Source organism: Streptomyces huasconensis, assembly GCF_021028635.1.
Classification (GTDB): Bacteria; Actinomycetota; Actinomycetes; order Streptomycetales; family Streptomycetaceae; genus Streptomyces; species Streptomyces huasconensis.
On the sequence record NZ_CP086119.1, the window covers coordinates 5,903,787 to 5,961,457 of the forward strand.

Below are 57,671 nucleotides of genomic sequence, written 5' to 3' on the forward strand. Positions count from 1 at the left end.
ATGCCGAAGGACGAGGCGCTGCGGTTCCTCGACGCCATGGACGGTGACACCGCCGTCACGTCTGTGCCCGTGCTCGCGCACAACAGCCGCCGACTGGACCCGGCGCACGAGCAGCGGTTGCAGTCGCTCTCGCGCACGCGCCCCCTGGAGCTGATCTCCAGCCTGGACGAGCTGCGCGAACGCATCGCGCTGCACCTGTCCGCGGAGCAGCCCGGGGACGTGGTCCCCCTGGTCCGCGGGGAGGAGCCCGGCGAGCAGCCCGCGCGGGCGGTCGGCGGCCTGGCCGGGCGCGTCGTGCTGGTCGTGGACGACGACGCCCGGAACCTGTACGCCATCAGCGGCATCCTGGAGATGTACGGCATCGAGGTCCTGCACGCCGAGAACGGACGCAAGGGCATCGAGACCCTGCGCGCGAACCCGGAGATCGACCTCGTCCTGATGGACGTGATGATGCCCGAGCTGGACGGATACGCGGCGACGGCGGAGATCCGGCAGGACCCGGCCTACGCGACGCTGCCCATCATCGCCGTGACGGCGAAGGCCATGCCGGGCGACCGCGAGAAGAGCCTCGCCTCCGGGGCCAGCGACTACGTCACCAAGCCCGTCGACGCCAACGACCTCATCGCTTGTGTCGGGCGCTGGATCAGTGAGGAATCGACCACACCATGACCACCTCACAGCCCCTGGAGGGCCCCGCCTCACCGGGCCATCACGTTCCCGGCGCCCGGGTGGAGACCACCGGAGTGGAGAGCACCGAAGCGGAAACCACCGGAGCCGACGGCACCGCAGTGGACCGCGCGGAAGCGCAGAGCACCGGTGTGGGGAGGCTCGCGGCGACGGTGGAGCGGCTGCGCGGCGAGATCCTCGCCGCGCAGGCGGCGGCCGATGGCCGCGCCCTGATCGAACTGGCCAAGGGCGTGCTGATCGAGCGGCTGCGGTGCGGTCCCGCCGCGGCCGCGCGGCAACTGGCCTCGCTGGCCCGGGAGGCGGGCGTCTCGCAGCTGGAGCTGGCCGCCGACATCGTCAACCAGTCGTCCCAGGACCACCTCACCGAGCTCGCCAGCGGCTTCGCCAGCCTGGCCAACAGCGATCCGCCCGACGACCAGGACGAACCCTCCGTCGGCGTGCGCCTGCGGACGGCGGAGAGCGGCGCCCTGGCCGCGGGCGACACGCAGGCGGCCGCCCAGTCGCTCCTCGCCCACGCCCTCTCCCCGCTGGGTGCCTGCGCCGTCGCCGTGTGGAGCGCGGCAGCCGACGCGTCACTGGCCCTGGCGGGCCACGCGGGCTTCGCCGAGGGCGAGGCCGTCCGCTGGCGCCACGTACCCCCCGGCGTGTCCACCCTGGCCCGCCGGGCGCTGACGGAGCGCCGGACGGTGCACATCACGGACATGTCCGCGGAGGGCCTGCCGTCCATCGGCCGGGCACGGCACCCCAGGGGCGGGCGTATCGCGCTCCCGGTCGGCACCGGCGGCCGCGTCAACGGCGTCCTGGAGATCTGCTGGCCGAACCCGCTGGAACCGCAGCCCCCGCAGATCCTCCGCCAGATCGAGGCGCTGGCGGAGCTGTGCGCCCACACCCTGGAGAGCCGCCCGGACACCGCCGCGGCCCTGCCCTCGGCGGACGCCTGGGTGCCCTCGTCCGACGTCTCCGAACTGGTGGACCTGGCGGACGGGCTGTACGACCCCGCCCTGGTCCTGGTCCCGCACCTGGACACGGACGGGCAGCTCACGGACTTCCGTGTCCACCACGTCAACAGCAGCTTCGTCGACCCCGCGGGCCGGCCACGCAACGCCGTGCACGGCGCGCGGCTGCTGGAGGCCTATCCCATGGCCGTCGGCGGCAGCGAACTCTTCGAGAAGATCGAACGGGTGTATGCGACCGGCGAGCCGTTCCGCACCCGCCGGATGACCCTGACCGCGCTGGTCGGCCAGGTCTCCCTCGCCGCGGTCGCCGACATCAGCATCAGCCGGCACGGCGGCTGCGTCCTGCTCATCTGGCGCATCGAGGACGAGGCGGCACGCCTGGCCCACCTCTTGCAGCACGCCCAGCGTCTGGGCCGGATCGGCGGCTTCGAGGAGAACCTCACCACGGGCGAAGTCACCTGGAACGACCAGCTGTTCGACCTGTACGGCCGACCGCATGACGCGCCGCCCGTGCCGCTGGAGGCGCTCACCTCGTACGCCCACCCCGACGACGCCACCACCATCCGCCGTTTCCTGCGCACCGTGCTGCACCACCGCAGGTCCGCCTCCGCGGCCTTCCGCCTGGAACGCCCCGACGGCGTCACCCGGCACATGCGGGTGATCGCCGAACCGGTGCTCGACACCGACGGCAGACTGCTCTCCGTACGCGGCGCGTACCAGGACATCTCGTCCCAGCACTGGACCGAGGTGGCGCTGGCGGCGACCCGCGACCAACTGGCGCACACCGAACAGCAGGCCGCCGAGAGCAACCGCCTGACCCTCCAGCTGCAGCACGCGATCATGCCGCCCACCGAGGCCCCGCTGTCCAGCCCGGGCCTCCAGATCGCCGTGCGCTACCGGCCCGCGGAGTCCGAATCCATGGTCGGCGGGGACTGGTACGACGCGGTCACACTGCCGTCCAAGCAGATCATGCTGTGCGTGGGGGACGTGGCCGGGCACGGCATAGAGGCCGCCACCAGCATGGTCGTCCTGCGCAACGCCATGCGCGGCCTGGCCGTCACCGGTGCCGGACCCGCCCAGCTGCTCTCCTGGCTCAACATCGTGGCCCACCACCTGACCACCCATGTCACGGCGACAGCGGTGTGCGGGCTCTACGACCCGGAGCGGCACACCCTGCGCTGGGCGCGCGCCGGGCACCTGCCGCCGGTGCTGCTGCGCGGGCAGCAGGCGGAGCCCCTGCCCGCGACCGGCGGCATCCTCCTGGGCGCCCTGGCCGACACCGACTACGAGGAGCAGGAGTTGCGCCTGGAAACCGGTGACACCCTGCTGATGTACACCGACGGACTCGTCGAGCGCCGTGACGAGGCGGTCCAGGACTCCCTGGCCCGCCTGCTGACCACGGCGGGCTCCCCGGCCGCCGACCTGGAGAAGCAGCTCGACGGGCTGCTGACGCACAGCGCCTCCGACACCGACGACGACACCTGCCTGATCGGCGTGCGGGTCCTGTGAGCCACCGCCGACGAGCGTCGCTGGGCACCGGCCGGAATGGGGATACTGGGGGCGACGTCCTGGACGGAAGCGGGAGGACGACGTGAACGACCCGCACGAGCGGAAAGAGGGGGTGGGCGAAGCGATGTCTCGCGGCGAACGGCTGCAGATCTGCCCCCTGACGGACCGGGTCGGCCTGGAAGTGGCCGGTGAGGTCTCGCTGCCCACGCACATGGCGTGGGAGCAGGCCTTGGAGCGGGTGGTCCAGCGGCCCCACGACTCGTATCACTTCGAGTTGTCGGCCCTGACCTTCATCGACCTGGCCGGCGTCACCGCCCTGGCCATGACCGCCCGGAGCCTGAACGGCGGGCAGCGGCTCGTCCTGGAAAGCCCGCCGCCCGCCCTGAGCCGTGTGCTGGAGCTGTTCTGGCCCGACCTGTCTGCAATCGAGGTGGCCACGACATGAGCGCCATGACCGAGACCGAACCCTTCGTCCACCCGGCACTGTTCTACCGGGGCGAGGAGGAGTACGTGGCGGGCACCGTCCCGTTCCTCCAGGAGGGCCTGGACGCGGGCGAGGCGGTGGCGGTGGCGGTGCCGCGGGCCAACCTCGACCTCATCCGCGGCGAGCTGGGCGCACGGGCCGCACAGGTGAAGCTCCTCGACATGACGCAGGTGGGCCGCAATCCCGGACGGATCATCCCGCGGGTGCTGCGTGCCTTCGCGGACGCCCACCCCGGCGGACGGGTGCGGATCATCGGCGAGCCGATCTGGGCCGGACGCTCCGCGCCCGAGTACCCCGCCTGCGTGCAGCACGAGGCGCTGATCAACCTGGCGTTCCAGGGACGTGCGGTGACCATCCTCTGCCCCTATGACGCGGTGCGGCTGGAACGGACCGTCCTGGACGACGCCTACGCCACGCATCCCACGGTCATCGAGGCCGGTGCCCACGACACCAGCGCGGCCTACGCCCCCGAAGCGGTGATCTCCCGTTACAACCAGCCCCTGACCGCGCCCGCCGACGTGCCGCAGACGTCCTACACGGCGGACTCCCTGCCCGACGTACGGCACTTCGCGACCGGCCGGGCGGCCGAACTCGGCCTGCCCGAGTCCCGGCTGCACGATTTCGCCCTCGCCGTGGCCGAGCTGACGACCAACAGCGTCGTGCACGGCCGGGGATCGGGTGCGCTGCGGGTCTGGCGCCAGGACGACGCCGTCGTGTGCGAGGTGCGTGACGCCGGGCTGCTGGCCGACCCGCTCGCCGGCCGCTGCCCGCCGCCACCCGGCCAGAGCGGGGGGCGGGGGCTGCTGCTGGTGAACGTGGTCGCCGACCTCGTCCGCATCCACACCGCCCCCGGCGAGGGCACGACCATCCACGGCCACTTCCGCTGCTGACCGTCGCCGCCGCATCCGGCGCGGGCCGCCCGCGCCGGACGCGGAGTGCGCGCGCCCGGGTCCGGCTCAGCCCTGGATCTCGGAGGGGTCCATCCACATGAACTCCCAGGTGTGGCCGTCCAGGTCGTCGAAGGCGCGGCCGTACATCGTGCCGTAGTCCTGGACCTTGCCGGGCGTGGCACCGGCGGCGATCGCCTTGTCGACGATCTCGTCGACCTTCTCGCGGCTCTCCGCGCTCAGACACAGCAGCGCCTCGCTGGTCTTCGTGGAGTCCGCGATCTCCTTCTCCGTGAAGTCGGCGTAGCGCTGCTTGCCCAGCATCATCACCGTGATGGTGTCGCTGATGACCACGCACGCGCAGTCATCCGTGGAGAACTGCGGGTTGATGGTGTAGCCGAGCCCCGTGAAGAACTTCTTCGTCGCGTCGACGTCGTTCACGGCGAGGTTCACGAAGATCATCTGCTGGTACATGAGGTCTCCCGGTGAGTGCGGTGTGTGCGGCGTGTGCCGTGCCCTGGGCGTCCGCCGTTCGCAGGGTTAGACGCACGTTCGACACCGAACTCATCGCCCGGCGCGACCTTTTTCTCGTACGAGTCTTCTCAACGCCCCAGCGGCAGCGCCGCCAGCTCCGCGACGACCCAGGTCAGCGGGGCGAACACGGCGGTCAACGCGCCCGCGCGCAGCGCCGCGGAGCCGCGGAGCAGGGTCGCGGGCGCCCCGATCCGCAGCAGCGCGGCGGTCGTGTGCGCGCGGGACTGCCGGGCCTCGACGGCGGCCGTGGCCAGTGTCAGCACGGCGCAGCCCGCGACGAGCAGCGCGCCCAGCGCGGTGAGCGGCCCGACCTCGGGGCGCGGCCCTCCGTACAGGACGACCGAGGCGTACGCACCCGAAGCCACCGCGCACAGCACGCCGAGCGGGCGGCCGATGCGCCGTGCCTCCTGCTGGAGGACGCGCCCGGCGAGCAGCCGCACCGCGCCGGGCCGCGCGGCCTGGAGGACCCGGCCGCAGAGGTAGGTGACGCCCGGTCCGGCGAGCGCGAGGCCGAGCGCGGTCAGGGCCCATCCGGCGAGGACGCCCGCGGAGGCGCCACCGGCCCCGCCCGGCACCCGGAACCCGGCGCCCGGCCCGCTCGCCGAGCCGCTCGCGTACGTCTCCACGGCGAGCCCCGCGGCGAGCAGCGCGACGCCCCACGGCAGACCGCTCGGGGCCGGAGCCGGGGCGTCCGGTTCCTCGGTGCTCCCGTCGCCGGTACGCGCCCCCGCCTTGCCGGGCCGGGGCCGCAGCGCGGCGGCGCTCGCGGCCGAGGCGGCGAAGGGAACCACGGTGAGCAGGGTCAGCGCGGCGCCGAGCGGCAACGGCCGGTCGGCGGCGAGCAGTCCGGCCGCGGCGCCGTCGAAGGGCAGCCCCGACAGGTCGCCGCGCAGGTGCAGGAAGAGGAGCAGCGCCAGCAGGGAGCCGAGGGTGCAGGCCACCGCCGTGGAGACACCGGCGAGGAGCATCAGGCGGCCGGGGCCGAGGCCCACCGCGGAGAGCCCGGGGCGGGGGCGGGTGCCGGGGTCGGTGCGGGCCACGGCGACGGCGAAGTGCACGGTCGCGGCGATCGGCGCGACGCACCAGGCGAGCCGCAGCACGGAGCCGGTCCCCGGCTGCTCCATCGCGTGGGCCAGGGTGCACAGCAGCAGGAAACCGGTGCCCGCGGACGCGGCGGCGACGAGCAGCCGCCGCAGCTGCACGAGCGGGCGCGCCCCACGGGCTAGACGGAGAGCGAGCACGCGGCCCGGCCTTCCGCCTCGGAGGCAGGGGTGCCGCCGGCGTCCGCGGCTCCACCGCCCTCTGGGTCCGGGGCCTTGGGGGCCGCTGGGTCGCTGGTGGCGGTTGCGGCGCCCGGGGCGTCGGTGCCGGTGCCGGTGGTGCTCGCTGCGGTCGCGTCGTCGGGGTCGGCGGCACTCGCCGCCTCGGCGGGGCTTGAGGCCGCGGGGGTTCGGGAAGCGCTCCCGGGCTCCGCGGCCGCCGGGGACCCTGACGCCTTGGAGGCCGCCGAACCAGCTCCGGTCGCACTCGAAGCGCGGGCTCGGCGCCGAGCGTTCCCGGCCACCGAAGCCGCCGAAGCCGCCGAAGCCCCCGAGGTACGGGAAGCCTTCTCCGGAGCCGAAGCTCCCGAGGAACTCGAGGCCCGCGCCCGGCTCGCTGCCCGCGCTCGGCGTGAAGGCCGCTTGGCCGCGGCGCCACCTGCACCGGACGGCTTCGCCGCCCCCGCAGCCCCCGACGACCCTGACGCTCCCTCCGGCTCGGCAGGGCCCTCTGGCTCGGTCGCCCCCTCCGGCTCGGCAGGCACCTCCGTGACCGGGGGCAGTGGCAGTGTGCTCACGCGGCGGCCGTCGAGCAGGGGGACGGTGCGGTCGGCGAGGGCGGCGAGGTCCGGGTCGTGCGTGGCGAGGACGACCGTGATGCCGTGCGAGCGGGCCGCGGTCATGAGCGTCCGCAGGACGTGCGCGCGGTCGGCGCGGTGCAGCGGCGCGGTGGGCTCGTCGGCGAAGATCACCGACGGCGTGGCAGCCAGCGCGCGGGCGACGGCGACGCGCTGGCGTTCGGCCTGGAGGAGGGCGTGCGGGCGCTTACGGGCGCACGTACCGACGTCGAGGCGCTCCAGCCACTCCTTCGCGAGGGGCTTGGCGGCGCGGTGGGCGGCGCCGCGCAGCATCAGCGGCAGGGCGACGTTCTCCCAGGCGGTGAGTTCGGGCACGAGGTGCGGCGCGGGATCGATCCAGCCGAAGCGGTCGCGGCGCAGCCGCTCGCGTACGAGCGGACCCATCGTGTGGACGGGGGTGCTGTTGAACCACACCTCGCCCTGCTGAGGCACCAACTGGCCGGAGAGGCACCGCAGAAGGGTCGTCTTGCCGCTGCCGCGCGGGCCGCTGACGGCGAGGACCTCGCCTTGGCGGACACCGAGCGAGACGCCGGTGAGGGCGGGGGAACCACTGTGGGTGACATGCAGTGCGCGTGCCCACAGCACGTCGTTGTCCGGCGGGGCCACCATGGCGTACACCTCGGTTCAGATCAGTTGCCTCCCCCATACGGGGGAACGAAGGCGGGGCCGATCGGTCACTGGGCACGCTAAGGATTCGGGCGGACCTGCCAGGAAAGGACGCGGCCCGGAGGCGTCCGTTCTCACTCGAACGGTCGCCTCCGGGCCGGTGCTGATCAGACAATCACGCGCGGTCGCTGGTCCATCGGTGCGCGGATCGAACGCCGATCAGAGCTTCGTCCACGCCTCCGTGAGCACCTGCCGCAGGATGCCCTCGATCTCGTCGAAGGTCTCCTGCGTGGAGATCAGCGGCGGGGCCAGCTGCACGACCGGGTCGCCGCGGTCGTCGGCACGGCAGTACAGGCCGTTGTCGTAGAGCGCCTTGGAGAGGAAGCCGTACAGGACGCGCTCGGTCTCCTCGTCGTTGAACGACTCCTTGGTGTCCTTGTCCTTCACCAGCTCGATGCCGTAGAAGAAGCCGTTGCCGCGGACGTCGCCGACGATCGGCAGGTCGAGCAGCTTGCGCAGGGTCTGGTAGAAGGCGTCCTCGTTGTCGAGGACGTGCTGGTTCAGACCCTCCTTCTCGAAGATGTCGAGGTTGGCGATGCCGACCGCGGCCGACACGGGGTGGCCGCCGAAGGTGTAGCCGTGCAGGAAGGTGTTGTCGCCCTTGTAGAACGGCTCGGCGATCTTGTCGGAGATGATGCACGCGCCGATCGGGGAGTAGCCCGAGGTCATGCCCTTGGCACAGGTGATCATGTCCGGGACGTAGCCGAACTTGTCGCAGGCGAACATCGTGCCGAGGCGGCCGAAGGCGCAGATGACCTCGTCCGAGACGAGCAGCACGTCGTACTTGTCGCAGATCTCGCGCACGCGCTGGAAGTACCCGGGCGGCGGCGGGAAACAGCCGCCCGCGTTCTGCACCGGCTCCAGAAAGACGGCCGCGACCGTCTCCGGGCCCTCGAACAGGATCTCCTGCTCGATCTGGTCGGCGGCCCAGCGGCCGAAGGCCTCGGGGTCGTCGCCGTGGATCGGGGCGCGGTAGATGTTGGTGTTCGGCACCTTGTGCGCGCCCGGGACGAGCGGCTCGAAGGGGGCCTTCAGGGCCGGCAGACCGGTGATGGACAGGGCGCCCTGCGGGGTGCCGTGGTAGGCGACCGCGCGGGATATGACCTTGTACTTGGTGTGGTTGCCGGTCAGCTTGTGGTACTGCTTCGCCAGCTTCCACGCGGTCTCGACGGCCTCGCCGCCACCGGTGGTGAAGAAGACCTTGTTGAGGTCGCCCGGGGCGTAGTCGGCGAGGCGCTCGGCCAGCTCGACGGCCTTCGGGTGGGCGTAGGACCACACCGGGAAGAAGGCCAGCTCCTGCGCCTGCTTGTAGGCGGTCTCGGCGAGTTCGTGACGGCCGTGTCCCGCGTTGACGACGAAGAGGCCGGACAGGCCGTCCAGGTACTTCTTGCCCTTGTCGTCGAAGATGTAGGTGCCCTCGCCACGCACGATGGTGGGAACGGGCGCGTTCTCGTACGACGACATGCGGGTGAAGTGCATCCACAGGTGGTCGTAGGCGGTCTGGCTGAGGTCCTTGCTCACGGCTATCGGGTTCCCCACATATAGGTCTGCTTCTTGAGCTTGAGGTAGACGAAGCTCTCGGTGGAGCGCACGCCGGGGAGGGCGCGGATGCGCTTGTTGATGACGTCGAGCAGGTGGTCGTCGTCTTCGCAGACGATCTCCACGAGGAGGTCGTGCGAGCCCGCGGTCATCACCACGTACTCGGCCTCCGGCATGGCGGCCACGGCGTCCGCGACCGGGTCCACATCGCCCTCGACGTTGATCCCGACCATCGCCTGCCTGCGGAAGCCCACGGTGAGCGGGTCCGTGACGGCGACGATCTGCATCACGCCTTGGTCGAGCAGCTTCTGGACGCGCTGGCGCACGGCCGCCTCGGAGAGGCCCACGGCCTTGCCGATGGCGGCGTACGGACGGCGTCCGTCCTCCTGGAGCTGCTCGATGATCGCCAGAGAGACGGCGTCCACGGGAGGGGTGCCGTTCCCACTGCCGCTGCCGCCCGGATTGCCGGTGCGGGAGCTGCGGGGGTTACTGGGGTCTGCGCTGCGACTGGCCACGACCTCACTGTGCACGACGTCTCGACACTTCCGCAAGGTCGAACCGATGAAATTCGTTGTTTGTGACTTCGATCGTCACGGATTCCGCAGTTCTGGGGTGCTGGGTATGTTGAAAGCGTCGGTACAGCGACTAGGGTGGGAGTCTCATCCACTGGACATCTGACTTGGAGGGCCGGAAGTGAGCACCGAGCTGCGCCGTCTGCGCAACTACATCAACGGAGAATTCCGGGACGCGGCCGACGGACGGACCACCGAGGTGATCAATCCGGCGACCGGCGAGGCGTACGCCACCGCGCCGCTGTCGGGCCAGGCCGACGTCGACGCCGCCATGAAGGCCGCCGCCGACGCGTTCCCCGCCTGGCGCGACCAGACGCCCGCCGAGCGGCAGAAGGCCCTGCTCAAGATCGCCGACGCGTTCGAGGAGCGGGCCGAGGAACTCATCGCCGCCGAGGTCGAGAACACGGGCAAGCCGATCGGACTCACGCGGTCCGAGGAGATCCCGCCCATGGTCGACCAGATCCGCTTCTTCGCGGGCGCGGCCCGGATGCTCGAAGGCCGCGCGGCCGGCGAGTACATGGAGGGCCTGACCTCCATCATCCGCCGCGAGCCGATCGGCGTCTGCGCGCAGGTCGCGCCGTGGAACTACCCCATGATGATGGGCGTCTGGAAGTTCGCCCCGGCGCTCGCGGCCGGCAACACGGTGGTGCTGAAGCCGTCGGACACCACCCCCGCCTCGACCGTGCTGATGGCCGAGATCATCGGCTCCATCGTGCCGCCCGGCGTCTTCAACGTCGTCACGGGCGACCGTGACACCGGCCGCATGATGGTCGAGCACCCCACCCCCGCGATGGCCTCCATCACCGGCTCAGTGCGCGCCGGCATGCAGGTCGCCGAGTCCGCCTCCAAGGACCTCAAGCGGGTCCACCTGGAGCTGGGCGGCAAGGCGCCCGTCGTGGTCTTCGAGGACACCGACATCGCCAAGGCCGTCGAGGACATCTCGATGGCGGGCTTCTTCAACGCCGGCCAGGACTGTACGGCCGCCACGCGCGTGCTCGTCCACGAGTCCATCCACGACGAGTTCGTGACGGCGCTCGCCAAGGCCGCCGCCGACACGAAGACCGGCCAGCCGGACGACGAGGACGTGCTCTACGGCCCGCTCAACAACGCCAACCAGCTGAAGCAGGTCTCCGGCTTCATCGAGCGGCTGCCCGCGCACGCCAAGGTCGAGGCGGGCGGTCAGCGGGTCGGCGAGAAGGGCTACTTCTTCGCGCCGACCGTCGTCTCGGGCCTCAAGCAGGACGACGAGATCATCCAGAACGAGGTCTTCGGCCCCGTCATCACCGTCCAGTCCTTCACGGACGAGGCGCAGGCCGTCGAGTACGCGAACGGCGTGGACTACGCCCTCGCCTCCTCGGTGTGGACCAAGGACCACGCGCGCGCGATGCGCATGTCCAAGGTGCTCGACTTCGGCTGCGTGTGGATCAACACGCACATCCCGCTGGTCGCGGAGATGCCGCACGGCGGGTTCAAGAAGTCCGGCTACGGCAAGGACCTCTCGGCGTACGGCTTCGACGACTACACCCGCATCAAGCACGTGATGACCTCGATCGAGGGCTAGTCCGTCCGCCGGGCTGATCGCCGTTTGCCGCTGCGGGTCGTGGGGTTGCTCGCGCAGCTCCCCGCGCCCCTGACGGGGCGCTTCCGCGGCGCCTTATTCGGGTGACCACCGAGCCGCCCCCGCGTACCGTTGCGTACGCGGGGGGCGGCTCCGTGGTGGGCTTCCTTCTTCCTTCTTATGCAAAAAGATCCGTAGCGCACCCACTTCCCGCCCCCGCATCTCTCTGCACCACGGGGGTGGACCTGATGACGACGAGCACCACGACCGACGACCTCGCCGCGCTGCTGCTGCGCCGCCGCCAGAGCGTGTATGTACCCCCCGGCCCCGGACGGACCGCCGAGGCCGACGCCACCGTCGTCGTCCTCGAAGCCGAACTCGCCGACTGCGGCCACCTGTTGACCGCCCCGCTGCGCCGCGCCCTGACCGCGCTGGCCCCCGCGGACCTCGTCGCGACCGGGCGGAAGCTGCTCGCCGACGTCGACGCCCTGCTGGGCTCGGACCGTACGCACACCCCGCTGTTCGCGCGCTTCCCCGCCGACATCCCCTACCAGCACGCGTACGACCGCTTCACCGCGACCCTCGTCGCGCACCTCACCGCCCAGCCGCACCAGCCCTGCATGAACTGCGCGGGCACCACGGTCCGGGTCCGCGCGCTCACGCCCTGCGCCCATCTGCTGTGCGACGACTGCCACCGCAAGGAGAAGGACTGGGGCTGCTGCGACCAGTGCTGCGAGTGGTACGCCTGCCCGGTCTGCGAGCAGTGCTACGAGACGGACGGGCCCGTCGACCCGTGGCTCGACACCGGCGCCGGCCTCGGCGGCGACGGCGGCCCGGTCCTGCGCGCCCTGCGCCTCGCCGCTCCCGGTGAGGCCGCCGCCGAACTCTCCGCCCTGCTCGCCCGCCGCACCCCGCTGAGCCCGCAGGACCACGACGACCTGGTCCTCCTCCTCGGCCACACCGACCCGGCCGACGCCGCCGACCGGCTGCCCCCGTCCATACCGCTGCGCGAGAGCAAGGCCCTCGCCCTCGCCCCGCTCCTGGACCTCCCCGAGACGCGGCCGCTCGTCGCGCGGTACGCGGACACCGCCACCGACGTGCTGCGCCTCCTCGCCGTACGCTCCGGCGGCGACCCCGACCTGCTCGAACTGCCGCGCCTGCGCGGCCTTTCCCGTCCCGTGCGCCGCGAACTGCTCGCCCTGCTCGACGGGCTGGACTTCGCGCGCCTCGCCGAGGACATGGCCCGCCACCCGCGCGCGTGGAAGCGCGTCGGCGAGATCCTGCACCCCTTCGAGGGCGCCCACCGGCACGCCCGCGTGGCGCTCGCCTTCGCCGTCCTGCGCGAGACCCGCCTCGACGACGGCCCGCTCAGCGAGGTGCTGCTCACCGAGGCCGCCCGGCACGACGGTGTCCGGCTCGCCGGAGACCGGCTGCGCGTCATCACCTGGCAGAGCCGCGTCGAGGAGGCGCTCGGCCGTTGGGACACGGCGGCCGCCGCCGGGCTCCTGCGCGCCCGCCCCGGTGAACTGCTGCGCCGCCTCGACCTGTTGCTGGCCCGCTCCGGCTCGCAGACCCTCCCCGAGCCGGTCGGCGAGGCGCTCGCGCACGCCCTGCCGCGCACCGCTCCCGGCCCGCTCCTCGGCGCGTACGGCCAGCTGCGCATCCGCTCCGTTCCCCGGCACCGCCGCGTCTTCTTCCCGCGCGGGCGCGTCACGAAGGCGTACGCCGTCGAGGACCACCGCCCGCCGCTGCCCTCCCGCGTCGCGGGCCGCGCCGCCGAGCTGATCGAGGCCGAGGCCGTCCGGCGCCTCGCCGCGCGCGCGGGGGAGCGGTACGACGTGGCCGTCCTGGACGCCTCGCTCGCCGACCTGCCCGTGCCGTCCGCCGAGCGCGCGTCGGCGGCCTCGCTGGTCGCGGTGCCGCGCGGCAGCTCGCTGCCCATGCCCGCGGACAGCGAGACCGTGCGGCTCTTCCTGCACTGGACGCAGCCCAAGGGCACCCGTGTCGACCTCGACCTGTCCGTCGCGCTCTACGACGACCTGTGGCGCTTCATCGGCCACTGCGACTACACCCACCTGGAGTACGCGGGCGGCGCCGCCCGCCACTCCGGCGACCTCACCTCGGCGCCCGCCCCGCACGGCGCCACCGAGTACCTGGACCTCGACCTGCCGCGGCTCGCGAACACGGGGGTGCGGTTCGTCGTGCCGGCGGTCATCTCGTACAACGACGTGCCGTTCGATGAACTCCCGGACGCCTTCGCGGGGTTCATGGCGGTGCGGGGCAAGGAGCGGGCCGTCTACGACCCGCGGACCGTGCGGCAGCGCTTCGACCTCGGGGGCGACGGGAAGCTGCGCGTACCCATGATCGTCGACCTGCGGACGCGGCACGCGTGGTGGGCGGACGTCACGCTCGCCACGACGGGCACCGGCCACGACGTGTGGCGCTACCGCCGGCAGATGGGCCGCCTGGGCAACGACCTGCTCGACACCTTCCAGCCGCGCGGCCGGGCCACCCTGTGGGACCTGGCCTGCTGGACCGCCGCGGCCCGCACCGACGGCGAGGTGTACGTCCGCGGCCGCGGTCACGTCCTGTGGGGCTACCGCCGCGCGGCGGACGAGCCGCGCGCCGACTTCGCGCTGCGCGTCCGCGACGGCTGGGAGCCGGACACGCTCCGGGCCGAGCCGGAGCTGACCGGCCGCCGTGCTCTTCTCGCCCTGCTGCACGGCGAGTTGGCGGGCGCGGAGGGCATCGCGTCCGGCACGGCGTACCGCCTCTACCCCGGCCCGGTCGACGCCGCGCCGCCGGAGCGGATCACCGCGGGGGACCTGGCGGCGTGGCTGGAGCCCACCGGCTGAGCGGCGCGGTGATCGACAGGGTGTCGGCTCAGGCGCGCCCGGCTCGACGCAGCGTCCATTGCCCGGCGGGGAAGCGGAGGCGCATGCTGCCGGGTGTGCGAGCGAACCCCAGAGCCTCCTTCGTGTCCCGCCGTTCCCTGCTGCGCGCCCTGGGCGGCGGGGTGGCCGTCAGTACGCTCGCGGGGTGCGGAGTTCCCGCCGCGTACATCGCCCCGGACGAGCGGTCCGCCGCCGACCGCTCGGCGCGGGACAAGAGGCTGACGTTCGCCAACTGGCCGCTGTACATCGACACGGACGACCAGGACAAGACAAGGCGCCCCTCGCTGGAGGCCTTCGAGAAGCGGACCGGGATCGACGTCCGCTACACGGAGGAGATCAACGACAACGACGAGTTCTTCGGCAAGATCAGCCCGTCCCTGATGAACCACCAGGACACCGGCCGCGACCTCATCGTCATCAGCGACTGGATGTGCGCCCGTTTCGTACGGCTCGGCTGGGTGCAGGAGATGGACCGCGCCCGCCAGCCCCACGTCACCAAGTACCTTGACCCGTTGCTGCGTTCGCCGCACTTCGACCCGGGGCGCAAGTTCACCGTGCCGTGGCAGTCGGGCATCACCGGCATCGCGTACAACAAGCGGAAGGTCGGCCGGGAGATCAAGCAGGTGTCCGACCTGTGGGCCGACGATCTCAAGGGACGGGTCACGCTGCTCTCCGGTCTCGACGAGGCGTTCGCGCTGCTCCTCCAGGGCGACGGCGTCGACGTCACCAAGTGGAAGGCCGACGACTTCCACCGGATGTGCGACCGGGTCGAGAAGCTGGTGGACTCCCACCACATCCGCCGCTTCACCGGCAACGACTACATCAAGGACCTCTCCAGTGGCGATGTCCTGGCCTGCCAGGCCTACAGCGGTGACGTCATCCAGCTCCAGGCGGACGACCCGGACATCGAGTTCGTGGTCCCGGAGGAGGGCGCGGAGCTGTGGGCCGAGTCCCTGATGATCCCCAACCTGGCCGGCCACAAACGGAACGCCGAGCGGCTCATCGACCACTACTACGAGCCGGAGGTGGCGGCGGAGCTGGCCGCCTGGGTCAACTACGTCTGCCCGGTCCCGGCCGCCCGCGACGTCCTCGCCTCCGCCAAGGACAAGGAGTTGGCGGCCCTCGCGGAGGACCCGCTGATCTTCCCGGACGACGCGATGCGGGGGCGGCTCGCCATCGCGCGGGACATCACGCCGAAGGAGCGGACGGAGTTCGCGAAGCGGTGGAACGCGTTGGCGGGCGTTTAGGCGGGGGTTCAGGCGGGCGTTGCGTCGGCCTGAGGGCGGGCGTCGCGCCGGCCCGGCCCGATGGAGCGCCGGAGCGCCCCTGTCGCGCCGGGGGCCCGGATGGGACGGGGGACCGACGAGCGGGTGACGCCGTCCGCACCCCGGCCTACGATGCGCGGGAGTGGACCTTCACGAGCTCCCGGGAGCCTGATGGAAGCCGATCGCGTCGGCGAGAGCGCACGTGGCCGCCTCGCGGACCTGGCCCCTCCGGGGGCCCGCGGGCCGGATGCGGCAGAGTCGGTGCCTCTCGAAGGGGCCGACGGACACGACGTACTTGAGCTCTACAAGCTCGCCGTGGAGATGGCGGACCGGGTCTCCGCCCGCCGCGGGACGGCCAACGCCTTCTTCCTCTCCGTGCAGACCGGGCTGGTCACCCTGGTCGGCTTCGGGATGCCCAGACTGTCGCAGTCGCCGTGGTGGGTGTCCCTGGTGATGGCCTTGGGCGGCGGGACCCTGTCCCTTGCCTGGTGGATGCAGCTCCGCAGCTACCGGCACCTCAACGCGGCCAAGTTCAAGGTCATCAACAAGATCGAGGCGCGCCTTCCGGTCAGGGTCTTCACCGACGAGTGGGAGGTCCTGAAGGGCGATCCGGCACCCGGCCGGTTCAAGCGCTACGCGGAGCTGGGCACCTCCGAGCGCATCGTCCCGCTGGTGTTCGCGCTGGCGCACCTGATCCTGCTGGCAGGCACACTGTCCCTGTGACATACCTTGATCCGCTCGCCGATCTGATCCGGTCCTGCCTGCCCCCGGACGCCACGCCTCCCGAGGACTCCGACGCGTTGTTCCGGCTCTACGCGGTGCTGCTGAGGGCCAAGGGGGAGCAGGTGCGTGACGAGGACGTCCACGACGCGTGGTCCGCGTGGATGCAGACGATCGACAGCGGGCACGACGCCCTGGTCCCCTTCGAGGAACTCACTCCGCAGACGCGCGCCGCGGACGCGCCGTACGCCGAGGCCATTCGCGCGGCGGCGCGGCGCATGGGGCGTACCGGAGTGTGAGAGCGCGGCCGGGGCAGGGACCCGCGCGACTCACCGGGTTCCGGCTCGACCCCACCCCGGTGGGGCCCTGAGCGACCTCGGACGCCTCCGCGAGGTCATGCGCCGGCAAGTGCCCCCGACCCCGCGCCACGTGGCCCCCGTAGACTTCGGGCACAAGTGTTCGTAGATCGGGCGGCTGTCCGTGCGTGAGGGTCGAACCGCCCGCGCGATCCGGTGGACCGTCCGCGCGTGACAGGAGAGGCACAGCACGATGGAGGACCGCGACGCCGCCGCGCTCGACGACCCGGTGGGCGCATCGCTGCGCGGTGCTCACGCGCATCTCGGCCGCCGGGCCGGCCGGGCCGCCACCTACCTGCCGGACGTCGCGACCTTCTCGGCGGTGCCCGCCGACGCGGGGGCGGCGGAGTGGGCCGGCCTCGCCCGGCTGCTCGGTCCGGACGCGTTCGCCGACATGTTCAGCTGCCCCGCGATACCGCCGTCGGACTGGGAGCCGGTCTTCGTCCTCGAGGGCCGGCAGCTGATCTGGCCCGGCAGCGGCCGCCCCGGCCCGCCGGACGCCGGGGCAGACGCCGGGGTCGCCGTGGTCGAGCTGGGCCCCGACGACGTGCCTGAGATGCTCGACCTCGTCGAGCGGACCCGCCCCGGGCCGTTCTGGCCGCGCACCCACGAACTCGGCGCCTACCTCGGTGTCCGCGATCAGGGCACGCTGGTGGCCATGGCGGGCGAACGGCTCCGCCCGCCGGGCTGGACGGAGATCAGCGCGGTCTGCACCGCTCCCGAGGCGCGGGGACAAGGCCACGCCGCCCGCCTGGTGAGCGAACTCGTCGCACGCGTCGTGGCGCGGGACGAGCGCCCCTTCCTGCACGTGGCCGAGGCCAACACCGCCGCCATCGCCCTCTACGAACGGCTCGGCTTCAAGACCCGCAGGGACGTGACGTTCCGCGGCTTCCGTACGCCCTGACGTCCCGCGCCGCGGCCGTGCGGGGCTCAGCGCCGCCGTCGACGCACGGCGTTCCGGACGTCCTCGACGGCGTACGAGGCCTCCAGCCGCCAGGTCTGCGCCTTGTCCTCGACCTTGGACGCCACCGTCCGCCACTTGAACCACCACGGCAGCCGGCGGAACGGCACGAAGGTCAGCGTGTCGTCGACGGCGTTCTCGGCGACCCCGCGGTGACCCTCCGCGCGCAGCGCCGCGTACAGCTCCGGCGTCAGCCTGCCGTTGAGCCGGGCGGCGGTGCCCGCCGCGGTGAAGGCGAACCCCCGCTGGCCCCGGTCGGGAAGCCGCATCGCCGTGACGATGCGCGGTGCGGCCGCTTCCAGCGGGCAGTTGAAGGCCAGCCCGATGGCCGCGGTACCGAGCCGCCGTTCGCCGCGCTCGTACGCGGCGTCCCAATCGGCGGGGTCGTCGATGCCCAGCAGACCTTCCCCGGTTTCCCAGTCCCACCCGGCCGCCATGACCGCTCTTCCTTCCGTCACTCCCGCCCGCAGGATCGCGTACCTCAGCTCAGCGCGGCCCGCACGATGCGCTGGGTCACCGGGTTCATGTCCTCGCCCTTCGCGTCGGTCGCGTTGACCGAGTACACGAGCGTACGGGAGCCGTCCTCGGTGGCGGCGATCATGTTCGTGTAGCCGTGGCGGGCGCCGGTCTTGAGCCACACCTTCTTGCCGTTGACCTTCGTGAACTGAGGTCCCGCCCCGAAGGTCGCCGCGGGCACGCCCGGTGCCAGGCGGGGCAGCGTGAGCATCTCCTTCAGTTGTGCCGGCGGCAGGAGCTTCCCGCCGAACAGGGCCTGCGTGAAGGTCTCCAGGTCAGCTGTCGTGGAGATCATGTCGCCCGACGCGAAACGGTCGTACTGGTTCCACTCGGTGACGTCGACCAGCCGGGTCGTCCCGTCCGGCCGCGCCATCTTCTGGTAGCCGCGGTTGTGCGGTCCGCGGATGCGGGGGTCGGTGCCGGGAAAGTACGTGTCACGCATGCGGAGCGGCTTGAAGATCCGCTCACGGGCCTGATGGGCGTACGAGTCCCCGGTGACCCGTTCGATCAGCAGGCCGAGCACGGTGTACCCGATGTTGCGGTAGTGCTGCTCGGCACCCGGGGCGTGCTGGGGCCCCTCGGCGACGGCGGAGGCGACGACGGTCCGCGGGTCCAGCGTGTCGAAGCGGTGGGCGTACTCGTCGTCGAAGCCGTCACCGGCCTGGAGGCCGCTGGTGTAGTTGAGGAGGCTGCGGACGGGGATGGGCAGGAATTCCTTGTCCTTGTCCGCAGGGCGCGGGAACAGCTCCGGCATGTAGTGCTGGACCGGCTTGTCGAGGTCGAGCCTGCCCTCGGCGGCCAGCTGGAGCGCCACGGCCGCCGTCACGATCTTGGTCGTCGAACCGGCGCGGAACCGGCCGTGCGGGTCGGCTTCGCGGTGCGTCACCAGATCGTGTACGCCGGAACTGCCGCGCCAGGCACCGTGCTTGCCGCCCACGCGGACGAGGGCGGCGGTCGCGTCGGCGTTCGGCAGGCCTTCGATCGCCTGCCGCAGGGCGTCGCCGTTCGGTCTGGTGTCCGGGTCCGCCGCCGGGGAGACCGACGCGGAGGTGCTCGGTGCGTGCGCCCGCGCGAGGGCGGGGGCGGCCGCGGCGCCGGTGAGACCGAGGACCAGGGCGGTGGCGAGGGCGGCACGGAAGGGGGGCTTCATGGGGGCTCCAGAGGCTCCAGGGGCTGAGGGCACGGCGTGCTGCTCGTGCCGTGGTGCTCCCATCCTGGTGATCTTGGAGCCGCCGGGGATCGTCGGCACGGAGGATGCCTCCCCTCTGCCGCCTCAGGGTAGGCGCCCGCTCAAGCGGTGTTCCGCACCAGGGTGTTGACCGGGACATCCCCTAGGTGATCCGAGCCGATGAGCCGGGTCATCGACTCCGCCGCGCGTACGGCGGCGTCCGCGCAGCAGTTGTTGAACAGGACATGGACCTCGTCGGCCCGCTCGGCCATGAAGCGCACGCGCGGGAGCCACTCGGCGAGTTCGGCCGTGGAGTAGGCGTGGCGGAACCGGTCCTCCTTGGACCCCGTGCCCCACGCGGCACTGCGCCCGTGGAAGCGGACCACCGCGTGCCGCGCCACGCTGACCGGCGCCACCGGAGGCATGGAGTGCGGCAGCCCCTGCACCGTGTCCACCGCCACCGCGGCCATGTCCAGGTCGGACAGGAGGGCGGTGGTGCGGTCCCGTCCGTCCTCCCGCCACCAGTCGGGGTGCCGGAACTCCACGGCCACCGGCCAGCCCGCGGCGCGCCGCGCGCACTCGGCGAGGACCTTCTCCGCGTGCGGGCCGGGGGACAGCCACGGCGGGAACTGGAACAGCAGCGTCCCCAACCGGTCCGCCGCGCGCAGCGGTTCGAGCGCCGCGCTGAAACGCCGCCACACGGTGTCCAGCAGCTCGGGGCCGACCGGCTCGCCCCGCAGGTCTGCGGGGAGCGCGGCCTGCCGGGTCGGATGGCCGGTCAGCAGCGAGAACGCCTTCACGTCGAAGCGGAAACCGTCCGGCGTGCGGTCCGCCCAGAGCCGGCAGTTGCGCTCGCTCGGCAGCGCGTAATAGGTCGAGTCGACCTCCACCACGGGGAAGCGTTCGGCGTAGTGCCGAAGCCGCCCCTCCGCGTCCTTGCTGCCCCGCGGATACCAGCCACTGGCCAGCAGCGCGCGGTCCGTCCACGAACAGGTCCCCACCAGAATCTCACTCATCCGGCACGGGTACCCCGACAGCCCCGAAGGATCAGGAGTCGCGCAGCGCCGTCAGGACGTCGATGCGGTTGGTGGTGATGGCGTCGACGCCCGCGTCGATCAGGCGGCGCATCGAGCGGCGCGTGTCGGGGGTCCACGCCGAGACGAGGAAGCCCTGGCGGTGCACCTGGGAGACCAGGTCGCGGTCGAGCAGCGGGAAGCGGTAGTTGAGCCAGCGCGGCTTCACCGCGTCGAGCAGGACGCGGCGGGGCGGGGCCAGCGTCGTCCAGGTCAGGGCGATCTCGGCGGCGGGATCGGCCTCCCGCACGGCGAGCATGGTCCGCGGGCCCGCACAGTAGTACGTACGCTCGGCCGCCCCACCGGCGGCGATGACCCCGACGACCGTGCGCACCGCCTCGTAGGAGGCGTCCGGCAGATCGAGCATGAGCCGGTGCCCCTCCGTGGCGGCGATGGCCGCCTCCAGCGTCGGCACGCCTCCCTCGGTGAGGCCGTCCAGCTCGGCTGAGGACAGGACGCCGAGCGGACGGTCGTACCCCCACAGGCGTTTGAGCGTCGGGTCGTGCAGCAGTACGGGGACTCCATCGCTGCTCAGGCGGACGTCGATCTCCACCGCGTCCGCGCCCCGTTCGAGCGCGGAGCGCAGGGACGGGAGGGTGTTCTCGCGGAAACGGTAGGGATCGCCTCGGTGGGCCACGGCTGTCACGGTGCGCATGGCCCCATTGTGGTGCCGGGTCAGGGGGCGAGCCACGTCTCCGTGTACGTGTCGATCTCGGCGGCGATCCTGGCCTTGCCGGCCGGGTCGAGGAAGGACGCCTCCACGGCGTTCTTCGCGAGGGCCGCGATGCCGCGCTCGTCGAGGCCGAGGAGGCGGGCGGCGACCGCGTACTCCGTGTTCAGGTCGGTGCCGAACATCGGCGGGTCGTCGGAGTTGATCGTGACGACGACCCCGGCCTCGACGAACTGCTTGACGGGGTGCTCGTCGAGGGTGCGCACCGCGCGGGTCGCGATGTTCGAGGTCGGGCAGACCTCCAGCGGGATGCGGTGCTCGGCGAGGTGGGCGAGCAGCTTCGGATCCTGGGCGGCGGTGGTGCCGTGGCCGATGCGCTCGGCGTCGAGGTGGAGCAGGGCGTCCCAGATCGTCTCGGGGCCGGTGGTCTCGCCCGCGTGCGGCACCGAGTGCAGGCCCGCGGCGATGGCCTGCTCGAAGTAGGGCTTGAACTGCGGGCGCGGCACGCCGATCTCCGGGCCGCCGAGACCGAAGGAGACCAGGCCCTCAGGGCGCAGCTTGTCGGTGGTGGCGAGGCGGAGCGTCTCTTCGGCCGACACGATTCCGGCTTCGCCCGGAATGTCGAAGCACCAGCGCAGTACGGTGCCGAACTCGTCCTCCGCGGCCTTGCGGGCGTCCTCGATGGCATCCATGAAGGCGCGGTCGTCGATGCCGCGGCGCACCGAGGAGTACGGGGTGAGGGTCAGCTCGGCGTAGCGGACGTTCTGCCGCGCCATGTCGCGGGCCACCTCGTAGGTGAGCAGGCGTACGTCCTCCGGGGTGCGGATCAGGTCCACGACGGAGAGGTAGACCTGGATGAAGTGCGCGAAGTCCGTGAACGTGAAGTAGTCGGCGAGCGCCTCCGGGTCCGTCGGCACGGCGGAGTCGGGGTGGCGGGCGGCCAGCTCGGCGACGATGCGGGGGGAGGCCGAGCCCACGTGGTGCACGTGCAGTTCCGCCTTGGGCAGGCCGGCGATGAAGGCGTGCGGGTCTGCCGCGGCTGTCGGGTCTGTCTCGGCGGCTGCGGTGTGCTGCTCGGTCACGGTTTCCTCCCCAGGAACGGACTTGATCGGCTGATCGGTGGGTCGGAGCCATCGTAGGCGCCGGTCGGCGGGGGCCGAGGGGCTGGTCTGGACGCCGATCGAGACGTCGGTCGAGGCGCCGGTCGTCGTGGCCGAAGCATGGGCCGTAGCATGACGGAACGTATGAAAGAGGGTGACCGTCGTGACCGCCATACCTCCTCGCCCCGACCCCGAGGACGACGCCGCGCTGGAGCAACGGGACCCCTGGGCTCCGCCATCGGAGGACCCGGCACGGCCGACGGGTACGGCGGAGCCAATGGGCACGACGGGACCGGCCGCCCCGGGAGACTTCGTGGCCCCTCCTGGTGTCGCGGTGCCGCCCTCGCCCCCTACGGCCTGGGGCTCGGGCGTAGGCAACCCCTTCGCGGCTCCGGGTGAGCCGGTGCCTCCGCCGCCGCTGTCACCGGACGGACCGGGGCAGATGCCGTACGGGTACGAGGGGTATGGGGCGCCCGGGAGCCACGCGGGACCACTGGGCCACCCGCACGCCCCGGGGTTCCACGGCCCCCAGGGCTATCCGGGAGCGCAGGGCCATCCCGGAGCGCAGGGATATCCGGCGTACCCCGGCTACCCGGGTCAGGGGGCGCCCGGCTACGGCTGGCCCGCCATGCCCGTGGCCCCGGCGAACGGCATGGGCGTCACCGGGCTGGTCCTCGGGATCATCGCGGCGGCCGGCTTCTGCCTGTGGCCGCTGGCGATCGTGCTCGGCATCCTCGCGGTGATCTTCGGCGCCGTGGGGCGCGGGAAGGCGCGCCGCGGTGAGGCGACGAACGGGGGACAGGCCCTGGCGGGGATCATCTGCGGGGCGGCAGGCATCGTGCTGGGCGTGGCACTGCTGGTGATCACCGTCGTGCTGTCGGAGGAGGAGACCGACACCCGCTCCCTGGAACCCCCGGCCCGCGCGACGACATCGACCGCCGCGTCAGCGGAGACCGCCCCGGCACAGCCCACTCCTGCCTGAGCCCTAGGCCTCAGCCGCCCCCCGCCGAAGCCGACTGCTCAAGCCCCCGCCTCCCGCTGAAGCCTCCCCCGCGCCCCCATCAACGCGAAGCCCAGCAGATTCGCTCCCCGCCACTTCTCCGGGTCCTGGATACGGGGGTCGTCCGCCGCGAGGCCCACGCCCCAGACCCGGTCCAGCGGGCTCGCCTCCACCAGCACCCGCTCGCCCGTGCCCAGCAGAAAGTCCCGCAGGGCGGGGTCCGAGGCGAACTTGTGGACACTGCCGGTGACGACGACGCCGAACCGCTCCCGCGCCCATATCGCCTCGTCGAAGCCCCGCACCAGCCGCCCCGCGTTCTTCGCCTCGGCCGGTGTCCGCGCCGCGAGGACCGCGCGCTCGGCGCCCGCGTCGTCGAAGAGGCGGGCCTTGGCCGCCATCATCCAGTGCTCCGCGGTCGCGTACGCGACGCCGTCCACGGTGAACGGCGAGGGCCACCACTGGCTTAGGCAGCTCGCGCCCAGCGTGCCGTCACGGCGCGGAGTGTGGCCCCAGAAGTGCAGGTACTTCACACGCCGCCCCGCCCGCACCGCGCCGACCAGCGACTCCACCGAGACGATCTCCCCGTCCCTCGCCCCGTCGATCTTCGTCATGCACGCGAGTCTGGCACGCACCACTGACACTCCGTCCCGGGTTTCCGGGGACGACTCGACACCTGGTCGACAGATTCCGTCGCGTAACCAAAAGGCAACAACGGAATCACTTGTTGGACCAGTACCGCTCTGTCAGGATCGGCACTCAAATCGATCTGGAGCTACGCCGACCCCCGCGGGACGGGGAGGACGGCGGAGGAGAGCGTCATGCACAACTTCCAGGCGCAGGACCATTTCGCGGACGGCGCGCAGTACATCGCCGGGCGGCTGACCAAGGGGACCTCGGGACGCACCCATGCCGTCGTCGACCCCGCCACCGGCGACGAGGTCCACACGTACGAACTCGCCGGAAGAGACGACGTCGACGCAGCCGTCGCGGCTGCCGCCGAGGCGTTCCCCGGCTGGGCGGGCGCCACCCCGGGCGAGCGCTCCGACGCCATGCACCGCTTCGCCGCCGTCCTGGCCAAGCGCGCCGAGGAGTTCGCGCAGGCCGAGTCGTTGCAGTGCGGCAAGCCGATCAAGCTGAGCCGGGAGTTCGACGTGCCCGGCACCGTCGACAACACCGCCTTCTTCGCGGGCGCCGCCCGGCACCTGCCGGGCCAGTCGGCCGGCGAGTACACCGGGGACCACACCTCGTACGTACGCCGTGAGCCCATCGGTGTCGTCGGGTCCATCGCGCCCTGGAACTACCCCCTCCAGATGGCCGCCTGGAAGGTGCTCCCCGCGATCGCGGCCGGCAACACCATCGTCCTCAAGCCCGCCGAGCTGACCCCCTTCACCTCGCTGCTCTTCGCGCAGGCCGCCACGGAGGCCGGTATCCCGGACGGCGTCGTCAACATCGTCACGGGCGCGGGCCGGGACGCCGGTGAGCACCTCGTCGGCCACCCGGACGTCGCGATGACCTCCTTCACCGGGTCCACCGGCGTCGGCAAGCGCGTCGCCGAGATCGCCACCGCCACCGTCAAGCGGCTCCACCTGGAGCTGGGCGGTAAGGCGCCCTTCGTGGTCTTCGACGACGCCGACCTCGAAGCCGCCGTGCACGGCGCGGTCGCCGGCGCGCTCATCAACTCCGGGCAGGACTGCACGGCCGCCACGCGCGCGTACGTCCAGCGTCCGCTGTACGACGCCTTCGTGGCGGGCGTCGCCGACCTCATGGAGAGCGTGCGGCTCGGCGATCCGTTCGACCCGAGCACCGACATGGGGCCGCTCATCTCGCACGTCCACCGCGACCGCGTCGCCGGTTTCGTCGAGCGGGCACGCTCCTACGCGCGCGTGGTGACCGGCGGCGGGGCACTCACCCACCCGGGCGCCTTCTACAAGCCCACCCTCATCGTGGACGCCGCCCAGGACAGCGAGGTCGTGCAGTCCGAGATCTTCGGGCCCGTACTCGTCGTCCTGCCCTTCGACAGCGACGACGAGGGCATCCGCCTCGCCAACGACACCCCCTACGGACTCGCCGCCTCCGCCTGGAGCCGCGACGTGTACCGGGCGGGCCGGGCCACCCGCGAGATCAAGGCCGGGTGCGTGTGGGTCAACGACCACATCCCGATCCTCAGCGAGATGCCGCACGGCGGCTACAAGGCGTCGGGCTACGGAAAGGACATGTCCACCTACTCCTTCGAGGAGTACACGCAGGTCAAGCACGTCATGTTCGACAACACCGCGGTGGCCCGCAAGGACTGGCACCGCACGATCTTCGGGGACCGTTAGGCACCTGGCCGCTCGGCCACGCCGCCACGTCGTCACAGGCCGCCCGACCAGCGGCCGCCTTCCTCCCGAAAGGGCAACCACGCGCATGGAGCAGTACGAGCCCGACCCGCTGTCCCCGGCCCAACTGGCGGCCATGCACCGCAGCCTGCGGTACGGCAGGGGGTCCCTGACCCGCCGTTCCCTGCTGCGCGCCTCCACCGGCGGCGCGCTCGCCGTCGGCGGGTTGGGCGCCCTGAGCGCCTGCGGCATCCCCGCGGCAGGCAAGAGCCAGGGCGAGGTCTCGTCCGACGACCACTCGGCCGAGGAGAAGCGGATCACCTTCTCCAACTGGACCGAGTACATGGACGTCGACGAGAAGGACGAGAACAGGCGGCCCACCCTGGAGGCGTTCACGAAACGCACCGGGATCAGCGTCAAGTACACCGAGGACATCAACGACAACGTCGAGTTCTTCGGGAAGATCAAGCCGCAGCTCGCCGCGGGCCAGGAGACCGGACGCGACCTCATCTGCGTCACCGACTGGCTCGCCGCACGGCTGATCCGCTTCGGGTGGGTCCAGAAACTGGACCCGGCCCACCTGCCGCACGCGTACACCAACCTGTCGACCCAGTTCCGCGACCCCGACTGGGACCCGGGCCGGGCCTACTCGTACCCCTGGACCGGCATCTCCACCGTCATCGCGTACAACAAGAAGGCGACCGGCGGGAAGAAGGTCACCTCGGTGTCGCAGCTCCTGGAGGACCCCAAGCTGAAGGGCCGCGTCGGGTTCCTCTCCGAGATGCGCGACACCGTCGGCATGACGCTCATCGACATGGGCAAGGACCCCGCGGACTTCACCGACGACGACTTCGACGCGGCCATCGCCCGCCTCCAGAAGGCCGTTGACAAGAAGCAGGTCCGCCGCTTCACCGGCAACGACTACACCTCCGACCTCGCCAAGGGCGACATCGCCGCCTGTCTCGGCTGGGCCGGTGACATCGTGCAGTTGCAGGCCGACAACCCGGACATCGGCTTCCACATCCCGGACCAGGGCTACATCACGTCCACGGACAACCTGCTCGTCCCCAACAAGGCACGGCACAAGAGCAACGCCGAGCGCCTCATCGACTACTACTACGAGCCGGAGCCCGCGGCGCGCCTCGCGGCGTACATCAACTACGTGTGTCCGGTGGACGGAGTGCGGGACGCGCTCGCGAGGATCGACAAGGACGCCGCGGCCAATCCGCTGATCATCCCTGACGCGGAGATGAAGGCGAAGTCCCGGGCGTTCCGGTCGCTCACGCCCAAAGAAGAGACCGCCTACGAAGAGAAGTTCGCGAGGCTGACCGGCGTGTGACACGGTGCCGCCGCGCCGGGCTGTGGCCGCTAGCAACTGCGGGTCCGTCGTGGCCGGTCGCGCCCACGCGGCGGAGCCGCACATGTAAGAGCCCCGCGCCCCTGACGGGGCGCCTTCGTTCCCCCCGACTTCATCTGGACCCCACCATGACCTCTGCCAAAGAAACCGGCGGCGACGTCCGTCTCACCGGGATCAGCAAGACGTACGGCTCCTTCACCGCCGTGCACCCCCTCGACCTCACCGTGCCGCAGGGCTCCTTCTTCGCGCTGCTCGGCGCCTCCGGCTGCGGCAAGACCACCACGCTGCGCATGATCGCGGGCCTGGAGGAACCCAGCTCCGGCACGGTCCACCTCGGCGACCAGGACGTCACGTCGCTGCCGCCGTACAAGCGGCCCGTGAACACCGTCTTCCAGTCGTACGCGCTCTTCCCGCACCTGGACATCTTCGAGAACGTCGCCTTCGGCCTGCGCCGGCGCGGCATCAAGTCCGTGAAGGGCCAGGTCGGCGAGATGCTCGACCTCGTCCAGCTCGGCGAGCAGGCCCGCAAGAAGCCGCACCAGCTCTCCGGGGGCCAGCAGCAGCGCGTCGCCGTGGCCCGCGCGCTCATCAACCACCCCAAGGTGCTCCTCCTCGACGAGCCGCTGGGCGCCCTCGACCTCAAGCTGCGCCGCCAGATGCAGCTGGAGCTGAAGCGCATCCAGACCGAGGTCGGCATCACCTTCGTGCACGTCACGCACGACCAGGAGGAGGCCATGACGATGGCCGACACCGTGGCCGTGATGAACGGCGGCCGCGTCGAACAGCTCGGCGCCCCGGCCGACCTCTACGAGAACCCGCGCACCACGTTCGTCGCCAACTTCCTCGGCACCTCCAACTTCATCGAGGCGGAGGTCGCCGCGACGAGCGGCGACGACCTCGTCGTGAAGGCCGGCGACTGCAAGCTGACGCTGCCCGCCGCCCGATGTACCGGCCCCACCGCCACCGGCGGCAAGGTCCTGGTCGGCGTACGCCCCGAGAAGATCTCCCTCGCGCACGCCGACGACGCGGGGCGGATTCCCGAGGGGCGCAACCGCATCACGGGCCGGATCGCCGACAGCAGCTTCATCGGCGTCTCCACGCAGTACGTGGTGCACAGCCCGGTCTGCCCCTCCTTCGAGGTGTACGCGCAGAACATCGAGCGCGACGGCCGCCTCACCCCGGGCACCGAGGTGGTCCTGCACTGGAACCCCGCGCACACCTTCGCCCTCGACGCCGCCCAGGACATCGAGGCGGGCGCCTCCAAGGTCGAGGAGGACGCCTCCGCATGACGACGACCCTCACCGAGGCGCCCCCCACGAAAGAGCCCGAGGACCCCGCGCCCCGAAAGCCCCGCAAACGGGGCCGCCTCGTCCCCTACTGGCTGCTGCTGCCCGGCCTGCTCTGGCTGGTCGTCTTCTTCGCGCTGCCGCTGGTCTACCAGGCCTCGACGTCCGTCCAGACCGGGTCGCTCGAAGAGGGCTTCAAGGTCACCTGGCACTTCGCCACCTACTGGGACGCGCTCACCGCCTACTGGCCGCAGTTCCTGCGCTCGGTGCTCTACGCGGGCGCCGCCACGGTCCTGTGCCTGCTGCTCGGCTACCCGCTCGCGTACCTGATCGCGTTCCGCGCGGGCCGCTGGCGCAACATCATCCTCGTCCTGGTCATCGCGCCGTTCTTCACCAGCTTCCTCATCCGTACGCTGGCGTGGAAGACGATCCTCGCGGACGGCGGCCCCGTCGTCGGCGCCCTCAACTCGCTGCACGTCCTGGACGTCACCAGCTGGCTCGGCGTCACGGCGGACGACCGGGTCCTCGCGACGCCGCTCGCGGTGATCTGCGGACTCACGTACAACTTCCTGCCGTTCATGATCCTGCCGCTCTACACCTCGCTGGAGCGCATCGACGGGCGGCTCCACGAGGCCGCCGGCGACCTCTACGCCAAACCGTCCACCACCTTCCGCAAGGTGACGTTCCCGCTCTCCATGCCGGGCGTCGTCTCCGGCACGCTGCTGACCTTCATCCCGGCGGCGGGCGACTACGTCAACGCGGACCTGCTCGGCTCGACCGACACCCGCATGGTCGGCAATGTCATCCAGACGCAGTTCCTGCGCGTCCTGGACTACCCGACGGCGGCGGCACTCTCCTTCATCCTCATGGCCGCCATCCTTTTCATGGTGACCTTCTACATCCGCAAGTCGGGGACGGAGGATTTGGTCTGATGGCCTTTGTACGTTGGCTGCGGCGCCATCTCGTCGTCATCGCGGGCCTGCTGACGCTCGCTTATCTGCTCCTGCCGAACATCGTCGTGACCGTCTTCTCCTTCAACAAGCCGAAGGGGCGCTTCAATTACTCCTGGCAGGAGTTCTCGACCGACGCCTGGAAGGACCCGTGCGGCGTCGCCGACATGTGCGGGTCGCTCTCGCTGAGTCTCCAGATCGCCGCCTGGGCGACGATCGGCGCGACCGTGCTCGGCACGATGATCGCCTTCGCGCTGGTGCGCTACCGCTTCCGGGCACGCGGCGCCGTGAACTCGCTGATCTTCCTGCCGATGGCGATGCCCGAGGTCGTCATGGCCGCCTCGCTGCTCACGCTCTTCCTCAACATGGGCGCCCAGCTGGGCTTCTGGACGGTCCTCATCGCCCACATCATGTTCTGCCTCAGCTTCGTGGTGACCGCCGTCAAGGCGCGCGTCATGTCGATGGACCCCCGCCTGGAACAGGCCGCCCAGGACCTCTACGCCGGTCCCGTGCAGACCTTCCTGCGGGTCACGCTGCCGATCGCCGCACCGGGCATCGCGGCGGGCGCGCTGCTCGCCTTCGCGCTCTCCTTCGACGACTTCATCATCACGAATTTCAACGCGGGCTCGACCGTGACATTCCCCATGTTCGTCTGGGGATCGGCACAGCGGGGCACGCCCGTTCAGATCAATGTGATCGGTACGGCGATGTTCCTCGTCGCGGTGCTGCTCGTACTCGCCGGAATGCTCATCGGAAAGCGCCGCAACAAGCAGGCGAAATAGAATCACCGCTCGCCGCGCAGCGCTTCTACTGTCTCTGAAGGAGTGGAAATCATGGCCCCTAGCGCCATGACCCGTTGGACCAAGTCCCTCTCCGACGCCCAGCCGGTCTCGTACTGGCTGGACGACCCGGGCAGGCCCGCCCCCGAGCCCGCCCTCACCGGCGACGACCGCTGCGACCTCCTCGTCGTCGGCGGCGGCTACAGCGGCCTGTGGACCGCGCTCATCGCCAAGGAGCGCGACCCGCGGCGCGACGTCGTCCTCGTCGAGGGCCGCGAGGCGGGCTGGGCCGCCTCCGGCCGCAACGGCGGCTTCTGCGCCGCCTCCCTCACCCACGGCGTCGCCAACGGCCTGTCCCGCTGGCCCGGCGAGATCGAGAAACTGGAGGAGCTGGGCGCCCGCAACCTCGACGAGATCGAGGCGGCCGTCAAGCGCTACGCCATCGACTGCGACTTCGAGCGCACCGGCGAGATCGACGTCGCCACCGCCCCGCACCAGGTCGCCGAGTTGCGCGAGATGTACGAGGAGATGGCGGCCCACGGCCTCGCCGGAAGCGCGCGGCTCCTCGACGCGGACGCCGTACGCGAGCAGGTCGACTCGCCCACCTTCCTCGGCGGCCTCTGGGACCGCGACGGCGTCGCCATGCTGCACCCGGCGAAGCTGGCGTGGGGCCTGAAGCGGGCCTGCCTGGAGCAGGGCGTACGCATCTACGAGCACACGCCCGCCCTGGAGCTGGCCTCCGCCGGCGCCGGGATGGCCGTCCGCACGCCGTACGGCCGGGTCTTCGCCCGCCAGGTGGCGCTCGCCACGAACATCTTCCCGTCGCTGGTCAAGCGCGTCCGCGCGTACACCGTGCCGGTCTACGACTACGCGCTGATGACCGAGCCGCTGAGCGACGACCAGCTCGCCGCGATCGGCTGGCAGAACCGGCAGGGGCTCGGCGACAGCGCCAACCAGTTCCACTACTTCCGGCTCTCCGCAGACAACCGCATCCTGTGGGGCGGTTACGACGCGATCTACCCGTTCGGCGGAAAGGTCCGCGCCGAGTACGACCACCGCCCCGAGACGTACGCGAAGCTCGCCGGGCACTTCTTCACCTGCTTCCCGCAGCTGGAGGGGGTCCGCTTCACGCACGCGTGGGGCGGTGCGATCGACACGTGCTCGCGCTTCTCGGCGTTCTTCGGCACGGCGCACAAGGGCCGCGTCGCCTACGCGGCCGGGTACACCGGGCTCGGTGTCGGGGCCACGCGGTTCGGTGCCGACGTCATGCTGGACCTGCTCTCCGGGGAGCGCACCGAGCGGACAAGCCTGGAGATGGTCCGCACGAAGCCGCTGCCCTTCCCGCCGGAGCCGTTCGCATGGACGGGCGTCGCACTGACGAAGTGGTCCCTCGCCCGGTCGGACGCCAACGGTGGCAGGCGGAACCTCTGGCTGAAGACGATGGACAAGCTGGGCCTCGGCTTCGACAGCTGAACCGGCGTACGCCCCCGCCGCCCGCCGTGCCGCCGCACCACCGCCAGGTGGCCGAACCCACGTAATGCCCGGGCCCCGGACCCCTCTCACCTGTGACACGCACAGTCGTTACACGGGAAAAAGGAGGTCCAGCCAATGACAGGCACGGGTGGCTCGGGTGACACGGGCGGCATGGGCGGCACGAGAGGCGCGGGCGACCGCGGGGCGAAGTCGGCGGTCGAATGGCTCGTGTCGGTGGCGCCGGACCCGGACGCCTGCCGCTGGGAGTGGGAGCGCAACCCGTTCGGGGTCGCGCTCCTGCCCGCGGGCCGCCGCTGGGACGTGCTGATCCTCCCCGGCGACCTCGGCTGTCCCACGCTGGAGGTGCTGTCCCGCTGCGTCGACCGCCCAGGGCCGGTACTCGCCGACTTCGGGGACGCGCGCACGGGCTTCTTCGTGCCCGCGGGCACGGCCGCCCGCTGGCTGGGCACAGGCGTACGCGGCGCCGGCCGCGGCACCTGGATCGTCGTGCCCTACCCCGGGCGGGGGAACGGCGGCGTCCGCTGGCTGGTCCCCCCGGACGGCCACGGCACCCTGACCGACCCGGCGCTGCTCGAACTGGCCATGCACGAGGCGGCGGCGGGGCTGGCCCGGGAGGCCGAGGAGTGACCTCGGGGCCCATGGCGCACGCCCGGGGGAGAGGGCCGGGGTCCGCTACTGGCGGCCGTACCGCCCGGCCACGGCCGTCACGGCCGCCAGCAGCATCCCGCACAGCAGCCAGGAAGCGGCCACGTCCAGCGGCCAGTGATACCCCCGCCGCACGAGCCCGAAGCCGACGGCCGCGTTCACCAGGAGGCAGCCGATGAGCAGTGCCCGACGGCCGTACGCGCGGCGCAGCAGCGGCAGCATCAGCAGCGCGGCCGCTCCATAGGCGACGGCGGCCGTCGCCGTGTGCCCCGAGGGATAGAAGCCGTCGTGCCCGGCCATGCCCGGCGGCCCCGGCCGGGCCACGGCTGCCTTGAGCGGCACGACGAGCGCGGGCACCGCGGCCATGGCGAGGGCCCCGGCCAGCGGGGCGAGCCACCAGCGGAACACCCCGGCCCGGCGGCCGTACCAGGCGGCGTACGCGAGGACGGCCCCGAGCACGGGCAGGGCGACACCGGGGTTGCCGAGGTCGGCGAGGAACTCGGCGGCGCGCTCCGGGAAGGCGGCGTCGGCGGTCGCCCGCCCCGCGCGCTCGTCGAGGCGGCGCAGCGGTCCGTCGGCGACGACCTGCCAGGTGAGGAGCGCGAACAGCAGCGCGCACAGGGAGAGGCACAGGGACAGCGGGCGGGAAAGGGGCGGCCGCCTCGGAACAGGGGGTGGTTCCGAGGCGGCCGAAGGGACCGGGTCGCCGCGCGCCCCGGGGGGTTTGGGGCGGGCGGCCATCCGATCGGTGAGGAGTTCCGGAGCCGGAAGCTCCGGGTGCGTGCGCGAAGGCACGGCCAGGACGGGGCTGGGGAGGCTCCGCCCTGGTGTCGCCCACAGTCCCCTGTGAGCGGGGTGTCTCTCTCATCTGCGGAAACCGTACGGCAAAGCGGTGGCGGGCCGACAGGCACATCGGCAACCCGTCATGGGGCCCGCACACCTTCTTCACACGCTCCCACGGTCACTCCGCGGGGCCTCGGCGGGCTCAGACGCCCGCGAAGGCGCCCTCGATGATGTCCAGGCCCTCGTTCAGCAGGTCGTCGCCGATGACCAGCGGCGGCAGGAAGCGCAGGACGTTGCCGTACGTACCGCAGGTCAGGACCAGCAGGCCCTCCGCGTGGCAGGCCTTGGCCAGGGCCGCGGTGGCCTCCGGGTTCGGCTCCTTGGTCGTACGGTCCTTGACCAGCTCGATGGCGATCATCGCGCCGCGGCCCCGGATGTCGCCGATGATGTCGAACTTCTCGGCCATGGCGCCCAGGCGGGCCTTCATCGTGGACTCGATCTCCTTCGCCTTGGCGTTGAGGTCGAGCTCCTTCATCGTCTCGATGGAGCCGAGCGCACCGGCGCAGGCCACCGGGTTGCCGCCGTAGGTGCCGCCGAGGCCGCCCGCGTGCGCGGCGTCCATGATCTCGGCGCGGCCCGTGACGGCGGCGAGCGGCAGGCCGCCCGCGATGCCCTTGGCGGTGGTGATCAGGTCGGGGACGATGCCCTCGTCCTCACAGGCGAACCACTGGCCGGTGCGGCAGAAGCCGGACTGGATCTCGTCGGCCACGAAGACGATGCCGTTGTCGTTGGCGAACTTCACGATCTCGGGCAGGAAGCCCTTCGCGGGCTCGATGAAGCCGCCCTCGCCGAGCACCGGCTCGATGATGATCGCGGCGACGTTCTCCGCGCCGACCTGCTTGGTGATCTGGTCGATGGCCTGCTTGGCGGCCTCCGGACCGGCGTTCTCGGCGCCGGTCGGCCAGCGGTAGCCGTAGGCGACCGGGACGCGGTAGACCTCGGGGGCGAACGGACCGAAGCCGTGCTTGTACGGCATGTTCTTGGCGGTCAGCGCCATCGTGAGGTTCGTACGGCCGTGGTAGCCGTGGTCGAAGACGACGACGGCCTGGCGCTTGGTGTACGCGCGGGCGATCTTGACGGCGTTCTCGACGGCTTCGGCACCGGAGTTGAACAGCGCCGACTTCTTCTCGTGGTCGCCCGGCGTCAGCTCGGCGAGCGCCTCGGCGACGGCCACGTAACCCTCGTAGGGCGTGACCATGAAGCAGGTGTGCGTGAAGTCCTGGAGCTGGGCGGAGGCCCGGCGCACCACGGCCTCGGCGGAGGCGCCGACCGACGTCACGGCGATGCCGGAACCGAAGTCGATCAGGCGGTTGCCGTCGACGTCCTCGATGATGCCGCCGCCCGCGCGCGCGGTGAAGACGGGCAGCACGGAGCCCACGCCACCGGCCACCACGGCGGTGCGGCGGGCCTGCAGCTCCTGCGACTTCGGGCCGGGGATGGCGGTGACGAGGCGACGCTCCTGCGGAACTGCGCTCATGGGGGACTCCTGGGGGTGGGGTCTTGGGTGGATCGGTGACCGGGGGACGCCGACCGGTCACGCGGAGCGTCCGGGACGCCGTCTTCCGGGCGTATCTCTGCTTTCTTCGCAGGTTAGGGGTGGGGCAGGGGCGCGGGCATGCTCCATGGGGGAGTTGTTCGGCGCGGCGGTTGTCCGTGATGGACATAGCAAGGGCCCCCGGCCGCCCGGTGGGGGCGCCATCGGGCAGGAACCGAGAAGCGCGGCCCGCGCCCCCTGCCTAGCCTGATCGTCATGGACCTCACCATCCACACCACGGCCCTCCCGCACGACGACCCGGACGCCTCCCTCGCCTTCTACCGCGACACCCTCGGCATGGAAGTCCGCAGCGACGTGGGGCAGGGCAGGATGCGCTGGATCACCGTCGGCCCCGCCGGGCAGCCCGGCACGTCCATCCTTTTGGCGCCGCCCGCCGTCGACCCGGGCATCACCGAGGACGAGCGGCGCACCATCGCCGAGATGATGGCCAAGGGCACCTACGGCTGGATTCTGCTGGCCACCCGGGACCTCGACGCCACCTTCGAGAAGGTCCGGGCGAGCGGCGCCGAGGTCGCCCAGGAACCGACCGAGCAGCCGTACGGCATCCGGGACTGCGCCTTCCGCGATCCCGCCGGCAACCTGATCCGCATCCAGGAACTCCGCTGAGCCGCACCCACAACGAAGGAGTTCCCTCATGTGCCACCCCTCGTGGAGCCGCGCACGCGCCACCGCGCACCGCCTGGGCCTCCTCGCGCGACTGCGCCGCGTACGCGACCGGATCGACCGGGAGTACGCCCGGCCGCTGGACGTCGTGGCGCTCGCCCGCGACGCGCATCTGACCGCCGGGGAACTCGGCCACCAGTTCCGGCTGGCCTACGGGCTGTCGCCCCACGCGTACGTCATGGCGCGCCGTGCCGAACGGGCGGCGGCGGCGACGGCCGGGCGGCGAGTCCCGGCCATCGAGCCGCAACCGTCGTGACGGAGCCGGGCGCGTAGCCGGTGAACTCCCCTTGCCCTGGCGCTAGATTGGCCCGCGAACCAGGAGAGCGGCAGGCCAGGGGGCAAGAATCATGGATTCCGACGGTACGCAGGACGTGCACGGCACGCATGTGACTCCCGTGCCGCGGCGGCCGGACAGCCTCCCGGCCCCGCCCCTCGCCCCGCCGCCCGCGCCGCCCGCGCCGCCCGCGCCGTCCGCGGCTCCGCCGGTACCGCGCCGGCCCCCCGAGGCCGCCTCGGACGTCGCCGACTGGCTGGACGCGCCGCGCCCGGCGGCCGCCCCCGGGGTCTGGCGGTTCAGGTACGTCCCGCCGCCCCCCGAGGAGGACGGGCGCCGCATGGACCGCGCGCTGCTGGCCGGGCTGACGGTCACGCTGGTGCTCGGGCTGTTCCTCTGGGCCCTGTACCGACAGGACGGCCTGCCCTACCGGACGGAGCTGATCAGGCTGTTCGTGCCGGACGACTGGTTGTTCCAGGGCACCCTCCGGCCGACGAAGTGGCAGGGGGCGGAAGCCCTCCAGGTCGTCGGCGGCGCGTTCTTCGGGCTGCTGGTGTACGGCCTCGGCCGCCTCGGCAACTGGTCCGAGGCGCTGCGGCACGTGATCGCCCGGCAGCGGCAGCCCGTACGCGCCCTCCGCGCCGCGCTCGGCGCGCTGATCGTGCTGATGTTCGTATGGCCCGAGGCCTTCCCGCTCGTCTCCTGGGACGCGCTGCCCGTCGTCACCCCCCTGATGTCGCTGATCGTGCTCTGCTCCGGCGGCTACGAGATCTTCGAGAACGAGTTCGTCACGTACGGCCTGTACACACTGATCACCGTGGCGGCCGTATGGCCGTTCGCCCGGCTCGGCGACTGGTGGGGCCTCGCACGCACGTACCTCGCCCGGCCGCGGCACGACCCGCGGCTGCCTCCGCCCCCTCCCGCCCCCGCCCCGACGAGCCGGAGCCACTGGCCCGAGCTGCGGGGAGCGGGCCGGCACGAGGCGGCCGACGTGCTCGCCGCCGAGGTGCTCGGCGGCCGGATGAACGACGTGGACTGCGTCCGGGTGCGCCGCGAGTGGACCGTGGCGCAGCAGCACCCCGACCGGCTCGCCTCGTTCACCGCGACGGTGCTCCGCCAGGGCGGGGCGGCGTGGACGCACCCCTCGGGCGCGAGGGACCTGCCGTCCCGCCTCGCCCGCCACGACCTGCTCGTGGGCCAGGTCAGGATCGGGCGGTGCGCCGCCGAGGCCCGCAACCCCTGGGAGCGCCGCGGCGTGGGCCTCGCCCTGGACCCCGCCGTGCTGGGCACCTCGCTGCTGGCGGTCGGCCCCTCCGGCACCGGCAAGACCGAGCGGCTCATCCGGCCCGTGGTGGAGTCCCTCTCCCTCCAGGCGCTCACCGGGAGCTGCGCGGTGGTCGCGGTGTGCGCGGCCGGCACCCCGCTCGGCGCGGACGACGCATACGACGTCGTCGTCAAGCTGGGCGATCCCTCCTCCCCGCACGACCTCGACCTCTACGCGAGCACCACGGACCCCGATGAGGCCGCGTCCTTCCTGGCCGAGGGGCTCGTCGGCGACCTCCCGACCATGGACAGCCGCCGCGCGGCCACCACGCTCGCCCAGGTGCTGGGCCCCTACTGGGCCGCACACGAGCGTTTCCCCTCGGTCCCCGTCCTGCGGGAACTGCTCGAAGGGGTACCGGCGGCCGTGGCGGACCTGCGCCACGCGCTCCGCTCCGAGGAGCACGCCGTGATGCGCCGCGAACTCGACGCGCGCGTGCGCCAGCAGGGCAGTGCCACCGACCCGGGACCGGCCCTCGCCGACCGGCTCGCCCTCCTCGACCGCCCCGCGTTCGCCGACTTCTTCGGCGCGGGCAGCGACAGCCCCTTCTCCCTGCGCGCCGTGGTGCACCACCCGATGCGCGTCCGCGTCGAGCTGCCCGAGCGCGGACACGCGGAGGCGGCACGGCTGATCACCCGTCTCCTCCTCGCCCAGTTCAACGCCGTGGCGCACAGCCGCGGCGACCGTGACCACTTCATCTGCCTGGTGCTCGACGACGCCACCCGCGCCCTCACCCACGAGACGGTCACCGGCATGCAGCGCCTGCGGTCGGTGAAAGCGGGCGTGGTGCTGGCCCTGCGGACGGTGAGCGACGTACCCGAACCGCTGCAAGGACCGCTGTACGCCACCGTCGGCTGCCGTATGGCCTTCGCGGGCATCTCGACCTGGGACGGCCGGCGCTTCGCGGAGGCGTGGGGCAAGGCGTGGATCGAGACCCGGGAGGTCGCCGAGCACGCGGTCTTCGCGGACCAGCCGATGACCCGCGCCCTGCACGCGCTGCGCAAGCTCGTCACCGGCAAGGCGGTGACGCGGGACGCCGTCACCGTCCGCCAGGTCGAGCGCGAGCGCTGGTCGGCGTCGGAGCTGGCGCACGGTGTGCCGCCGGGGCACGCGGTGCTGTCGCTCACCGATGTACGAGGGGAGTACGCGCCGCCGCTGCTGGTGGATCTGCGCGGCTGACGGCGCCCCGCCCCCAGGGCCGGTTCCCGGATGCGACCGGTCTTGTCCACACCGTACGGTGAGGCAGAATCGACACAGGCCGTTCATACGGACCGGCCAAAAGATCCGCTGCCGCAGACCTGAAGGTCCCATGCCGCCCACGCTCGCCTCGCTCGTCCACCACTCCGCGCTCAAGCTGACCGTGCGTGCGGGCGAGGAACGCCTGGACACCCCCGTCCGCTGGGCGCACGCCAGCGAACTCGCCGACCCCGTGCCCTACATGGAGGGCGGCGAACTGCTCCTGATCACCGCGCTCAAACTGGACGCGGAGGACCCGCAGGCCATGCGGCGGTACGTGAAACGGCTCGCGGGCGCCGGCGTCGTGGGCCTCGGCTTCGCCGTCGGCGTCCACTACCCCGACATCCCCAAAGCCCTCCTGGACGCCGCCACCGAAGCGGAGTTCCCGCTCATCGAGGTGCCGCGGCGCACGCCGTTCCTCGCCATCAGCAAGGCCGTCTCCGCCGCCATCGCGGAGGAGCAGTACCGCGCGGTGACCGCCGGCTTCTCCGCCCAGCGCGAGCTGACCAGGCAGGCGCTGAGCGACGGCCCCGAAGGCCTGCTGCTCGCGCTCGCCGGACAGGTCGACGGCTGGGCCGCGCTGTACGACGCGTCCGGCGCCGTCGTCGCCACCGCGCCGGAGTGGGCCGCCCGCCGGGCCGCCCGGCTCACCGCCGACGTCGAACGCCTCCGGGAGCGGCCCGCGCCCGCCAGCTCCGTCGTCGCGGGCGCCGAGGACCGGGTGGAGCTGCACTCGCTCGGCACCGGCCGCAGGCCGCGCGCCGCCCTCGCCGTCGGCACGGCGTCCACCCTCGGCACCGCCGAGCGGTACGCGGTGCACTCAGCGATCGCGCTCCTGACCCTCACCACGGAGCGGTCGCGCGCGCTGCACGCCGCCGAACAGCGGATCGGCGCCGCCGTGCTGCGGATGCTGCTCGCCGGGGAGCCCGACCACGCCCGGACCGTCGCCGGGGACCTCTACGGCAGCCTCCTGGACGCACCCTTCCGGCTCGTCGTCGCCGAGGTGGCCTCCGCGTCGGCGGCCCGGGTGCGGGCGGGCGCGGTGCCCGCCACCGAGGAGAGCGGCGACAAAGCCGGCGCTGCGGGACAGGCAGCGACCCCGGCCCCGGCCGCGGTGCTCGCCGTGGTGGCCGACGCCTCGGGCGGCGGCGATCCGCTCGGCGGCCTCGTGGACGTCGTCGAGGCCGCCGCGGCACGCTCCGGCGAGGCGCTGCTCGTGGTCCCGTACGGAGAGCGGCTGGTGCTGCTCGTGGTGGACGGCGGCGCCGGGGTACGGGCCTGCGCGCAGTACGCCGCGGCGCTGGAGGCCGGGCGGGGCACCGCCGGGCGCGAGGTGCCGGCGTCCGGCGAGGAGGCCGAGCTGGTGATGGGCCTGTCCGCCCCGGCCGGACCGATCGCCGCGGCCACCGCCTACAAGCAGGCCGAGCAGGCGCTGTCCGTCGCGCGGCGGCGCGGCCGGGCCCTGGTCGAACACGAGGAACTGGCCGCCGGTTCGGTGCTGCCGCTGCTCGCGGACGACGCGGTGCGGGCCTTCGCGGACGGCCTGCTGCGCGCCCTGCACGAACACGACGCCACCGGCCGCGGCGACCTCGTCGCCTCGCTCCGCGCGTGGCTCTCCCGCCACGGCCAGTGGGACGCCGCAGCGGCAGACCTCGGCGTCCACCGACACACCCTGCGCTACCGCATGCGCCGCGTGGAAGAAATCCTCGGCCGCTCCCTGGACGACCCGGACGTCCGCATGGAGCTGTGGCTGTCACTGAAGGCAACATCCACAGCGACGGATTGAGCCACGGGGAGCAACCAACGCCGAGCGGAGCGTGGGGGTGCCCCGAAGGGGGGAGCGGGCAACGCCGAGCGGAGGGTGGCGCGCCCCGTAAGGGGCGCGGGGAACTGCGCGCTCAGCCAGGACGCACCCGCACAGGCCGCGCAGCGTTCCGGGCGAAGCCCAGGCCGCCCCGCACGAACTGAACCCGCGGCACGAGGCGCCCCGAAGGGGCGCGGGGAACGGCGCGCCCAGCCACAACGCCCCCGCACAGCCCACGCAGCGTCACCCCCGGGCGAAGCCCAGGCCCCCACGAAACCCCCGCCCCGCACAAAAGCCGCCGCCCCCCGAAACCCCGCCCCATACAAACCGGCGCGAGCCCCCCACCCACTACTCCGCCCCGGACAAACGTCAAGAACTCCACCTCCCCCTACGGTGAAGGACGTACCACGCACCCCCCAGACACACCTCCGCGGAAGGGCCGGGAACTCACATGACTTCCATCCACGCCTTCTGGCTCGCCGGTCGCCAGACCACCGGCGAGACCACGTTCGACGTCACCTCGCCCTGGGACGGGCGGCTCGTCGCCAAGGCGGCCGTCCCGACCGACGCCCAGGTCGAGGAGGCCGTCGCCGCCGCGTACGCCGTCCGCGACGAGTTCGCCGCGACCCCGGCCCACGCCCGCGCCGCCGCCCTCGACCACGTGAGCCGCCGCCTCGTCGAGCGCACGGAGGAGATCGCGCAGCTCATCTCCGCCGAGAACGGCAAGCCGATCAAGTGGGCCCGCGGCGAGGTCGGCCGCGCGGTCTCCGTGTTCCGGTTCGCCGCGGAGGAGGCCCGCCGCTTCAACGGCGGCGAGGCCCAGCGCCTGGACACCGACGCCGGCGGTCAGGGCCGCCTCGCCCTGACCCGCCGCTTCCCCAAGGGCGTCGTCCTCGGCATCGCGCCGTTCAACTTCCCGCTGAACCTCTGCGCGCACAAGGTCGCCCCGGCCATCGCCGTCGGCGCGCCGATCATCCTCAAGCCCGCCCCGGCGACCCCGCTGTCCGGCCTGATCCTCGGCGAGCTGCTCGCCGAGACGGACCTGCCCGCCGGCTCCTGGTCGGTCCTGCCGGTCGCCAACGACAAGATGCCCGCCCTGGTCCAGGACGAGCGCATGCCGGTCATCTCCTTCACCGGCTCCGACAAGGTCGGCTACGCGATCATGGACTCGGTGCCGCGCAAGCACTGCACCCTGGAGCTGGGCGGCAACGGCGCGGCCGTCGTCCTCGGCGACTTCTCCTCGGACGAGGACCTGGACTGGGCCGCCTCGCGCATCGCGACCTTCTCCAACTACCAGGGCGGCCAGTCCTGCATCTCCGTGCAGCGGGTCATCGCCGACGCGTCCGTGTACGACCGGCTGGTGCCGCGCATCGTCGAGGCCGTCGAGGCCCAGGTCACCGGCGACCCCTCCGACCCGAAGACCGACGTCGGCCCGCTGGTCAACGAGGACGCCGCCAAGCGCGTGGAGTCCTGGGTCGACGAGGCCGTCAAGGCAGGCGCGCAGCTGCTCACCGGCGGCAAGCGCGACGGCGCCACCTACGCGCCGACCGTCCTCGCCGACGTACCGGCCGACGTGACCATCGCCTGCGAGGAGGTCTTCGGACCGGTCCTCACCGTCAAGAAGGTGGACGGCGAGGCGGAGGCGTTCGCCGCCGTCAACGACTCCAAGTACGGCCTCCAGGCGGGCGTCTTCACGCACGACCTGCAGACCGCCTTCCGCGCGCACCGCGCCCTGGAGGTCGGCGGCGTGGTCATCGGCGACGCCCCGTCCTACCGCGCCGACCAGATGCCGTACGGCGGCGTCAAGCAGTCCGGCGTGGGCCGTGAGGGCGTCCGCTACGCGATGGACGACTACACCTACGAGCGGGTCATGGTGCTGACGGGCCTCGCCCTGTAAGCGACCGGGTCCCCCGAGGACGAACGGCCGGAGCCCACTGTGCGGGGGCTCCGGCCGTTCTCGTGCGCGAGCCGCCACACTCGTACGAACGCTGCGCGAGGACTGGTGGGACCGGGACGAATGGGGTACCAACGATCCAGTAGCACCAGTCAGTAACCGACGGCTCAGGCAGCAACCGAAGGCTCAGGCAGTAACGAAGGCTCAGTCAGTAACCGACCGGGTCAAGCTCGGACCAGACGGTCCGGCGGGCCCCTCTGCGCGGCGAGGTGAGCTCCTCATGACCGCACCAACCCCCAAACCGTCCGTGAGCGAACGCGAGGCCCGGCAGGTCGCCGAGGCCGCCCGCGAGCAGGACTGGCGCAAGCCGAGCTTCGCCAAGGAACTGTTCCTCGGGCGCTTCCGGCTCGATCTGATCCACCCGCACCCCATGCCCCCGCCCGAGGACGCCCTGCGCGGCGAGGAGTTCCTCGCCAAGCTCCGCGCGTTCTGCGAGACGAAGATCGACTCGGCCCGCATCGAGCGCGAGGCGCGCATCCCCGACGAGACCATCAAGGGCCTCAAGGAACTCGGCGCCCTCGGCATGAAGATCGACACGAAGTACGGCGGGCTCGGCCTCACGCAGGTGTACTACAACAAGGCCCTCGCCCTCGTCGGCTCCGCGAGCCCCGCGATCGGCGCCCTGCTCTCCGCCCACCAGTCGATCGGCGTACCGCAGCCGCTGAAGATCTTCGGCACGCAGGAGCAGAAGGACGCCTTCCTGCCGCGCTGCGCCACCACCGACATCACCGCCTTCCTGCTGACCGAGCCGGACGTCGGCTCGGACCCGGCGCGCCTCGCCACCACGGCCGTGCCCGACGGCGACCACTACGTCCTGGACGGCGTGAAGCTGTGGACCACCAACGGCGTCGTCGCGGACCTGCTCGTCGTGATGGCCCGCGTGCCGAAGTCCGAGGGCCACAAGGGCGGCATCACGGCCTTCGTCGTCGAGGCGGACTCCGAGGGCGTCACCGTCGAGAACCGCAACGCGTTCATGGGCCTGCGCGGCCTGGAGAACGGCGTGACCCGCTTCCACCAGGTACGGGTCCCGGCCGCGAACCGCATCGGCCCGGAGGGCGCGGGGCTGAAGATCGCCCTCACCACCCTCAACACCGGGCGGCTCTCCCTGCCCGCCATGTGCGTCGGCGCGGGCAAGTGGTGCCTGAAGATCGCCCGGGAGTGGTCGGGCGCCCGTGAGCAGTGGGGCAAGCCGGTCGCGCACCACGAGGCGGTCGGCGCGAAGATCTCCTTCATCGCGGCGACGACGTTCGCGCTCGAAGCCGTACTCGACCTCTCCTCGCAGATGGCCGACGAGGACCGCAACGACATCCGCATCGAGGCCGCGCTCGCCAAGCTGTACGGCTCCGAGATGGCCTGGCTGATGGCCGACGAACTGGTCCAGATCCGCGGCGGCCGCGGCTTCGAGACCGCCGAGTCCCTCGCGGCCCGCGGCGAGCGCGCCGTCCCCGCCGAGCAGATCCTGCGCGACCTGCGCATCAACCGCATCTTCGAGGGCTCCACGGAGATCATGCACCTGCTGATCGCCCGCGAGGCCGTCGACGCCCACCTGAAGGTCGCCGGCGACCTCATCGACCCCGACAAGACCCTCTCCGACAAGGCGAGGGCGGGCGCGCGGGCCGGCGGCTTCTACGCCCGCTGGCTGCCGAAACTCGTGGCGGGCCCCGGCCAACTCCCGCGCTCGTACGCCGAATTCCACCCGCCCGGCCACGCGGACCTCTCCGGCCACCTGCGGTACGTCGAGCGCGGCGCCCGCAAGCTGGCCCGCTCCACCTTCTACGCCATGTCGCGCTGGCAGGGGAAGATGGAGACCAAGCAGGGCTTCCTCGGCCGCGTCGTCGACATCGGAGCCGAACTCTTCGCGATGAGCGCGGCCTGCGTACGCGCCGAACTCCTGCGCACCACCGAGGACCACGGCCGCGAGGCGTACCAGCTGGCCGACGTCTTCTGCCGCCAGTCCCGCATCCGCGTGGAGGAACTCTTCGCCCGGCTGTGGACCAACACCGACGACCTGGACCGCAAGGTGGTCAAGGGCGTCCTCTCCGGCACCTACACCTGGCTCGAAGAGGGGATCATCGACCCCTCCGGCGAGGGCGCCTGGATCGCGGAAGCGGCACCGGGCCCCTCCAAACGCGACAACGTCCACCGCCCCATTCGCTGAACAAGTCACCACGCCACGCATTCCGCCCGCCCGAAACCGGTCCGTTTGCCCGGGACTTGCAACCCGCCCCCAACGAGCGGACCGGCCGGGGAATCAGGAGGGCGCGAGCGCCTGGCGGCGAGGGATCACGGCTGCTCACGGCTGCCTCTTCCCCCTCGACGTCCAGGTCGAAGAGCCTCCACGCTGGACGCCGAGGACAGCCGGGACGGGCGGCGCCGCAAGCAACAGTGACCCGCGCCGAACGCCGCGTACGCCACATCGGGGCCCGCGGGGTCCGGGCGGAGAGGTTGTGCGGCCACAATGGGGGGCATGAGCGACAGCCCATCCCCCCTCGCCGACCCGCATCTCGTCTTCGACCCCGTCTCCACCACGGACGGGGACGGACCGCGGGACATCGTCATCCTCGGGTCCACGGGTTCGATCGGCACCCAGGCCATCGACCTCGTCCTGCGCAACCCCGACCGCTTCCGCGTCACCGCGCTCTCCGCCGCGGGCGGCCGCGTCGGCCTCCTCGCCGAGCAGGCACGCCGGCTGCGGGTGCGGACCGTCGCGGTCGCCCGCGAGGACGTCGTACCGGCGCTGCGCGAAGCCCTCCAGGGGCAGTACGAGGCGGGGGAGCCGCTCCCCGAGATCCTGGCCGGACCCGACGCCGCGACGCAGCTCGCCGCCTCCGCCTGCCACACGGTCCTCAACGGCATCACGGGCTCCATCGGCCTCGCGCCGACGCTCGCCGCCCTGGAAGCGGGCCGCACCCTCGCGCTCGCCAACAAGGAATCGCTGATCGTCGGCGGCCCGCTCGTCAAGGCGATCGCCAAGCCCGGCCAGATCATCCCGGTCGACTCCGAGCACGCGGCCCTCTTCCAGGCGCTCGCCGCCGGCACCCGCGCCGACGTACGCAAACTCGTCGTCACCGCCTCGGGAGGTCCCTTCCGCGGACGTACGAAGGCCGATCTCGCGCACGTCACCCCCGAGGACGCGCTCGCGCACCCCACCTGGGCCATGGGTCCGGTGATCACCGTCAACAGCGCGACGCTGGTCAACAAGGGCCTCGAGGTCATCGAGGCGCACCTCCTCTACGACATCCCCTTCGACCGCATCGAGGTCGTCGTCCACCCGCAGTCGTACGTGCACTCCATGGTGGAGTTCACCGACGGCTCGACCCTCGCCCAGGCGACCCCGCCGGACATGCGCGGCCCGATCGCCATCGGCATCGGCTGGCCCGAGCGGGTGCCCGACGCGGCGCCCGCCTTCGACTGGACGAAGGCGTCGAGCTGGGAGTTCTTCCCGCTGGACGACGACGCGTTCCCGTCCGTGGGACTGGCCCGGCACGTCGGACGGCTCGCGGGCACGGCCCCGGCGGTGTTCAATGCCGCCAACGAGGAATGCGTCGACGCGTTCCTCAAGGGCGCGCTGCCCTTCAACGGCATCATGGAGACGGTGACGAAGGTCGTGGACGAGCACGGCACGCCCCCGGGGGGAACCTCCCTCACCGTCGCGGACGTCCTCGAGGCGGAGACCTGGGCGCGCGCCCGGGCACGTGAACTGGCAGCACAGACGACCGCGGAGGCTCGTGCATGACGACCTTGATGATGATCCTCGGGATAGTCGTCTTCGTGATCGGGCTGCTCTTCTCGATCGCCTGGCACGAGCTGGGGCACCTGTCGACCGCCAAGATGTTCGGCATCCGCGTGCCGCAGTACATGGTCGGCTTCGGCCCGACCCTGTTCTCGCGCAAGAAGGGCGACACCGAGTACGGCATCAAGGCCATCCCCCTCGGCGGCTACATCCGCATGATCGGCATGTTCCCGCCGGGCGCGGACGGCCGCATAGAGGCCCGCTCGACGTCCCCCTGGCGCGGCATGATCGAGGACGCCCGCTCGGCGGCCTTCGAGGAGCTGGAGCCCGGCGACGAGACCCGCCTCTTCTACACGCGCAAGCCGTGGAAGCGCGTGATCGTGATGTTCGCGGGCCCCTTCATGAACCTGGTCCTCGCCGTGGCGATCTTCCTCGGCGTGATGATGACGTTCGGCATCAGCAGCCAGACGACCCAGGTCAGCAAGGTCTCGGACTGCGTCATCCAGCAGAGCGAGAACCGCACCAAGTGCGAGAAGGGCGACAAGGCCGCGCCCGCCAAGGCGGCCGGCCTGAAGCCGGGCGACAAGATCGTCGCCTTCCAGGGGCAGGCCGTCGACGACTGGTCCACGCTCCAGTCGAAGATCCGCGAGACCATCGGCCCGGCCACCCTCACGGTCGAGCGCGACGGCAAGCGGCTCGACCTGCACGCCGACCTCATCAAGAACCAGGTCACCAAGACCGACGGCGAGGGCGCGTACGTCGAGGGCAAGTACGTCTACGCCGGCTTCCTCGGCTTCACCCCCGCCACCGGCATCGTCCAGCAGTCCTTCGGCCAGTCCGTGGAGCGCATGGGCGACATGATGGAGAACGGCGTCGAGTCGATCATCGCCCTGCCGTCCAAGATCCCGGACCTGTGGGACGCGGCCTTCGGCGACGGCGAGCGCAAGCAGGACTCGCCCATGGGCGTGGTGGGCGCCGCCCGCGTCGGCGGGGACGTGTTCACCCTGGACATCCCGCCGCAGAACCAGATCGCGATGATGCTGTTCCTCATCGCGGGCTTCAACCTCTCGCTCTTCCTCTTCAACATGCTGCCGCTGCTCCCGCTGGATGGCGGCCACATCGCGGGCGCCCTGTGGGAGTCCGTGCGCCGCAACACGGCGAAGGTCCTGCGCCGCCCCGACCCGGGGCCCTTCGACGTGGCGAAGCTGATGCCGGTCGCCTATGTGGTGGCGGGGATCTTCATCTGCTTCACGCTCCTGGTGCTCATCGCGGACGTCGTGAACCCGGTGAGAATCTCCTGACGCGGCGAGGCTCGCGGCGGCCCGGCACGGCAGGTGCCGGGCCGCCCTCCATCGAGTGGTGTCGGGGACGTGATGTGCCCGGGCCCCACGAGGTGCCGTAATCTCGGAGCCTGGAGCCCGCTGATCCCGGGGCCTCGATCCACGCTCTTCGATCCACACTCCTGTGACCACACTCTTGTGATCCACACTCTTGGGGATGCTCGCCAGATGACTGCCGTATCGCTCGGAATTCCGTCCGTTCCGACCAAGCTCGCCGACCGACGGGTCAGCCGCAAGATCCAGGTCGGTTCGGTGGCCGTGGGCGGGGACGCACCGGTGTCGGTGCAGTCGATGACGACGACGCGGACGTCCGACATCGGCGCCACGCTCCAGCAGATCGCGGAGCTGACGGCCTCGGGCTGCCAGATCGTACGAGTCGCCTGTCCGACGCAGGATGACGCCGACGCGCTGGCGACGATCGCCCGGAAGTCGCAGATCCCGGTCATCGCGGACATCCACTTCCAGCCGAAGTACGTCTTCGCGGCGATCGACGCCGGGTGCGCGGCGGTCCGGGTGAACCCGGGCAACATCAAGCAGTTCGACGACAAGGTCAAGGAGATCGCGAAGGCCGCCAAGGACGCGGGCACGCCGATCCGGATCGGCGTCAACGCGGGCTCCCTGGACGCGCGCCTGCTGAAGAAGTACGGCAAGGCCACGCCGGAGGCCCTGGTCGAGTCGGCGCTGTGGGAGGCGTCGCTCTTCGAGGAGCACGACTTCCGGGACATCAAGATCTCGGTGAAGCACAACGACCCGGTGGTCATGGTGCAGGCCTACCGTCAGCTGGCCGCGGCCTGCGACTACCCGCTGCACCTGGGTGTCACCGAGGCCGGACCCGCCTTCCAGGGCACGATCAAGTCGGCGGTCGCCTTCGGCGCGCTGCTCTCCGAGGGCATCGGCGACACGATCCGGGTGTCCCTGTCGGCGCCGCCGGCCGAGGAGATCAAGGTCGGCATCCAGATCCTGGAGTCCCTCAACCTGCGTCAGCGCCGCCTGGAGATCGTCTCCTGCCCGTCCTGCGGCCGCGCCCAGGTCGACGTCTACAAGCTGGCGGAAGAGGTCACCGCGGGCCTGGAGGGCATGGAGGTGCCGCTGCGCGTCGCCGTCATGGGCTGCGTCGTCAACGGCCCCGGCGAAGCCCGCGAGGCCGACCTCGGCGTCGCCTCCGGCAACGGCAAGGGCCAGATCTTCGTCAAGGGCGAGGTCATCAAGACCGTCCCCGAGTCGAAGATCGTGGAAACCCTCATCGACGAGGCGATGAAGATCGCCGAACAGATGGAGAAGGACGGCGTGGCCTCCGGCGAGCCGACGATCTCGGTAGCGGGCTGACCCCGGGCCCGCCCGGAGGCTCCCCTTTCCCGACGCCTTGCCGAACGCCCTGAGGCCGGCCCCGAGGATGCTCCGGGGGCCGGCCTTCACGTATGGCGCGGGGCCTGTTCCCACGTACGTACGACCCGGCTTCCGGGGCCACGGATGACGGAGCGCCGACCGGCCGGCCTCCACGAACAGCCCCGGGGCCCCCACCGACGCCCCGAGCCGCCCCCACCAAGGCCCCCGAAGGCACCCCCCGCACAACCCGCCCACGCCAGGTACAGTGCGGAGATCAGCAGACCGTATGGTGAGGCCCCCGCACGTGTTGACTCAGACCACCACCCGGGTCCTCGAACCGAGTGACCTCGACGCCGCGATGGCCGTGCTCGACCGCGAGCCGGTCGCGAACGCCTTTGTGACCGCTCGTGTCCAGGTGGCCGGTCTCGACCCGTGGCGGCTCGGCGGCGAGATGTGGGGCTGGTACGAGGGCGGCATGCTGGAGTCCCTCTGCTACGCGGGCGCCAACCTCGTCCCCATCTGCGCCACCCCGCGGGCCGTGCGCGGCTTCGCCGACCGCGCCCGCCGGGCCGGCCGCCGCTGCTCCTCCATCGTCGGGCCCGCGACCGCCACAGCCGAGCTGTGGCGGCTCCTCGAACCGTCCTGGGGCCCCGCCCGCGAGGTCCGCACCCGCCAGCCCCTGATGGTCACCGACCGGCTGCCGGACGGCATCACCCCCGATCCGTACGTCCGCCGCGTCCGCAAGGACGAGATGGACACGATCATGCCGGCGTGCGTGGCGATGTTCACCGAGGAGGTCGGCATCTCCCCGATGGCCGGCGACGGCGGCCTCCTCTACCAGGCCCGGGTCGCCGAACTCGTCGGCGCGGGCCGCTCCTTCGCCCGCCTCGACGACGACGGCAAGGTCGTCTTCAAGGCCGAGATCGGCGCCGCCACCCCCCGGGCCTGCCAGGTCCAGGGCGTCTGGGTGGCCCCCGAGTACCGCGGCCGCGGCCTCGCCGCCCCCGGCATGGCCGCCGTCCTGCGCTACGCCCTCGCGGACGTCGCCCCCGTGGTCAGCCTGTACGTGAACGACTACAACACCGCGGCCCGGGCGGCGTACCGACGCGTGGGGTTCAAGGAAGTCGGCGCGTTCATGAGCGTCCTGTTCTGACGCCCGGCACCGGCCGCCGCCCGGCCCGCCGTCCCACCAGAGCGCCCTGTTCAGAAGCGCGGCGGCGCCAAGTAGGGTCGCCCCATGACTGACGACGTCGTGATCGGGCCCCTCGACCTCGCCGCGCGGGTGGACGAAGCGCTGGACGTCCAGGCCCACGCCTTCGGGCTGAGCGACGAAGAGGTGGCCGTGCGGCGCCAGATCGTCCTGCGCCACCTCACCTACCCCGGGGCCCGCTCGTTCGGCGCGACCACCCCCGACGACCGGCTCGTCGGCTTCGTCTACGGCATGCCCAACGACCGCCGCCACTGGTGGTCGACAGTCGTCGAGCCCTACCTCCGCGGCCGGCAGCTGGACGGCTGGCTCGACGACTCCTTCGTCATCACCGAGCTGCACGTCCACCCCGGCCACCAGAACCGCGGCATCGGCCGCTCACTGATCACCACCATCACCGAGGGCGTCGCCGAGCCCCGCTCGATCCTCTCCGCGATCGACGTCGAGAGCCTGGCCCGCGGCCTGTACCGCTCCCTCGGCTACACCGACCTGGCGCGCCGCGTCCTGTTCCCCAGCGCCGCCAAGCCGTACGCCGTGATGGGCGCCCCGCTGCCGCTGCCGCGCCGGGGCTGAACCGGGAACCGATTTCCGCCCGCGCCTGCGCCCCGGCTAACCTCCTAGCCAAACCCTTCCCCGAGCTCCCGGCCCCGCCCGGGCAGAGGGGGACCTTCTTGTAGCAGGAGTTCATCATGGCCCAGGTCCAGCGCATGTCCCGGTTGATGGTCAAGACACTGCGCGACGACCCCGCGGACGCCGAGACGCTCAACCACAAGCTCCTCGTCCGGGCCGGCTACGTCCGCCGCACCGCCGCCGGCATCTGGACCTGGCTGCCGCTCGGCAAGAAGGTCTACGAGAACATCGCCCGCGTCGTCCGCGAGGAGATGGACGCCATCGGCGGCCAGGAGGTGCTGCTCCCGGCCCTCCTCCCCAAGGAGCCCTACGAGGCCTCCGGCCGCTACGAGGAGTACGGCGACCTGCTCTTCCGCCTCAAGGACCGCAAGGGCGCCGACTACCTCCTCGGCCCCACCCACGAGGAGATCTTCACCCAGGTCGTCAAGGACCAGTGCTCGTCCTACAAGGACCTGCCGGTGATCCTCTACCAGATCCAGACCAAGTACCGCGACGAGGCCCGCCCGCGCGCCGGTGTGCTGCGCGGCCGCGAGTTCCAGATGAAGGACTCGTACTCCTTCGACACCACGGACGAGGGCCTCGCCGAGTCGTACGCCCTGCACCGCGGCGCCTACCAGCGCATCTTCGAGCGCCTCGGCCTCGACTACCGCATCGTGTCCGCCGTCGCGGGCGCCATGGGCGGCTCCAAGTCCGAGGAGTTCCTGGCCCCGGCCCCGGCCGGCGAGGACACCTTCGTGGACTGCCCGGCGTGCGACTATGCCGCCAACACCGAGGCCGTGACCTTCGCGCTCGCCCCGGTCGACGGCTCGGCGCACGGCCCCGTCGAGGAGCTGGACACCCCCGACACCCCGACCATCGAGACGCTCGCCGAGCACCTCGGCGTCCCGGCCTCCGCGACCCTGAAGAACCTGCTGGTCAAGGTCGACGGCGAGATCGTGGCCGTCGGCGTCCCCGGCGACCGCGAGGTCGACCTCGGCAAGCTCGGCGAGCACCTGGCCCCGGCCGAGGTCGAGCTGGTCACCGCCGAGGACTTCGAGGGCCGCGAGGACCTCGTACGCGGCTACGTCGGCCCGCAGGGCCTGGAGAAGGTCCGCTACATCGCCGACCCCCGCGTCGCCCCCGGCACCGCCTGGATCACGGGCGCCAACAAGCAGGACAAGCACGCCAAGAACGTCGTCTGCGGCCGTGACTTCGAGGTCGACGACTACCTGGACGTCGTCGTGGTCGAGGAGGGCGACCCGTGCCCCTCCTGCGGCACCGGCCTCAAGCTGGACCGCGCGATCGAGATCGGCCACATCTTCCAGCTCGGCCGCAAGTACGCCGACACCTTCCAGCTCGACGTCCTCGGCCAGCAGGGCAAGCCGGTCCGCGTGACCATGGGCTCGTACGGCATCGGCGTCTCCCGCGCGGTGGCGGCCCTCGCCGAGCAGACCGCCGACGACAAGGGCCTGTGCTGGCCCAAGGAGGTCGCCCCCGCCGATGTCCACGTGGTCGCCGCGGGCAAGGCGCTCCAGACGGAGCTGGCCCTGGAAGTCGCGGAGAAGCTGGGCGCCGCGGGCGCGCGCGTCCTCGTGGACGACCGGGCCGGGGTCTCCCCGGGCGTGAAGTTCACCGACGCGGAGCTGATCGGCGTCCCCCAGATCCTGGTCGCGGGCCGCCGCTCCGCCGAGGGCGTCGTAGAACTGAAGGACCGCCGCACGGGCGAACGCGAAGAACTGACGGTGGAAGAGGCCATCACCCGCCTCACCTCCTGACGCCCTCGTTCCCCGCGCCCTGAAAGGGGCGACCCCGAAGGGGCGCGGGGAACTGCGCGATCAGCCACATACGGCCCGCACTTCCCGACGCACCGCCCAGACCCCGCGCCCGAAGGGGGCGCGGGGAACTGCGCGACCAGCCACGCACGGCCCGCAGATCCCCCGAAGCGCAACGACCCACGGCGGCGGCCCACCCCACCGCCACCCCTCAGAGCCAGCCCGCGAACTCCAACAACAGCTCCGCATCCTGCTCACGCCCCACACGAAGCGCCCGCACCCCGGACTCGACCGCCCGGAACAGCGTCCATCCCCGCAGCCGCTCCTGATCGACCTCCAAGGACTCCGCCAGCTTCTTCACGCGCCGCCGCGTGATCGACGCCCCGGACGGCGAGGCGATCAGGTCCTCCACGCGATCCCGCACCAGCCGCGCCAGATCGAACGCGGGGTCGCCCGCCACCGGGTCGGGCCCCACGGCCAGCCACGGCACCCGGTCCCCGGCGAGAACCTTGCTCTGCCGGAAGGTGCCGTGCAGCAGCCGCGGCTCCACCTCCGCCGCGAGCAACTCCTCCCGCGCCGCGAGCGCCGCGGAGACCAGCGGCGCGACATCCGCGTCCGCGTCGGCGGAACCCCGCATCGCCTCGGCCTGCCGCTCCGTCCGCTCGGCGACCGTCTCGAAACGGTGCCCGGCGGGCGGCTCCACCCACAGCCGCCGCAGCGTCCCCGCGGCTTCGAGCAGCGCCTTGGCCTCCGGCAGCGACCGCACGGACACATCACGGTGCAGCCGCTCGAGAAGCAGAGCCCCGTCCGCGCACTCGGGGTCGAGCAGCCGGGCGGCGCCCAGACCGTTCCAGTGCGCGAGGGCGGCCCGCTCGCTCTCCGGCCGGGACCGCGGCGGCACGAGCTTGAGCACGGCAGGCGTGCCGTCGGCCCGCACCACCATCAGGACGAGGCTGCTGCGCCCGCCGGGCACGTGGACCCGCTCGACGGTCAACCCGCGCGCCGCGACGGCCTCTTCGACCGCCTCCGGCAGCCGGTCCAGCCAGCCGTCGCCGTCCTGCGCCGTCTCGGCGAGTGCGGTGACGAGGCGCCGCGGCGGTTCGAAAGCCATGCGCGAGATGTTCCCTTCCTGAGCTGCTGAGCTGCTGAGCGCGTCACGCCTTGGGCGTCGTCGGCGTGGACGCGGGTTTCGTCCGCTCGGCGAGCCCAGGGAAGGCTACGCTCCCGCCCCGCCACCGCGCCGCCCGGACCGCCGCCTCCCGCAGCGCGCGGGCCGCGCCGCTGCGCCGGTCGCCCGAAGAGGCGCGTACGAGATCGGAGTAGACCCCGGCGATCCGGTCCTCCAGCTCGGCGGCGAGCCGGACGGCGGCTTCGGTGTCCGGCACCGGGAAGGGCAGCGCGTAGGCCGCGTCGGCGGGCTGCGGCTCGCCGCCGAGGTCGCGCACGGCGCGCCGCAGCTCGTCGCGGCGGGCGCGGTGCGCGTCGTAGGCGGTGCGCGCCTCGTCCCTGCGCTTCTCGCCGACCCGGCCGCCGACGACGCCGTAGCCGTACACCGCCGCGTGCTCGGCGCTCAGGGCCGCCTGGACCGCCTTCAGCTCGTCGTCCCCGGCGTCCCCGGTGTCTCCCGCGTCCCCGGCGGCCATGACGTCCTTGGAGTCGCTCACTTGTCCCCCTCCGTCAGCAGATACGCGTGCGCCGCCCCCGCCGCGGCCACCGAGGCCAGCAGCCTGGCTTCCGCGGGCGGGGCGTCGACCAGGGCCGCTCCCCGCCGGTCCGCCAGTTCCCGCTCGGCCTTGGCGAGGCCGCTCACGGCCTTCTCGGGGTCGGACGGGACAGAGGGTGACGCCGACGCCGATGGCGCGGCGGCCCCGCGGCCCGAGGCCGACGGCGACGCGGAGGCCGGAGCGCGGCCCTCCGCGAACGCCTCCGCGTGGCGCTTCACCTCCGCCCGCAGCGGCCCGAGCCGCCCGGCGAGCGAGGGGTGGGCGGCGAGCACGGCGTCGTACCGCCCCAGCAGTTCCGCGCTGTCGTCGGCGGCCCGGGCACGCAGGCGGCGCGCGGCGGAGGCCTGGCCGTCGGCGCCGGAGCCGGCGGTACAGCCCGTGAGCAGCGCCGCGGACGCGACGCCGGCGGCCCCGGCGAGCAGACTCCTGCGGCCCGGTCCCGGCCGGTGCGGGGGAGCGGTGAGATACGACGGCACGGCGGACGTCCTCGGAAAGGTTGGCCAGAAGGCGCGAGCGAGAAGGAAGAAGTGGGGCGCGGGCCCTGTGATCACCGTACCTTCGGACGGTCTCCGTACGGGTGAGCGGCTCGGGATGAAGGGGCGCGGGGCCCGGCACGTGGGCGCAACACCTCTGGGGACCGGATACCCTTTGACCTGACACAGACTTGCAACGCACCCACAACAGCACACGCGGCCGAGGAGTCACCCGGATGAGCACCACCCAGAGCGAGAGGCTGCGGCAACTACTGGAACCGCTCGTCAGCTCCCAGGACCTGGATCTCGAAGAGATCGAAGTGGCCTCGGTCGGACGCAAGCGAGTGCTGAGAGTCGTCATCGACTCCGACGACGGCGTGGATCTGGACCAGATCGCGGAAGTGAGCCGCCTGCTCTCCGCGAAGCTCGACGAGACCGACGCGATGGGCGAAGGGGAGTACGACCTGGAGGTCGGGTCCCCCGGCGCCGAGCGCGCGCTGACCGAGCACCGTCACTACGTGCGTGCCGTGGACCGCCTGGTGAAGTTCCAGCTCACCGAGGGCGGCGAGCTGACCGCCCGCATCCTCGTGGTGGACGACGAGGGCCTCGACCTCGAAGTGCCCGGCGTGAAGGGCCGCAAGCCCACCTCCCGCCGCCTTGCCTTCGGCGAGATCGACAAGGCGCGTGTGCAGGTCGAGTTCAACCGCAAGGACAAGAAGGAAGAGGAGGCGTAGTCGTGGACATCGACATGAGTGCCCTGCGGGGTCTGGTGCGGGAGAAGGAGATCTCCTTCGACCTGCTCGTCGAGGCGATCGAGTCGGCCCTCCTCATCGCCTACCACCGCACCGAGGGAAGCTTCCGTCGTGCCCGTGTGAAGCTGGACCGCGAGAGCGGCCACGTCACGGTGTGGGCGACGGAGGACCCGGCGGACCTGGAAGAGGGCCAGGAGCCCAAGGAGTTCGACGACACTCCGTCCGACTTCGGCCGCATCGCCGCCACGACCGCCAAGCAGGTCATCCTGCAGCGGCTGCGCGACGCCCAGGACGACGCGACGCTCGGTGAGTACGCCGGGCGCGAGGGCGACATCGTCACCGGCGTGGTCCAGCAGGGCCGCGACCCGAAGAACGTCCTGGTCGACATCGGCAAGCTGGAGGCCATCCTGCCGGTGCAGGAGCAGGTCCCGGGCGAGGAGTACCCCCACGGGATGCGCCTTCGTTCGTACGTCGTCCGGGTGGCGAAGGGTGTCCGCGGCCCGTCCGTCACGCTCTCGCGCACCCACCCGAACCTGGTGAAGAAGCTCTTCGCGCTGGAGGTGCCCGAGATCGCCGACGGCTCCGTCGAAATCTCGGCCATCGCCCGCGAGGCCGGCCACCGCACCAAGATCGCCGTGCGCTCGACGCGCTCGGGGCTCAACCCCAAGGGCGCCTGCATCGGCCCCATGGGCAGCCGCGTGCGCAACGTCATGGCCGAGCTGAACGGCGAGAAGATCGACATCGTCGACTGGTCGGACGACCCGGCGGACATGGTCGCCCACGCGCTCTCCCCGGCCCGTGTCAGCAAGGTCGAGATCGTCGACCTCGCCGCCCGCTCGGCCCGGGTGACCGTGCCGGACTACCAGCTCTCGCTGGCCATCGGCAAGGAGGGGCAGAATGCCCGCCTGGCCGCTCGGCTGACGGGCTGGCGCATCGACATCAGGCCCGACACCGAGCAGCCCGAGCAGTAGACCGGGGCACCGTCGCGGCCCTCTTCGGACCAGCTCCGGAGGCGGCCGCGGGAATAAATCCGGGCGATCACCGCTTGGATCACGACAGTATGTGGCGAGTAGCCGTTCGATTTTTGCCCGACAGGGGTGAGGTCGGTACGGGGAGGTAGACTTAAGCGTGTCTGGCCGGACGCATGCCCGCGCACGCCCTGAGCGCACCTGTGTGGGGTGCCGGGAGCGAGCGGCCAAGAGTGATCTGCTGCGCATCGTGGCGATCGAGGGCGATTGCGTCCCCGACCCAAGCGGTACGCTGCCCGGCCGGGGTGCGTACGTGCACCCCGCCCCGGTCTGTCTGGACCTGGCGGTCCGCCGCCGGGCGTTTCCCAGGGCCTTCCGAGCCCAGGGACCGTTCGGCACCGAGGCGCTGTGCCGAGTCGTCGAGACAGTTGCCGAGCAGGCAACACCGTAAGACGTGGTCGCACGGAACCCCGTGCGGCCTTGGTATTCCGCGAGTTGGAAGTAGGTCGAGATTGCGATGAGCACTCGATGAGCACGCGATGAGTACGCCCATGAAGTAGCGACGGTCCGGCGTAACCCGGACCTAAAAGGAGCGAAGTGGCTAAGGTCCGGGTATACGAACTCGCCAAGGAGTTCGGAGTAGAGAGCAAGGTCGTCATGGCCAAGCTCACAGAACTCGGTGAATTCGTACGTTCGGCGTCCTCGACGATCGAGGCGCCCGTAGTACGCAAACTGACTGACGCATTCCAGGGCGGCGGCGGCAAGTCCGCGGCCAAGCCCGGCGCGCCGCGCAAGCAGGCCGCCCCCAAGCCGGCCTCGCCGTCGGCGCCCTCTCCCGCGCAGGCCGCCCGTCCGGGTCCGGCCGCGCCCAAGCCGCCGGCCCCCAAGCCCGCGGCCGAGAAGCCCGCGGCCTCCCCGGCGACGCCGGCTCCGCGTCCGACGCCCGGCCCGAAGCCCCCGGCTCCCAAGCCGGCCCCGGCCTCCCCGGCGCCGTCCGCCCCGGAGTTCACGGCTCCGCCCGCCGCGCCGGCTGCTCCCGCGGCCTCCTCGGCTCCGCAGGCCCCGCGTCCCGCCGCCCGTCCCGGCGCCCCGAAGCCGGGTGGCCGTCCGGCCCCCGCTCAGGGTGGTCAGGGCCAGGGCGGTCGTGGCGACCGTCCGGAGCGCGCCCCGCGCCCCGGTGGCCAGGGCGCCCCGCGTCCCGGCGGTGCCCGTCCCGCGGGTCCGCGTCCGGGCAACAACCCCTTCACCTCTGGTGGCTCCACCGGCATGGCGCGCCCGCAGGCGCCCCGTCCGGGCGGCGCCCCGCGTCCCGGTGGCCAGGGTGGCCCCGGCGGTCCCGGCGGCGCCCCGCGCCCGCAGGGCCAGGGCGGTCCCGGTGGTGCTCCTCGTCCGCAGGGTCAGGGCGGCGCCCGTCCGACCCCGGGCGGCATGCCCCGTCCGCAGGCCCCGCGTCCCGGCGGCGGCCCCGCCGGTAACCGTCCCAACCCGGGCATGATGCCGCAGCGTCCCGCTGCCGGCCCGCGTCCCGGTGGTGGCCCCGGCGGTGGCCGTGGTCCCGGCGGCGGCGGTCGTCCCGGCGGTGCCGGTGGCGGTCGTCCCGGTGGCGGCGGCTTCGCGGGCCGTCCGGCCGGTCCCGGTGGCGGTGGCGGCGGTTTCGCCGGTCGTCCCGGTGGTCCCGGTGGCGGCGGTGCCGGTCGTCCCGGTGGCGGCGGCGGCTTCGGCGGTCGTCCCGGCTTCGGTGGCCGTCCCGGTGGTCCCGGTGCCCGTGGTGGCACGCAGGGCGCGTTCGGCCGTCCCGGCGGGCCCGCCCGTCGTGGCCGCAAGTCGAAGCGGCAGAGGCGCCAGGAGTACGAGGCCATGCAGGCCCCGTCGGTGGGCGGCGTCATGCTGCCTCGCGGCAACGGACAGACCGTCCGCCTGTCGCGCGGTGCCTCGCTGACCGACTTCGCCGAGAAGATCAACGCCAACCCGGCGTCGCTCGTCGGCGTGATGATGAACCTCGGCGAGATGGTCACCGCCACGCAGTCCGTCTCCGACGAGACGCTGAAGCTCCTCGCGGACGAGATGAACTTCGTCCTGGAGATCGTCAGCCCGGAGGAGGAGGACCGCGAGCTGCTCGAGTCGTTCTCCATCGAGTTCGGTGAGGACGAGGGCGGCGAGGAGATGCTCGTCTCGCGTCCGCCGGTCGTCACGGTCATGGGTCACGTCGACCACGGCAAGACCCGCCTGCTCGACGCGATCCGCAAGACGAACGTCGTCGCGGGCGAGGCCGGCGG

48 protein-coding genes and 2 pseudogenes (2 of these 50 cut by a window edge) are annotated in these 57,671 nt (G+C 72.2%); 34 read left to right on the plus strand and 16 right to left on the minus strand.

Going from position 1 to position 57,671, the window contains the following annotated elements; translation table 11 throughout:
• The 4 genes from J2N69_RS26965 to J2N69_RS26980 form a co-directional block, all read left to right on the plus strand.
• On the plus strand, positions 1-669 hold the 3' end of the coding sequence (locus J2N69_RS26965; protein ID WP_230903012.1) for a HAMP domain-containing protein. The gene continues 3,735 nt to the left of window position 1, outside the view; 669 of the gene's 4,404 nt are visible here — the last part of the coding sequence; its start codon lies off the left edge, out of view; the stop codon is at positions 667-669.
• Entirely contained in the window at positions 666-3,152 is a 2,487-nt protein-coding gene (locus J2N69_RS26970) for a SpoIIE family protein phosphatase (protein WP_230903013.1), read from the plus strand. Before J2N69_RS26965 ends, J2N69_RS26970 begins: the two co-directional genes overlap by 4 nt.
• Before the next feature lie 82 nt (positions 3,153-3,234).
• Entirely contained in the window at positions 3,235-3,597 is a 363-nt protein-coding gene (locus J2N69_RS26975; protein WP_230903014.1) for an STAS domain-containing protein, read from the plus strand.
• Positions 3,594-4,526, plus strand: coding sequence for a sensor histidine kinase (locus tag J2N69_RS26980; RefSeq protein WP_230903015.1), 933 nt, complete (start codon positions 3,594-3,596; stop codon positions 4,524-4,526). The genes J2N69_RS26975 and J2N69_RS26980 overlap by 4 nt, the downstream gene beginning before the upstream one ends.
• Before the next feature lie 66 nt (positions 4,527-4,592).
• Here J2N69_RS26980 and J2N69_RS26985 read toward each other — a convergent pair whose 3' ends face one another.
• The 5 genes and pseudogenes from J2N69_RS26985 to J2N69_RS27005 all read right to left on the minus strand — a co-directional run bounded on the left by J2N69_RS26985 (position 4,593) and on the right by J2N69_RS27005 (position 9,689).
• A complete protein-coding gene (locus J2N69_RS26985) occupies positions 4,593-4,997 on the minus strand; it encodes a VOC family protein (protein WP_230903016.1) in 405 nt (134 codons plus the stop codon).
• A 128-nt stretch (positions 4,998-5,125) separates the two neighbouring features.
• Positions 5,126-6,298 (minus strand): hypothetical protein, encoded by a 1,173-nt coding sequence (locus tag J2N69_RS26990; RefSeq protein WP_230903017.1) that lies wholly within the window; start codon positions 6,296-6,298, stop codon positions 5,126-5,128.
• Between the two features lie 542 nt (positions 6,299-6,840).
• Positions 6,841-7,563, minus strand: a pseudogene (locus tag J2N69_RS26995) (ABC transporter ATP-binding protein); the annotation flags it as partial.
• A 216-nt stretch (positions 7,564-7,779) separates the two neighbouring features.
• The gene (locus J2N69_RS27000; RefSeq protein ID WP_230903018.1) at positions 7,780-9,159 is read right to left on the minus strand and encodes an aspartate aminotransferase family protein; all 1,380 of its coding nucleotides are present in this window, start codon (positions 9,157-9,159) and stop codon (positions 7,780-7,782) included.
• The gene (locus J2N69_RS27005) at positions 9,144-9,689 is read right to left on the minus strand and encodes an Lrp/AsnC family transcriptional regulator (RefSeq protein ID WP_127911332.1); all 546 of its coding nucleotides are present in this window, start codon (positions 9,687-9,689) and stop codon (positions 9,144-9,146) included. The genes J2N69_RS27000 and J2N69_RS27005 overlap by 16 nt, the downstream gene beginning before the upstream one ends.
• Before the next feature lie 163 nt (positions 9,690-9,852).
• On the opposite strand from J2N69_RS27005, the gene J2N69_RS27010 reads away from it, so the two are divergent.
• The 6 genes from J2N69_RS27010 to J2N69_RS27035 all read left to right on the plus strand — a co-directional run bounded on the left by J2N69_RS27010 (position 9,853) and on the right by J2N69_RS27035 (position 17,428).
• Positions 9,853-11,292, plus strand: coding sequence for a gamma-aminobutyraldehyde dehydrogenase (locus J2N69_RS27010; protein ID WP_230903019.1), 1,440 nt, complete (start codon positions 9,853-9,855; stop codon positions 11,290-11,292).
• A 245-nt stretch (positions 11,293-11,537) separates the two neighbouring features.
• Positions 11,538-14,144 (plus strand): MXAN_6230/SCO0854 family RING domain-containing protein, encoded by a 2,607-nt coding sequence (locus tag J2N69_RS27015; protein WP_230903020.1) that lies wholly within the window; start codon positions 11,538-11,540, stop codon positions 14,142-14,144.
• 83 nt (positions 14,145-14,227) lie between these two features.
• Positions 14,228-15,430, plus strand: coding sequence for a polyamine ABC transporter substrate-binding protein (locus tag J2N69_RS27020; protein ID WP_230903021.1), 1,203 nt, complete (start codon positions 14,228-14,230; stop codon positions 15,428-15,430).
• A gap of 189 nt (positions 15,431-15,619) precedes the next feature.
• Positions 15,620-16,171, plus strand: a complete 552-nt coding sequence (locus J2N69_RS27025; protein ID WP_230903022.1) for a RipA family octameric membrane protein — start codon at positions 15,620-15,622, stop codon at positions 16,169-16,171.
• Positions 16,168-16,467, plus strand: a complete 300-nt coding sequence (locus tag J2N69_RS27030; protein ID WP_230903023.1) for a DUF7701 domain-containing protein — start codon at positions 16,168-16,170, stop codon at positions 16,465-16,467. Before J2N69_RS27025 ends, J2N69_RS27030 begins: the two co-directional genes overlap by 4 nt.
• A gap of 250 nt (positions 16,468-16,717) precedes the next feature.
• Entirely contained in the window at positions 16,718-17,428 is a 711-nt protein-coding gene (locus J2N69_RS27035) for a GNAT family N-acetyltransferase (protein WP_230903024.1), read from the plus strand.
• A gap of 26 nt (positions 17,429-17,454) precedes the next feature.
• Here J2N69_RS27035 and J2N69_RS27040 read toward each other — a convergent pair whose 3' ends face one another.
• The 5 genes and pseudogenes from J2N69_RS27040 to J2N69_RS27060 form a co-directional block, all read right to left on the minus strand.
• A complete protein-coding gene (locus J2N69_RS27040; protein WP_230903025.1) occupies positions 17,455-17,922 on the minus strand; it encodes a hypothetical protein in 468 nt (155 codons plus the stop codon).
• A 44-nt stretch (positions 17,923-17,966) separates the two neighbouring features.
• A complete protein-coding gene (locus J2N69_RS27045) occupies positions 17,967-19,151 on the minus strand; it encodes a serine hydrolase domain-containing protein (RefSeq protein WP_230903026.1) in 1,185 nt (394 codons plus the stop codon).
• A gap of 140 nt (positions 19,152-19,291) precedes the next feature.
• The gene (locus tag J2N69_RS27050) at positions 19,292-20,185 is read right to left on the minus strand and encodes a DUF72 domain-containing protein (protein WP_230903027.1); all 894 of its coding nucleotides are present in this window, start codon (positions 20,183-20,185) and stop codon (positions 19,292-19,294) included.
• Positions 20,186-20,216: 31 nt separating this feature from the next.
• Positions 20,217-20,897, minus strand: a complete 681-nt coding sequence (locus J2N69_RS27055) for a glycerophosphodiester phosphodiesterase (RefSeq protein WP_230903028.1) — start codon at positions 20,895-20,897, stop codon at positions 20,217-20,219.
• A 20-nt stretch (positions 20,898-20,917) separates the two neighbouring features.
• Positions 20,918-22,134 (minus strand): annotated as a pseudogene (locus tag J2N69_RS27060) (adenosine deaminase).
• A gap of 41 nt (positions 22,135-22,175) precedes the next feature.
• Here J2N69_RS27060 and J2N69_RS27065 point away from each other — a divergent pair.
• Positions 22,176-22,994 (plus strand): DUF4190 domain-containing protein, encoded by an 819-nt coding sequence (locus tag J2N69_RS27065; protein WP_230903030.1) that lies wholly within the window; start codon positions 22,176-22,178, stop codon positions 22,992-22,994.
• Between the two features lie 38 nt (positions 22,995-23,032).
• On the opposite strand, the gene J2N69_RS27070 is transcribed toward J2N69_RS27065, so the two are convergent.
• Positions 23,033-23,623, minus strand: a complete 591-nt coding sequence (locus J2N69_RS27070) for an NADAR family protein (protein WP_230903031.1) — start codon at positions 23,621-23,623, stop codon at positions 23,033-23,035.
• 207 nt (positions 23,624-23,830) lie between these two features.
• Here J2N69_RS27070 and J2N69_RS27075 point away from each other — a divergent pair, with 207 nt between their 5' ends.
• From J2N69_RS27075 to J2N69_RS27105, 7 genes are all read left to right on the plus strand, one after another.
• Positions 23,831-25,333 carry a gamma-aminobutyraldehyde dehydrogenase gene (locus tag J2N69_RS27075; RefSeq protein ID WP_230903032.1) on the plus strand — a complete coding sequence of 501 codons (1,503 nt, stop codon included), beginning with the start codon at positions 23,831-23,833 and terminating at the stop codon, positions 25,331-25,333.
• 85 nt (positions 25,334-25,418) lie between these two features.
• Positions 25,419-26,669, plus strand: a complete 1,251-nt coding sequence (locus J2N69_RS27080; protein ID WP_230903033.1) for a polyamine ABC transporter substrate-binding protein — start codon at positions 25,419-25,421, stop codon at positions 26,667-26,669.
• Between the two features lie 146 nt (positions 26,670-26,815).
• Positions 26,816-27,976, plus strand: a complete 1,161-nt coding sequence (locus J2N69_RS27085; protein WP_230903034.1) for an ABC transporter ATP-binding protein — start codon at positions 26,816-26,818, stop codon at positions 27,974-27,976.
• Positions 27,973-28,905, plus strand: coding sequence for an ABC transporter permease (locus J2N69_RS27090; protein ID WP_230903035.1), 933 nt, complete (start codon positions 27,973-27,975; stop codon positions 28,903-28,905). The genes J2N69_RS27085 and J2N69_RS27090 overlap by 4 nt, the downstream gene beginning before the upstream one ends.
• On the plus strand, positions 28,905-29,705 hold the full coding sequence (locus tag J2N69_RS27095; RefSeq protein ID WP_230903036.1) for an ABC transporter permease: 801 nt from the start codon (positions 28,905-28,907) through the stop codon (positions 29,703-29,705). Before J2N69_RS27090 ends, J2N69_RS27095 begins: the two co-directional genes overlap by 1 nt.
• 51 nt (positions 29,706-29,756) lie before the next feature.
• Entirely contained in the window at positions 29,757-31,175 is a 1,419-nt protein-coding gene (locus J2N69_RS27100) for an NAD(P)/FAD-dependent oxidoreductase (protein ID WP_230903037.1), read from the plus strand.
• Positions 31,176-31,346: 171 nt separating this feature from the next.
• Positions 31,347-31,823 (plus strand): bifunctional DNA primase/polymerase, encoded by a 477-nt coding sequence (locus J2N69_RS27105; protein WP_230904891.1) that lies wholly within the window; start codon positions 31,347-31,349, stop codon positions 31,821-31,823.
• Positions 31,824-31,868: 45 nt separating this feature from the next.
• Here J2N69_RS27105 and J2N69_RS27110 read toward each other — a convergent pair whose 3' ends face one another.
• The gene (locus tag J2N69_RS27110; RefSeq protein ID WP_330166829.1) at positions 31,869-32,636 is read right to left on the minus strand and encodes a phosphatase PAP2 family protein; all 768 of its coding nucleotides are present in this window, start codon (positions 32,634-32,636) and stop codon (positions 31,869-31,871) included.
• 190 nt (positions 32,637-32,826) lie between these two features.
• Positions 32,827-34,161: a 4-aminobutyrate--2-oxoglutarate transaminase gene (gene gabT / locus J2N69_RS27115; RefSeq protein WP_205040410.1), complete on the minus strand. Its 1,335-nt coding sequence runs from the start codon at positions 34,159-34,161 to the stop codon at positions 32,827-32,829.
• A 273-nt stretch (positions 34,162-34,434) separates the two neighbouring features.
• On the opposite strand from gabT, the gene J2N69_RS27120 reads away from it, so the two are divergent.
• The 12 genes from J2N69_RS27120 (at position 34,435) to J2N69_RS27175 (ending at position 51,481) form a co-directional block, all read left to right on the plus strand.
• Positions 34,435-34,845: a VOC family protein gene (locus tag J2N69_RS27120; protein WP_230903038.1), complete on the plus strand. Its 411-nt coding sequence runs from the start codon at positions 34,435-34,437 to the stop codon at positions 34,843-34,845.
• Positions 34,846-34,873: 28 nt separating this feature from the next.
• Positions 34,874-35,158, plus strand: coding sequence for a hypothetical protein (locus J2N69_RS27125; RefSeq protein ID WP_330166830.1), 285 nt, complete (start codon positions 34,874-34,876; stop codon positions 35,156-35,158).
• Between the two features lie 91 nt (positions 35,159-35,249).
• Positions 35,250-37,676: a type IV secretory system conjugative DNA transfer family protein gene (locus tag J2N69_RS27130; RefSeq protein ID WP_230903039.1), complete on the plus strand. Its 2,427-nt coding sequence runs from the start codon at positions 35,250-35,252 to the stop codon at positions 37,674-37,676.
• Positions 37,677-37,806: 130 nt separating this feature from the next.
• The gene (locus J2N69_RS27135) at positions 37,807-39,519 is read left to right on the plus strand and encodes a PucR family transcriptional regulator (RefSeq protein ID WP_230903040.1); all 1,713 of its coding nucleotides are present in this window, start codon (positions 37,807-37,809) and stop codon (positions 39,517-39,519) included.
• A 469-nt stretch (positions 39,520-39,988) separates the two neighbouring features.
• Positions 39,989-41,434 carry an aldehyde dehydrogenase family protein gene (locus J2N69_RS27140; protein ID WP_230903041.1) on the plus strand — a complete coding sequence of 482 codons (1,446 nt, stop codon included), beginning with the start codon at positions 39,989-39,991 and terminating at the stop codon, positions 41,432-41,434.
• A 277-nt stretch (positions 41,435-41,711) separates the two neighbouring features.
• On the plus strand, positions 41,712-43,649 hold the full coding sequence (locus tag J2N69_RS27145; protein ID WP_230903042.1) for an acyl-CoA dehydrogenase family protein: 1,938 nt from the start codon (positions 41,712-41,714) through the stop codon (positions 43,647-43,649).
• A 309-nt stretch (positions 43,650-43,958) separates the two neighbouring features.
• Positions 43,959-45,227 carry a 1-deoxy-D-xylulose-5-phosphate reductoisomerase gene (gene dxr, locus J2N69_RS27150; protein ID WP_230903043.1) on the plus strand — a complete coding sequence of 423 codons (1,269 nt, stop codon included), beginning with the start codon at positions 43,959-43,961 and terminating at the stop codon, positions 45,225-45,227.
• Complete coding sequence (locus tag J2N69_RS27155) at positions 45,224-46,525, plus strand: M50 family metallopeptidase (RefSeq protein WP_127912790.1); 1,302 nt, start codon at positions 45,224-45,226, stop codon at positions 46,523-46,525. The genes dxr and J2N69_RS27155 overlap by 4 nt, the downstream gene beginning before the upstream one ends.
• A 207-nt stretch (positions 46,526-46,732) precedes the next feature.
• Positions 46,733-47,890 (plus strand): flavodoxin-dependent (E)-4-hydroxy-3-methylbut-2-enyl-diphosphate synthase, encoded by a 1,158-nt coding sequence (ispG, locus tag J2N69_RS27160; protein WP_127912791.1) that lies wholly within the window; start codon positions 46,733-46,735, stop codon positions 47,888-47,890.
• 304 nt (positions 47,891-48,194) lie between these two features.
• Entirely contained in the window at positions 48,195-49,043 is an 849-nt protein-coding gene (locus tag J2N69_RS27165; RefSeq protein WP_230903044.1) for a GNAT family N-acetyltransferase, read from the plus strand.
• A gap of 84 nt (positions 49,044-49,127) precedes the next feature.
• The gene (locus J2N69_RS27170) at positions 49,128-49,670 is read left to right on the plus strand and encodes a GNAT family N-acetyltransferase (protein WP_230903045.1); all 543 of its coding nucleotides are present in this window, start codon (positions 49,128-49,130) and stop codon (positions 49,668-49,670) included.
• Positions 49,671-49,786: 116 nt separating this feature from the next.
• Entirely contained in the window at positions 49,787-51,481 is a 1,695-nt protein-coding gene (locus J2N69_RS27175; protein ID WP_230903046.1) for a proline--tRNA ligase, read from the plus strand.
• A 208-nt stretch (positions 51,482-51,689) separates the two neighbouring features.
• Here J2N69_RS27175 and J2N69_RS27180 read toward each other — a convergent pair whose 3' ends face one another.
• Genes J2N69_RS27180 through J2N69_RS27190 form a run of 3 tightly spaced genes read right to left on the minus strand, consistent with a single transcriptional unit; the run spans position 51,690 to position 53,678 of the window.
• Positions 51,690-52,589, minus strand: coding sequence for an aminoglycoside phosphotransferase family protein (locus tag J2N69_RS27180; RefSeq protein ID WP_230903047.1), 900 nt, complete (start codon positions 52,587-52,589; stop codon positions 51,690-51,692).
• Between the two features lie 43 nt (positions 52,590-52,632).
• The gene (locus J2N69_RS27185) at positions 52,633-53,121 is read right to left on the minus strand and encodes a ferritin-like domain-containing protein (protein WP_230904892.1); all 489 of its coding nucleotides are present in this window, start codon (positions 53,119-53,121) and stop codon (positions 52,633-52,635) included.
• A 17-nt stretch (positions 53,122-53,138) separates the two neighbouring features.
• Complete coding sequence (locus J2N69_RS27190; protein WP_230903048.1) at positions 53,139-53,678, minus strand: hypothetical protein; 540 nt, start codon at positions 53,676-53,678, stop codon at positions 53,139-53,141.
• 233 nt (positions 53,679-53,911) lie between these two features.
• Between J2N69_RS27190 and rimP the strand changes: the two genes are divergently transcribed.
• The 4 genes from rimP to infB form a co-directional block, all read left to right on the plus strand.
• Complete coding sequence (gene rimP, locus J2N69_RS27195) at positions 53,912-54,409, plus strand: ribosome maturation factor RimP (RefSeq protein WP_127913227.1); 498 nt, start codon at positions 53,912-53,914, stop codon at positions 54,407-54,409.
• Positions 54,410-54,411: 2 nt separating this feature from the next.
• The gene (nusA, locus tag J2N69_RS27200) at positions 54,412-55,398 is read left to right on the plus strand and encodes a transcription termination factor NusA (RefSeq protein WP_127913228.1); all 987 of its coding nucleotides are present in this window, start codon (positions 54,412-54,414) and stop codon (positions 55,396-55,398) included.
• A gap of 157 nt (positions 55,399-55,555) precedes the next feature.
• Positions 55,556-55,846: a YlxR family protein gene (locus J2N69_RS27205; protein ID WP_230903049.1), complete on the plus strand. Its 291-nt coding sequence runs from the start codon at positions 55,556-55,558 to the stop codon at positions 55,844-55,846.
• Between the two features lie 146 nt (positions 55,847-55,992).
• Positions 55,993-57,671, plus strand: the 5' portion of a protein-coding gene (gene infB / locus J2N69_RS27210; RefSeq protein ID WP_230903050.1) for a translation initiation factor IF-2. It continues 1,423 nt past the right edge of the window; 1,679 of the gene's 3,102 nt are visible here — the first part of the coding sequence; the start codon lies at positions 55,993-55,995; its stop codon lies beyond the right edge, outside the window.

Coding starts and splice junctions, on each gene's coding strand:
- J2N69_RS27120 (WP_230903038.1), top strand. CDS start 34,435: ATGGACCTCACCATCCACACCACGGCCCTCCCGCACGACGACCCGGAC.
- J2N69_RS26970 (WP_230903013.1), top strand. CDS start 666: ATGACCACCTCACAGCCCCTGGAGGGCCCCGCCTCACCGGGCCATCAC.
- J2N69_RS27095 (WP_230903036.1), top strand. CDS start 28,905: ATGGCCTTTGTACGTTGGCTGCGGCGCCATCTCGTCGTCATCGCGGGC.
- J2N69_RS27050 (WP_230903027.1), bottom strand. CDS start 20,185: ATGAGTGAGATTCTGGTGGGGACCTGTTCGTGGACGGACCGCGCGCTG.
- J2N69_RS27075 (WP_230903032.1), top strand. CDS start 23,831: ATGCACAACTTCCAGGCGCAGGACCATTTCGCGGACGGCGCGCAGTAC.
- J2N69_RS27155 (WP_127912790.1), top strand. CDS start 45,224: ATGACGACCTTGATGATGATCCTCGGGATAGTCGTCTTCGTGATCGGG.
- J2N69_RS27185 (WP_230904892.1), bottom strand. CDS start 53,121: ATGGCCGCCGGGGACGCGGGAGACACCGGGGACGCCGGGGACGACGAG.
- J2N69_RS27035 (WP_230903024.1), top strand. CDS start 16,718: ATGGAGGACCGCGACGCCGCCGCGCTCGACGACCCGGTGGGCGCATCG.
- J2N69_RS27135 (WP_230903040.1), top strand. CDS start 37,807: ATGCCGCCCACGCTCGCCTCGCTCGTCCACCACTCCGCGCTCAAGCTG.
- J2N69_RS26980 (WP_230903015.1), top strand. CDS start 3,594: ATGAGCGCCATGACCGAGACCGAACCCTTCGTCCACCCGGCACTGTTC.
- J2N69_RS27045 (WP_230903026.1), bottom strand. CDS start 19,151: ATGAAGCCCCCCTTCCGTGCCGCCCTCGCCACCGCCCTGGTCCTCGGT.
- J2N69_RS27175 (WP_230903046.1), top strand. CDS start 49,787: ATGGCCCAGGTCCAGCGCATGTCCCGGTTGATGGTCAAGACACTGCGC.
- gabT (WP_205040410.1), bottom strand. CDS start 34,161: ATGAGCGCAGTTCCGCAGGAGCGTCGCCTCGTCACCGCCATCCCCGGC.
- J2N69_RS27070 (WP_230903031.1), bottom strand. CDS start 23,623: ATGACGAAGATCGACGGGGCGAGGGACGGGGAGATCGTCTCGGTGGAG.
- J2N69_RS27130 (WP_230903039.1), top strand. CDS start 35,250: ATGGATTCCGACGGTACGCAGGACGTGCACGGCACGCATGTGACTCCC.
- J2N69_RS26985 (WP_230903016.1), bottom strand. CDS start 4,997: ATGTACCAGCAGATGATCTTCGTGAACCTCGCCGTGAACGACGTCGAC.
- J2N69_RS27145 (WP_230903042.1), top strand. CDS start 41,712: ATGACCGCACCAACCCCCAAACCGTCCGTGAGCGAACGCGAGGCCCGG.
- J2N69_RS27140 (WP_230903041.1), top strand. CDS start 39,989: ATGACTTCCATCCACGCCTTCTGGCTCGCCGGTCGCCAGACCACCGGC.
- ispG (WP_127912791.1), top strand. CDS start 46,733: ATGACTGCCGTATCGCTCGGAATTCCGTCCGTTCCGACCAAGCTCGCC.
- J2N69_RS27055 (WP_230903028.1), bottom strand. CDS start 20,897: ATGCGCACCGTGACAGCCGTGGCCCACCGAGGCGATCCCTACCGTTTC.
- rimP (WP_127913227.1), top strand. CDS start 53,912: ATGAGCACCACCCAGAGCGAGAGGCTGCGGCAACTACTGGAACCGCTC.
- J2N69_RS27025 (WP_230903022.1), top strand. CDS start 15,620: ATGGAAGCCGATCGCGTCGGCGAGAGCGCACGTGGCCGCCTCGCGGAC.
- J2N69_RS27180 (WP_230903047.1), bottom strand. CDS start 52,589: ATGGCTTTCGAACCGCCGCGGCGCCTCGTCACCGCACTCGCCGAGACG.
- J2N69_RS27100 (WP_230903037.1), top strand. CDS start 29,757: ATGGCCCCTAGCGCCATGACCCGTTGGACCAAGTCCCTCTCCGACGCC.
- J2N69_RS27105 (WP_230904891.1), top strand. CDS start 31,347: ATGGGCGGCACGAGAGGCGCGGGCGACCGCGGGGCGAAGTCGGCGGTC.
- J2N69_RS27020 (WP_230903021.1), top strand. CDS start 14,228: ATGCTGCCGGGTGTGCGAGCGAACCCCAGAGCCTCCTTCGTGTCCCGC.
- J2N69_RS27085 (WP_230903034.1), top strand. CDS start 26,816: ATGACCTCTGCCAAAGAAACCGGCGGCGACGTCCGTCTCACCGGGATC.
- J2N69_RS27125 (WP_330166830.1), top strand. CDS start 34,874: ATGTGCCACCCCTCGTGGAGCCGCGCACGCGCCACCGCGCACCGCCTG.
- J2N69_RS27080 (WP_230903033.1), top strand. CDS start 25,419: ATGGAGCAGTACGAGCCCGACCCGCTGTCCCCGGCCCAACTGGCGGCC.
- J2N69_RS27040 (WP_230903025.1), bottom strand. CDS start 17,922: ATGGCGGCCGGGTGGGACTGGGAAACCGGGGAAGGTCTGCTGGGCATC.
- J2N69_RS27170 (WP_230903045.1), top strand. CDS start 49,128: ATGACTGACGACGTCGTGATCGGGCCCCTCGACCTCGCCGCGCGGGTG.
- dxr (WP_230903043.1), top strand. CDS start 43,959: ATGAGCGACAGCCCATCCCCCCTCGCCGACCCGCATCTCGTCTTCGAC.
- J2N69_RS27015 (WP_230903020.1), top strand. CDS start 11,538: ATGACGACGAGCACCACGACCGACGACCTCGCCGCGCTGCTGCTGCGC.
- J2N69_RS27090 (WP_230903035.1), top strand. CDS start 27,973: ATGACGACGACCCTCACCGAGGCGCCCCCCACGAAAGAGCCCGAGGAC.